This is a genomic window from Dolichospermum sp. UHCC 0352 (assembly GCF_009711925.1).
In the GTDB taxonomy this organism is placed as follows: Bacteria; Cyanobacteriota; Cyanobacteriia; order Cyanobacteriales; family Nostocaceae; genus Dolichospermum; species Dolichospermum lemmermannii.
Genome location: NZ_VIKY01000203.1, coordinates 1 through 57,671, shown reverse-complemented (window position 1 = coordinate 57,671; position 57,671 = coordinate 1). Strand labels below are relative to the sequence as shown.

The 57,671-nt window shown below is 37.7% G+C and carries 57 protein-coding genes (1 of these 57 running past the window's edge); 27 read left to right on the top strand and 30 right to left on the bottom strand.

All coding sequences use genetic code 11. The features are described from left to right. The 3 genes from FJR06_RS14320 to FJR06_RS14310 all read left to right on the top strand — a co-directional run. On the top strand, positions 1-266 hold the final stretch of the coding sequence (locus FJR06_RS14320) for an NAD+ synthase (RefSeq protein ID WP_168651674.1). 1,426 nt of this gene lie to the left of the window's left edge; 266 of the gene's 1,692 nt are visible here — the last part of the coding sequence; the start codon falls outside the window, past its left edge; the stop codon is at positions 264-266. 258 nt (positions 267-524) lie between these two features. Then, positions 525-1,433 carry a M23 family metallopeptidase gene (locus FJR06_RS14315; protein ID WP_041457595.1) on the top strand — a complete coding sequence of 303 codons (909 nt, stop codon included), beginning with the start codon at positions 525-527 and terminating at the stop codon, positions 1,431-1,433. Between the two features lie 304 nt (positions 1,434-1,737). Next, on the top strand, positions 1,738-2,274 hold the full coding sequence (locus tag FJR06_RS14310; protein WP_015078517.1) for a late competence development ComFB family protein: 537 nt from the start codon (positions 1,738-1,740) through the stop codon (positions 2,272-2,274). 41 nt (positions 2,275-2,315) lie between these two features. Here the strand turns inward: FJR06_RS14310 and FJR06_RS14305 are convergent, their stop codons facing one another. Further along, positions 2,316-3,017, bottom strand: coding sequence for a L,D-transpeptidase (locus FJR06_RS14305; protein WP_015078516.1), 702 nt, complete (start codon positions 3,015-3,017; stop codon positions 2,316-2,318). A 335-nt stretch (positions 3,018-3,352) separates the two neighbouring features. Between FJR06_RS14305 and FJR06_RS14300 the strand changes: the two genes are divergently transcribed. Beyond that, the gene (locus tag FJR06_RS14300; protein ID WP_015078515.1) at positions 3,353-4,009 is read left to right on the top strand and encodes a sigma-70 family RNA polymerase sigma factor; all 657 of its coding nucleotides are present in this window, start codon (positions 3,353-3,355) and stop codon (positions 4,007-4,009) included. A gap of 116 nt (positions 4,010-4,125) precedes the next feature. Beyond that, positions 4,126-4,587: an anti-sigma factor gene (locus tag FJR06_RS14295; RefSeq protein ID WP_015078514.1), complete on the top strand. Its 462-nt coding sequence runs from the start codon at positions 4,126-4,128 to the stop codon at positions 4,585-4,587. A 170-nt stretch (positions 4,588-4,757) separates the two neighbouring features. On the opposite strand, the gene FJR06_RS23840 is transcribed toward FJR06_RS14295, so the two are convergent. The 4 genes from FJR06_RS23840 to FJR06_RS14275 form a co-directional block, all read right to left on the bottom strand. Further along, the gene (locus FJR06_RS23840) at positions 4,758-5,045 is read right to left on the bottom strand and encodes a hypothetical protein (RefSeq protein WP_015078513.1); all 288 of its coding nucleotides are present in this window, start codon (positions 5,043-5,045) and stop codon (positions 4,758-4,760) included. Positions 5,046-5,109: 64 nt separating this feature from the next. Further along, positions 5,110-5,379 (bottom strand): colicin E5-related ribonuclease, encoded by a 270-nt coding sequence (locus tag FJR06_RS14285; protein ID WP_015078512.1) that lies wholly within the window; start codon positions 5,377-5,379, stop codon positions 5,110-5,112. A 93-nt stretch (positions 5,380-5,472) separates the two neighbouring features. After that, on the bottom strand, positions 5,473-6,606 hold the full coding sequence (locus FJR06_RS14280) for a tetratricopeptide repeat protein (protein ID WP_051155161.1): 1,134 nt from the start codon (positions 6,604-6,606) through the stop codon (positions 5,473-5,475). Positions 6,607-7,025: 419 nt separating this feature from the next. Continuing rightward, on the bottom strand, positions 7,026-8,114 hold the full coding sequence (locus FJR06_RS14275) for a DNA polymerase beta superfamily protein (protein WP_168651673.1): 1,089 nt from the start codon (positions 8,112-8,114) through the stop codon (positions 7,026-7,028). A 470-nt stretch (positions 8,115-8,584) separates the two neighbouring features. Here FJR06_RS14275 and rplU point away from each other — a divergent pair, with 470 nt between their 5' ends. Together rplU and rpmA are read left to right on the top strand one after the other, a co-directional pair. Then, positions 8,585-9,004 carry a 50S ribosomal protein L21 gene (gene rplU / locus FJR06_RS14270; RefSeq protein WP_015078509.1) on the top strand — a complete coding sequence of 140 codons (420 nt, stop codon included), beginning with the start codon at positions 8,585-8,587 and terminating at the stop codon, positions 9,002-9,004. A 138-nt stretch (positions 9,005-9,142) separates the two neighbouring features. Continuing rightward, positions 9,143-9,427 carry a 50S ribosomal protein L27 gene (rpmA, locus tag FJR06_RS14265; protein ID WP_015078508.1) on the top strand — a complete coding sequence of 95 codons (285 nt, stop codon included), beginning with the start codon at positions 9,143-9,145 and terminating at the stop codon, positions 9,425-9,427. A gap of 56 nt (positions 9,428-9,483) precedes the next feature. Here the strand turns inward: rpmA and FJR06_RS14260 are convergent, their stop codons facing one another. Continuing rightward, a complete protein-coding gene (locus FJR06_RS14260) occupies positions 9,484-9,909 on the bottom strand; it encodes a hypothetical protein (protein WP_015078507.1) in 426 nt (141 codons plus the stop codon). Between the two features lie 278 nt (positions 9,910-10,187). Between FJR06_RS14260 and cruF the strand changes: the two genes are divergently transcribed. Continuing rightward, positions 10,188-11,096: a gamma-carotene 1'-hydroxylase CruF gene (cruF, locus tag FJR06_RS14255; protein WP_015078506.1), complete on the top strand. Its 909-nt coding sequence runs from the start codon at positions 10,188-10,190 to the stop codon at positions 11,094-11,096. A gap of 371 nt (positions 11,097-11,467) precedes the next feature. Continuing rightward, on the top strand, positions 11,468-12,637 hold the full coding sequence (gene cruG / locus FJR06_RS14250; RefSeq protein WP_168651672.1) for a 2'-O-glycosyltransferase CruG: 1,170 nt from the start codon (positions 11,468-11,470) through the stop codon (positions 12,635-12,637). A 168-nt stretch (positions 12,638-12,805) separates the two neighbouring features. On the opposite strand, the gene FJR06_RS14245 is transcribed toward cruG, so the two are convergent. The 3 genes from FJR06_RS14245 to FJR06_RS14235 form a co-directional block, all read right to left on the bottom strand. Beyond that, positions 12,806-13,558 (bottom strand): CHAP domain-containing protein, encoded by a 753-nt coding sequence (locus FJR06_RS14245; protein ID WP_168633886.1) that lies wholly within the window; start codon positions 13,556-13,558, stop codon positions 12,806-12,808. A 108-nt stretch (positions 13,559-13,666) separates the two neighbouring features. Beyond that, complete coding sequence (locus tag FJR06_RS14240) at positions 13,667-14,191, bottom strand: N-acetylmuramoyl-L-alanine amidase (protein ID WP_168633888.1); 525 nt, start codon at positions 14,189-14,191, stop codon at positions 13,667-13,669. A 145-nt stretch (positions 14,192-14,336) separates the two neighbouring features. Further along, entirely contained in the window at positions 14,337-14,588 is a 252-nt protein-coding gene (locus tag FJR06_RS14235) for a hypothetical protein (RefSeq protein ID WP_168651671.1), read from the bottom strand. Positions 14,589-14,991: 403 nt separating this feature from the next. Between FJR06_RS14235 and FJR06_RS24410 the strand changes: the two genes are divergently transcribed. The 3 genes from FJR06_RS24410 (at position 14,992) to FJR06_RS14225 (ending at position 17,616) form a co-directional block, all read left to right on the top strand. Further along, positions 14,992-15,780, top strand: coding sequence for an NB-ARC domain-containing protein (locus tag FJR06_RS24410; RefSeq protein ID WP_254434431.1), 789 nt, complete (start codon positions 14,992-14,994; stop codon positions 15,778-15,780). A gap of 42 nt (positions 15,781-15,822) precedes the next feature. After that, the gene (locus FJR06_RS24405; RefSeq protein ID WP_254434430.1) at positions 15,823-16,293 is read left to right on the top strand and encodes a hypothetical protein; all 471 of its coding nucleotides are present in this window, start codon (positions 15,823-15,825) and stop codon (positions 16,291-16,293) included. A 171-nt stretch (positions 16,294-16,464) separates the two neighbouring features. Further along, positions 16,465-17,616: an alanine--glyoxylate aminotransferase family protein gene (locus FJR06_RS14225; protein WP_015078496.1), complete on the top strand. Its 1,152-nt coding sequence runs from the start codon at positions 16,465-16,467 to the stop codon at positions 17,614-17,616. A gap of 56 nt (positions 17,617-17,672) precedes the next feature. On the opposite strand, the gene FJR06_RS14220 is transcribed toward FJR06_RS14225, so the two are convergent. Beyond that, complete coding sequence (locus FJR06_RS14220; protein WP_015078495.1) at positions 17,673-18,575, bottom strand: DUF4351 domain-containing protein; 903 nt, start codon at positions 18,573-18,575, stop codon at positions 17,673-17,675. A gap of 495 nt (positions 18,576-19,070) precedes the next feature. Here FJR06_RS14220 and FJR06_RS14215 point away from each other — a divergent pair, with 495 nt between their 5' ends. Continuing rightward, entirely contained in the window at positions 19,071-19,259 is a 189-nt protein-coding gene (locus FJR06_RS14215) for a hypothetical protein (RefSeq protein WP_015078494.1), read from the top strand. A 334-nt stretch (positions 19,260-19,593) separates the two neighbouring features. Here the strand turns inward: FJR06_RS14215 and FJR06_RS14210 are convergent, their stop codons facing one another. Beyond that, the gene (locus tag FJR06_RS14210; protein ID WP_041457591.1) at positions 19,594-19,788 is read right to left on the bottom strand and encodes a hypothetical protein; all 195 of its coding nucleotides are present in this window, start codon (positions 19,786-19,788) and stop codon (positions 19,594-19,596) included. Between the two features lie 96 nt (positions 19,789-19,884). Between FJR06_RS14210 and FJR06_RS14205 the strand changes: the two genes are divergently transcribed. The 5 genes from FJR06_RS14205 to FJR06_RS14185 all read left to right on the top strand — a co-directional run bounded on the left by FJR06_RS14205 (position 19,885) and on the right by FJR06_RS14185 (position 25,556). After that, positions 19,885-21,504: an RluA family pseudouridine synthase gene (locus tag FJR06_RS14205; RefSeq protein ID WP_168651670.1), complete on the top strand. Its 1,620-nt coding sequence runs from the start codon at positions 19,885-19,887 to the stop codon at positions 21,502-21,504. A 120-nt stretch (positions 21,505-21,624) separates the two neighbouring features. Then, a complete protein-coding gene (locus FJR06_RS14200; protein WP_168651669.1) occupies positions 21,625-22,218 on the top strand; it encodes a TetR/AcrR family transcriptional regulator in 594 nt (197 codons plus the stop codon). 46 nt (positions 22,219-22,264) lie between these two features. After that, entirely contained in the window at positions 22,265-23,554 is a 1,290-nt protein-coding gene (locus FJR06_RS14195; protein ID WP_168651668.1) for an ABC exporter membrane fusion protein, read from the top strand. Positions 23,555-23,586: 32 nt separating this feature from the next. Next, a complete protein-coding gene (devC, locus tag FJR06_RS14190; protein ID WP_168651667.1) occupies positions 23,587-24,768 on the top strand; it encodes an ABC transporter permease DevC in 1,182 nt (393 codons plus the stop codon). Positions 24,769-24,806: 38 nt separating this feature from the next. Next, positions 24,807-25,556 (top strand): DevA family ABC transporter ATP-binding protein, encoded by a 750-nt coding sequence (locus FJR06_RS14185; protein WP_168651666.1) that lies wholly within the window; start codon positions 24,807-24,809, stop codon positions 25,554-25,556. Positions 25,557-25,563: 7 nt separating this feature from the next. On the opposite strand, the gene FJR06_RS14180 is transcribed toward FJR06_RS14185, so the two are convergent. After that, positions 25,564-26,001, bottom strand: coding sequence for a helix-turn-helix transcriptional regulator (locus FJR06_RS14180; protein ID WP_015078487.1), 438 nt, complete (start codon positions 25,999-26,001; stop codon positions 25,564-25,566). Positions 26,002-26,149: 148 nt separating this feature from the next. Continuing rightward, positions 26,150-26,581: a hypothetical protein gene (locus tag FJR06_RS14175; protein ID WP_168651665.1), complete on the bottom strand. Its 432-nt coding sequence runs from the start codon at positions 26,579-26,581 to the stop codon at positions 26,150-26,152. Between the two features lie 527 nt (positions 26,582-27,108). On the opposite strand from FJR06_RS14175, the gene FJR06_RS14170 reads away from it, so the two are divergent. After that, entirely contained in the window at positions 27,109-27,636 is a 528-nt protein-coding gene (locus FJR06_RS14170; RefSeq protein ID WP_168651664.1) for a single-stranded DNA-binding protein, read from the top strand. Between the two features lie 47 nt (positions 27,637-27,683). On the opposite strand, the gene FJR06_RS14165 is transcribed toward FJR06_RS14170, so the two are convergent. The 7 genes from FJR06_RS14165 to FJR06_RS14135 form a co-directional block, all read right to left on the bottom strand. Then, the gene (locus tag FJR06_RS14165; RefSeq protein ID WP_168651663.1) at positions 27,684-28,562 is read right to left on the bottom strand and encodes an NAD(P)-dependent oxidoreductase; all 879 of its coding nucleotides are present in this window, start codon (positions 28,560-28,562) and stop codon (positions 27,684-27,686) included. A gap of 404 nt (positions 28,563-28,966) precedes the next feature. Then, the gene (locus FJR06_RS14160) at positions 28,967-30,178 is read right to left on the bottom strand and encodes a class I SAM-dependent methyltransferase (RefSeq protein WP_168651662.1); all 1,212 of its coding nucleotides are present in this window, start codon (positions 30,176-30,178) and stop codon (positions 28,967-28,969) included. A gap of 61 nt (positions 30,179-30,239) precedes the next feature. Then, on the bottom strand, positions 30,240-30,803 hold the full coding sequence (locus FJR06_RS14155) for a Uma2 family endonuclease (protein ID WP_168651661.1): 564 nt from the start codon (positions 30,801-30,803) through the stop codon (positions 30,240-30,242). Between the two features lie 537 nt (positions 30,804-31,340). Beyond that, positions 31,341-32,246: an S-4TM family putative pore-forming effector gene (locus tag FJR06_RS14150; protein ID WP_168651660.1), complete on the bottom strand. Its 906-nt coding sequence runs from the start codon at positions 32,244-32,246 to the stop codon at positions 31,341-31,343. A gap of 34 nt (positions 32,247-32,280) precedes the next feature. Then, positions 32,281-33,294 carry a nucleotidyltransferase gene (locus FJR06_RS14145; RefSeq protein WP_168651659.1) on the bottom strand — a complete coding sequence of 338 codons (1,014 nt, stop codon included), beginning with the start codon at positions 33,292-33,294 and terminating at the stop codon, positions 32,281-32,283. A 122-nt stretch (positions 33,295-33,416) separates the two neighbouring features. Then, positions 33,417-34,451, bottom strand: a complete 1,035-nt coding sequence (locus tag FJR06_RS14140; protein WP_168651658.1) for a hypothetical protein — start codon at positions 34,449-34,451, stop codon at positions 33,417-33,419. Between the two features lie 42 nt (positions 34,452-34,493). Continuing rightward, a complete protein-coding gene (locus tag FJR06_RS14135; RefSeq protein ID WP_168651657.1) occupies positions 34,494-35,843 on the bottom strand; it encodes a serine/threonine-protein kinase in 1,350 nt (449 codons plus the stop codon). Positions 35,844-36,056: 213 nt separating this feature from the next. On the opposite strand from FJR06_RS14135, the gene topA reads away from it, so the two are divergent. After that, a complete protein-coding gene (gene topA, locus FJR06_RS14130; protein WP_168651656.1) occupies positions 36,057-38,243 on the top strand; it encodes a type I DNA topoisomerase in 2,187 nt (728 codons plus the stop codon). Positions 38,244-38,270: 27 nt separating this feature from the next. Here the strand turns inward: topA and FJR06_RS14125 are convergent, their stop codons facing one another. Together FJR06_RS14125 and FJR06_RS14120 are read right to left on the bottom strand one after the other, a co-directional pair. Further along, positions 38,271-38,834 (bottom strand): GAF domain-containing protein, encoded by a 564-nt coding sequence (locus FJR06_RS14125; RefSeq protein ID WP_015078478.1) that lies wholly within the window; start codon positions 38,832-38,834, stop codon positions 38,271-38,273. A gap of 306 nt (positions 38,835-39,140) precedes the next feature. Continuing rightward, complete coding sequence (locus FJR06_RS14120; RefSeq protein WP_168651655.1) at positions 39,141-39,956, bottom strand: type 1 glutamine amidotransferase; 816 nt, start codon at positions 39,954-39,956, stop codon at positions 39,141-39,143. Positions 39,957-40,526: 570 nt separating this feature from the next. On the opposite strand from FJR06_RS14120, the gene FJR06_RS14115 reads away from it, so the two are divergent. The 4 genes from FJR06_RS14115 (at position 40,527) to FJR06_RS14100 (ending at position 47,451) form a co-directional block, all read left to right on the top strand. Next, complete coding sequence (locus FJR06_RS14115) at positions 40,527-41,294, top strand: COP23 domain-containing protein (RefSeq protein WP_015078476.1); 768 nt, start codon at positions 40,527-40,529, stop codon at positions 41,292-41,294. A 639-nt stretch (positions 41,295-41,933) separates the two neighbouring features. Continuing rightward, the gene (locus tag FJR06_RS14110; protein ID WP_015078475.1) at positions 41,934-42,665 is read left to right on the top strand and encodes a peptidylprolyl isomerase; all 732 of its coding nucleotides are present in this window, start codon (positions 41,934-41,936) and stop codon (positions 42,663-42,665) included. A gap of 56 nt (positions 42,666-42,721) precedes the next feature. Next, on the top strand, positions 42,722-45,715 hold the full coding sequence (locus FJR06_RS14105) for a peptidase domain-containing ABC transporter (RefSeq protein WP_168651654.1): 2,994 nt from the start codon (positions 42,722-42,724) through the stop codon (positions 45,713-45,715). A gap of 140 nt (positions 45,716-45,855) precedes the next feature. Then, positions 45,856-47,451: an HlyD family efflux transporter periplasmic adaptor subunit gene (locus FJR06_RS14100; protein WP_168651653.1), complete on the top strand. Its 1,596-nt coding sequence runs from the start codon at positions 45,856-45,858 to the stop codon at positions 47,449-47,451. Positions 47,452-47,900: 449 nt separating this feature from the next. On the opposite strand, the gene FJR06_RS14095 is transcribed toward FJR06_RS14100, so the two are convergent. From FJR06_RS14095 to FJR06_RS14070, 6 genes are all read right to left on the bottom strand, one after another. Further along, positions 47,901-49,262: an OB-fold nucleic acid binding domain-containing protein gene (locus tag FJR06_RS14095; protein WP_168632677.1), complete on the bottom strand. Its 1,362-nt coding sequence runs from the start codon at positions 49,260-49,262 to the stop codon at positions 47,901-47,903. A gap of 230 nt (positions 49,263-49,492) precedes the next feature. Then, positions 49,493-49,705: a type II toxin-antitoxin system HicA family toxin gene (locus FJR06_RS14090; protein ID WP_015078470.1), complete on the bottom strand. Its 213-nt coding sequence runs from the start codon at positions 49,703-49,705 to the stop codon at positions 49,493-49,495. After that, positions 49,702-49,947, bottom strand: coding sequence for a type II toxin-antitoxin system HicB family antitoxin (locus FJR06_RS14085; protein WP_015078469.1), 246 nt, complete (start codon positions 49,945-49,947; stop codon positions 49,702-49,704). Before FJR06_RS14085 ends, FJR06_RS14090 begins: the two co-directional genes overlap by 4 nt. A 121-nt stretch (positions 49,948-50,068) precedes the next feature. After that, entirely contained in the window at positions 50,069-50,254 is a 186-nt protein-coding gene (locus FJR06_RS14080) for a hypothetical protein (RefSeq protein ID WP_041457583.1), read from the bottom strand. Between the two features lie 72 nt (positions 50,255-50,326). Then, a complete protein-coding gene (locus FJR06_RS14075) occupies positions 50,327-50,662 on the bottom strand; it encodes a XisI protein (RefSeq protein WP_015078467.1) in 336 nt (111 codons plus the stop codon). Beyond that, positions 50,650-51,066, bottom strand: a complete 417-nt coding sequence (locus tag FJR06_RS14070; RefSeq protein ID WP_041457582.1) for a XisH family protein — start codon at positions 51,064-51,066, stop codon at positions 50,650-50,652. Before FJR06_RS14070 ends, FJR06_RS14075 begins: the two co-directional genes overlap by 13 nt. Before the next feature lie 208 nt (positions 51,067-51,274). Between FJR06_RS14070 and gatA the strand changes: the two genes are divergently transcribed. From gatA to FJR06_RS14055, 3 genes are all read left to right on the top strand, one after another. Further along, entirely contained in the window at positions 51,275-52,735 is a 1,461-nt protein-coding gene (gatA, locus tag FJR06_RS14065) for an Asp-tRNA(Asn)/Glu-tRNA(Gln) amidotransferase subunit GatA (protein ID WP_168651652.1), read from the top strand. Between the two features lie 109 nt (positions 52,736-52,844). Then, entirely contained in the window at positions 52,845-53,849 is a 1,005-nt protein-coding gene (locus FJR06_RS14060) for a hypothetical protein (protein ID WP_015078464.1), read from the top strand. A gap of 215 nt (positions 53,850-54,064) precedes the next feature. Further along, positions 54,065-55,060 carry a protochlorophyllide reductase gene (locus tag FJR06_RS14055; RefSeq protein WP_168651651.1) on the top strand — a complete coding sequence of 332 codons (996 nt, stop codon included), beginning with the start codon at positions 54,065-54,067 and terminating at the stop codon, positions 55,058-55,060. Positions 55,061-55,145: 85 nt separating this feature from the next. Here the strand turns inward: FJR06_RS14055 and FJR06_RS14050 are convergent, their stop codons facing one another. After that, positions 55,146-56,162, bottom strand: a complete 1,017-nt coding sequence (locus FJR06_RS14050) for a sulfate/molybdate ABC transporter ATP-binding protein (RefSeq protein WP_015078462.1) — start codon at positions 56,160-56,162, stop codon at positions 55,146-55,148. A gap of 289 nt (positions 56,163-56,451) precedes the next feature. Further along, positions 56,452-57,639, bottom strand: coding sequence for an FtsW/RodA/SpoVE family cell cycle protein (locus tag FJR06_RS14045; protein ID WP_041457580.1), 1,188 nt, complete (start codon positions 57,637-57,639; stop codon positions 56,452-56,454). Positions 57,640-57,671: the final 32 nt, after the last annotated feature.

The window sequence follows — 57,671 nt, the reverse complement described above, 5'->3', positions numbered from 1 at the left end:
TTGACCAAGATTCTCTTCCACCTTATGAAATTTTAGATGATATTCTCGACCGTTTGATTCATCAACATCAATCAGCAACAGAAATTATTAGCGCAGGTCATGAACCGGCAATTGTAGATAGAGTATTACAATTATTATCTCGTGCGGAGTTTAAACGCCGACAAGCAGCGCCGGGATTAAAAATTACTGACCGCGCTTTTGGGACTGGTTGGAGAATGCCTATTGCTAGTAGTTGGTCAGCCTTGAGGAATACTTCTTCTCCATAATTTTTACTGATGTGTATTAACCTCAATTAATTCCACACACTTATCCAAATTATCCCTAAATAACGGCTTATTGGCCTATAACTAAGTAGGTGAACGGAAAAAACCGTAGACGCGAAGCGGCTTCTCGAAGAGTAATATGTAACGAAAAGTAAAATCGCCCAAACCCTCTTCACTCTTGCCTCTGGTTACTGAGCGAAGTCGAAGTATTGCCTCTTGCCTAGTGCCATAATGACGATTTTCAATGCTAACCTACTTACCATGACTAACACTATTCATCCACAGCATAAATTGCGAAATTTTAGTATCATCAACCCTACCAAAATATTAATAGGTATAATTGCCACTGTTCCCATAGCTTTAGGCTTACCCGCAAAAGCTTTAGAAATACAGGTATTACCTAAAAATCCCCAATTGGGGGATACAATTTCCGTAGTAATTGAGGCAGATTCCCAAGAAAAGATTAGTAACCCCACAGTAACAGTTGGGGAAACAACATATCCAGCTTTTAAAATTGCCCCTCGTCAATACCGTTCTTTTATTCCCACAACTCCCTTAGAGAAAGCTGGAGTGAGAACAATCAGAATTTCCCAAGATGGACAAGAACAAAACTTATCAATAAAAGTGCGCGATCGCAAATTTCCCGTGCAACGCATCACCTTACCACCCGGAAAAGCTGGAGTTAATGCTACCGAATACGAACTCAAGCGAGTAAAAGAATTAAAAGCCTTACAAACACCGAAAAAATATTGGCATGGCCTGTTTCTCACCCCCAACGCGGGGCGAACCTCTACTAAATATGGTGTCCGTCGCTACTACAATGGCGAATTTGCCAATGACTACTACCATCGTGGACAAGACTATGCAGGAGCAACAGGTTCATCTGTAGTTACCCCAGCGGCGGGGAAAGTGGCTTTAGTTGGTACAGTATCCCAAGGCTTCCGCGTTCATGGTAACGTAGTCGGCATTGATCACGGTCAAGGTGTTATCAGTATTTTCATGCACCTAAGTCGGATTGATGTCAAAGAAGGTGATTTTGTGCAAGCAGGGCAAAAAATTGGTGCAGTCGGTTCAACAGGTGCATCTACCGGACCACACTTACACTGGGGTTTGTATGTAAACGGACAATCTGTTGATCCAATCCCTTGGAAATCTCAACAAATTGATTAAGTTTCTCATCTTCAATACCTTTGCCATAGGCTTTTTTGAATTTGGCGAAGGTATTGATATTGTGACTTTTTTAACCCAAAATACTTATATACAAATGGTATAATTTGGTAAAATAAATAATTCAGTAACACAGTAATAGGGGACTTCAACCCCTGATTTATTCCCTAATCTAGACTAATTCTGCTATTGTATTCTGGGTGATTGATAGCATATCTGTTTAGTTTGGCTATCGCAAAGTATATATTTCTAAGTAAAAAATATATACTTTTAACCTGTGTTCCTTCCATACTACCCACAATGTTTTATGAGTATTGAAAAAATAGTAGAACAAGCTCTTCAAGATGGTCACTTGACACCAGCAATGGAAGCAGAAGTTGGGCGGATTTGCGGTAACGCCTCAGAACTGCTGATCGAAGAGTACATGGCTTTAGATCGCCTCATGGGGGCATTGTTGACCGGTGAAGTAGTAGCAGTACCTCGCAAACAATTTATCAACGTCATGGAAGAATTGGTACTCAGCAACGTCATTGCCAAAGTAGCAGAAATTGAAGTAACCAGCGAAATTTCTCTAGATGTGGGCGATATAACCGCCTATGCTCTGAACAGGCTGCCTCCTCTGTATGCAACGACGGAAGAAGGCGCGAAATATCAACGAGAAAGAGCTAACACAGAACTTGATGCTTTAATATCCCAACAAGTTAGCGAAGCCATCTGTAAGTATTTAGATACACCAGATTTCTTCCCAGAACGTCAATCATTGAACAAGACCACTGGCAATGAAGTTTTAACTCAAGTTAGTACATTGCTTCAGACCCATGCGGCTAATTTTGAGCCACAATAACTGATAATTGATAATTGACAATTATCAATTACTTAATATTTTTATTCACGAACTGATACCTGTGTGCCGATATTTACTTGGCTATACAACATTCTCACGTCAGAATTACGCATTCTTAGACAACCATGAGAAACCGCCGCTCCTACCAAGTCAACATTTGGTGTCCCGTGAAAGCCAATTTCATTCCGGCCGTCTGACCAAAAACCAATCCATCTATCCCCCAAAGGACTATCAGTACCACCATCAAAGATAGCTCCTGTAATTGGATGTCGCCAGATAGGATGATGTTCTTTGTGGATAATTTTAAAATCGCCAGTTGGTGTTTCCCAGCCCTTTTTACCGATAGCGATTGGGTAACTAGCTATAACCTCATCATATCGAGAAACATAAACACGGCGATCGCTTAAATCTACAACTACTTTAGTTGCATTTAAGTCCGGTACTGATGGCTTTGGATTATTAACTGGATCTGTAACAGCATCCAGGCTTGATTTCTGTGTTTTCCAGGGAGAATCCAAGTTAATCACCGCAGCTTTTTGGGGAGAGGTAGGTACAGAAGCCGCAATGGCACTACTCCCAATTTCCACTGGTGAACCCTGCGGATAAACCTCTGTGGATGCAGATTGATTTAACTGCCCTGTTGTTCTCATCGTTTGCCAATGGACAGCCAGAGATAAAATTGCTGTACCAAAACAGAGAAACATGACCATACTCGCTACAGATTCATTTCTTGCCATTGCCATCGCCTATTATTTATCCCTGACATATTTAGCTGGAGGTGAGAATTTTACTGATTAACAATTGACAATTAGCCATTATTTATTGCCTATTACCAGTTACTAGTCAAGTATTTAGTGGCCAGTTTTCAATCTGATCACTATTCCCAACCTCACAAAAATTTGATCCGTGTTTTCTTTTGTCTTCCTTTCCCATCCCTAATCTTATGACCAATAAAACCCTGAAAACTCCTTTCTATATTTATTTCCGTGTTCCGATTATAAATCCGTCACCTTACTGAGGAACTTTTGACCAATGATCAAGTCTAATAGGAAGGAGTGATTTAAAGCTAGACCGATCCATGAGTCAATCCATTAGTGTATCTTGGTCAACAGTTGATGCCACCTACCCAGCAGCATCGGTGCAAGTTGACAAACTCTCAAACCACGACCTTATTTTACGCTGTCAAGTCGGATTGCGTCCAGACCGTGCTGCCTTTTCAGAACTATTGCGCCGCTATCAGACTCAAGTTGATCGAGTTTTATATCATCTAGCCCCTGACTGGTCTGACAGAGCCGATTTAGCCCAGGAAGTTTGGATTCGTGTCTACCGAAATATTAACCGACTACAAGAACCTGCCAAGTTCCGAGGTTGGTTAAGTCGGATTGCCACTAATTTGTTTTATGATGAATTACGTAAACGCAAACGGGTAGCCAGTCCTCTATCCCTAGATGCTCCGCGATTGTTAGCCGACGGGGAAATGGATTGGGAAATTGCCGGTGATACCCCAAGTCCAGATGAGGAAATGACGACCAGAGAATTTTATGAACAGTTGCGAGAAGCGATCGCTGATTTACCAGAGGTTTTTCGGACTACAATTGTTTTGAGAGAAATTGAAGGACTGGCCTATGAAGAAATCGCCGAAATTACCGGAGTTTCCCTGGGAACGGTGAAATCTAGAATAGCCAGGGCCAGATCAAGATTACAAACTCAATTGCAAACCTATCTAGATACATAATCTACATCATGTTTCCTCAATTTTATGGCAGATTTTAAGAAATATTAAGGACTGTCAACGAAAATATATATTTTCTGCCATTGAGAAGCAAAAATGAATCAACAGGTACTATAAATATGGAGAAGCGCGATTGTTTCGAGTTATTAAGTGCTTACCTGGATGGCGAAGTCACAGCTACTGAACGCAGGCAAGTTGAAGAGTGGCTTTCAAATGATACTTCTATTAAGTGCTTGTATAAGAGACTGTTAAATCTTAGAAAGGGTTTACATGACATCCCTGTTCCCGCAACTGCTCAGTCATCAGAGGTAACGATTAACCAAGTTTTAACGCGTGTTAATCGCCGTTACCGCTTGAACTGGATGTTAGGTGGTGCAGCCGCTGCGGCTTGTATTCTGGGAACAATATCTGGTTTATTCCCAGGTAATTCCAGAATGGTAGAAATAGCCACAACACAACCAACAGAATTAACACCAACAGCCACAGATTCGCCTTTAATGGTGGCTTTAAATAACCCAGTCATTGAAATTCCCAAAACAGCAGTCGCTACCGGTCAAAAGCCAGTTAATAACCTCAATTAATTACCTGGCGGGTAAACTTTTTGTAATATCATAAAATACAACCAAGCCCAATCTGGAAATGAGCCGTTTAGCTTGTAAACCTCTATGTAATGGCGATTATAGAGGTTTTTTGATGTCGGTTAATTTCTTTGCTAGTAATCTTCTAAATTATCTAATGCATTCTTTTAATTTTAATCACTCAAAACCAAAGAAACAAAAGCTGTTCCTTTTGGTAAATTATGGGTAATAAATTGTTTAGCTATAGATACACTTTGTTGAGGATCATCAATTTCACTTAAATCTAATGATCCAGGATCTTCGGATATTTGATTATTGATATAATACCATAAATCTACACCTAAAACGGAAATATTTCCTTCGGCAATTTCGTTAATAAATTCCAGTGCATTAGCAGGAGTTAATAGCAATTCTCCAGCTTTAATAAATCCTGTTTTTTGATATTTATCAATTAATTTCATGTTTGTACTCCTGAATTTACTTATTAGTGAAAATATTCCTGATATTTATTAATCAACATTTAATTTAGTATTGTTTTTCAATCCAGTTAGGATCATTAATATCACTTACCTGAACTACATCACCTGTGATGTCATTACAGACGATGTATGCACCATCACTCCTGTAATATACAGTAGCAGGATCATCTTTTCTTGTACCATCCATATTATACCTTTTATCTCTTGTTTTTTCCGTTTTACCAGGATTTAAGTAAACTAATTCCAGCATTTCTTCTGTCCAACCCCTTTTACTCATTTGTTGTTTTATTTTTCTTCCAATATTTAATTTTGGCATCTTGATTGAAATTGTTTTTTAATATTTGTTTAGTTGATATATTTTAATTATAATTACATTGCGTAATAAGGGGATATGGAACAGATACTTTCACTATTTTTGTAATTCTCTAATTCTATCTTGCGCTATTTTTAACAATTCTTCATTCCCTTTCTGTTGCTGGTAAAGTTTCACTGCTTGCTGAAAGTCAGCTATAGCCGCTTGCTTATCTCCTAAATCATAATGGATATATCCTAGAACGTGGTAGGCTTTAGAATATTTAGGATTAATCTTGATAGCTTGGGTGTAATCAGCTATAGCTGCTTGCTTATCTCCTAATTCATAATGGATATATCCCCGGTTTTTATAGGCAATGGCAAAGTTAGGATTAATCTTAATAGCTTGATTAAAATCTGCTATTGCTGCTTGTTTATCTCCTAAATCAGAACGGCTATTTCCCCTCTGGTGGTAGGCAATGGCAAAGTTAGGATTGATCTTGATAGCTTGGTTAAAATCTGCTATGGCTGCTTGTTTATCTCCTAAAGAGTAATGGGCAATTCCCCTATTTTGGTAGGTTCTGGCATCATGAGGATCAAGATTAATTGATTCATTATATAAAGCGATCGCACCTTGATAATCTTTCAAGTAATCACGAATTCTGCCCTGATCATGTTTAGATGCAGAGTTATTTCCTTGTGTAGCAAATAGTTTTACTGATTTTTGTAAATCATCTATAGCCTTCTGGTTGTTTTCAATATTGCTGTAAGCAACTCCTCTACGAGAATAGGCTTCAGCAAATTTAGGATCTAAACGAATAGCTTCAGTTAAAGTATTAATAGCTCCTTGAGAATCTCTTTTATCAAGTTTATCATTACCTTGCTTTAAAAATTCCTCAGCTTTCTTTGTTGTTGCTGTTAGAGCAGCTTGATAAGATAATACCTGATTAACAATATAACCACCAGCAAAACTAATAGCCACTGCCATACCCAAACCAAGCATAATTTTCGTAGGAAACTTTTTAGGGGGTGGAGGTGGTATTACAATAGTTTTATCAGGTGGAATTAGTGCTTGTAACGCCTCAGTTGCATTCTTATAACGCTGACTAAAATGGTCACGCACCATCTTAGTTAAAACTTCTGCAAACTCATCACTAACTTGGGCATAATTACGCCAGATAATTTCCCCAGTATTCGAGTCTTCCTGAAATTGTCCTGGTACTAATCCAGTTACAGCTTGAATACCAATCATGCCCACAGCATAAATATCACTAGCAAATTTAGGTTTACCACCTGCCTGTTCCCCCGGCGTGTAGTCATCTGATTGGGATATAAAGAGGGTTTCCTAAATCAATACCTTGTCCATTTTTTGTAGGTCGGGTTAAGCGACAGCGCAACCCGACGCATTTGTTGGGTTTCGTACCTCAATCCAACCTACAAATCAAGACTTTTTTCGATTTGGACAAGGTATTGCTAAATTAAATGTATTATATGACTCAATTTCCCACTTTTGGCTAATAATTTGATTTTTTTATATAAAATTACGTAAAGATGTTGGTACAATTTAAACGAACCTGCATGGACTAATGAAATAACCCACGCAGTTGAATTTTGTTTATTTAGCCACGTCCACGAAGCGTACCCCAGGTATCTTTCCAATTTCCAGATTTTTTACCAACCTTGCATTTCCACCAACTCCATACACAAATCATTGATTTGCTCCAAATTAGGACGATGTGGTAAACTGGATTGATCATAAAAAACATCCATTTGAGCAACCAAATCTTCCGCCATTTTCATTAATTGCTCATAACTATAATCACCTCGCAAAATAGCCTTTAAATCATCAATATCACCAGCTAAATTTCTATCTACAGTCACTTCTCCCCGCTGCAAAATTTCCAATCCACTGCGTAGTAATCGAATACAGTGCATTCCATGTTTTAAATCATAACCTGATTTTTTTTCCATTTCGGCTCTAGCAGGATTTCTATTTTCCTGCCAAGATATATAAGCCTTCCATTCTCTTAAAGCAATTTGATAACTTTGACTTTTTTGCAAAAGGCGAATAAAATCTTTACGGCTATGAGTTAAATTTTGGGTATATGCTAAAGTTTCATCTGCTAAAGTGTACTGTTTCAAAACACCTTTAAAATCAATATCCCCAGTCAGCAACTTATATAACTGTTCTGATTCTTCCAAAAACTCAATTTTCCCCCTAATTAGAAGATAAAGATATTCCAAAAAAGCATTTAACTCATCTTTGCTTAACGGAACTTCATCCATAATATCAAAATCGGCAGGAAGAGGTTTCTTCGTAGGTGGATTTAACAACCATTTACGATGAGTTTCCATCTTCTTAATTTGAGCAAAAGCATAACCAGAATAAGTATGCTTTACCTTTTTACTCAAAAATAAATGACGGTGATTAATTAAATGTTGTCCGACATTTGTTAAAAAAGGATAATTCGTTAACCACAGCAATTCTAAAACATTGGGATTTGCACCAGCTAATAAATGAATAACCTTTCTTAATTCATAAATAACCGTATCTTCATTACCATCTATAAACGGAAATATCCCCGTTTCATCCCAACCAGAATCCTTTTGTTCAATACTATCAAAGCCTAAATAATAGCGTTTAGGAGCAATAAATACACCACGATAATCATAATCTGATTCAGGACGATTTAAACCATAACCATGACTACCAGCTAAACCCACAAAAATAGTTCTTTGTTCAACTTCAATTCTTTTCATCTTTATCTAATAAAAATTAAATTTTCATTTTCAGTATTAACTAAATTATAATTGATAATTCGTAACAGTTATCACCTTTTTCTACTAAAGTTCTCCCGATTTTGTTGGGTTTCACCTCCCTCTACCCAACCTACAATTTTCTTAAATTATTTATGAAAAATCTGAAAGTGAATAGTAAAAAAATCTGAGCAACCCTATTTAAATTGCTCAGATTAGTTAAAAAATTTTCCGTCTGTGTCATGGTTAACTACAAACACCAGAATTATCTTTTCGGAAATCAGCGAGAAATAAAATTATATTTTCTCAAAGGTTGACTGATTAACCATCAATCAGGTAATATAGTAGATTGTCTGTCTAATTCCTGCTCGGATCAGGTAGACATACTGCAAAAGCTGGCAAAGCTATAAATAATAGCGTCTCTACAGGAGATTATAGCCAGCTACCTGTACGGCAACCTCAAGGACGATTTAATGACTTACGCGATTATTGAAACTGGCGGTAAACAAATGAAAGTAGAAGCAGGTCGCTTTTACGACATTGAACTACTAACCGCTGAACCAGATGAAAAAGTTACCATCAACGCAGTATTACTTGTACATCACGAAGGCGCAGTTTCCATTGGACAACCTTTAGTAGAAGGTGCAACCGTGGAAGGGACAATTATGCGACACTTTAGAGGTCGCAAAGTCCTGGTGTATAAGATGAAACCTAAAAAGAAAACCCGCAAAAAACGGGGACATCGCCAGGAAATTACCAGATTTTTGATTAATTCTATCAATCTCAACGGCGAAGTTTTAGCTTACGAAGAAGCACCAACGAGTCCTGAACTTCCCGTTCTTGATACTGACTTTGTGGAAGAAACCGCTGACGAATCATCCGAAGAATCATAAAAAAAGGTTTAAGTTACTAGTTAGGCAAGGGGGAAAAGGTGATAGAGAGTAATTACCAATTACCAATTACTTTTTTCCCAGCCTAAACTGGATAACTAGCAACCTGGGATAAATAAAGTAAATAGAAAAGAGGGAATCATGGCTCATAAGAAGGGAACTGGTAGTACGCGAAACGGTCGTGACTCGAATGCTCAACGACTAGGCGTAAAACGTTATGGTGGACAAACTGTACGCGCAGGTAATATTCTAGTCCGTCAACGTGGTACTAAGGTTCACCCTGGTAACAACGTTGGTATTGGTAGTGATGATACCTTGTTTGCTTTAATTGACGGTGTAGTTACCTTTGAAAGAAGAGGTAAAAGCCAGAAGAAAGTTAGCGTTTATGCAGTAGCCGCAGAACTCGTAGAAGCTGTAGCTGGTTAATTCGTTATTAGTCATTGGTCATTCGTTATTAATTAATTAATGACCAGTGACTAATTTTAAATGTAGTGATTGATAAGTGCGCCTATTCCTAGTCCTAACAGTGAGCAAAAAGATATACAGCCAAAAGCTAGTGCTGGTTTTAAACCAACTGTTTGAAAGTCTATTTTGGCTAGGATGGTCGCTGACAAAATTAGTAAAGTATCAAGAAATACCCGAAACCAGGCAATCATTAGAAAAAATAGGAAAGCTGCTAAGATAGCCACAAGAAAAGTCCTAGCGTTTGACTTGAAGAAAATATGAGAATAATCATCTAGTTTTAGCCAAGGGTTAGTGAGCAATATCAGGGACAGCAGGATAGTTACCGCAGTTATCAGCCGTACATACCACGGGGCCTTTTCTTCAAATATCAACCAGCCCAATGTACTGTAACTCAGTAATATAAGTGTTAAGGAAAACCAAGGTATCTTTTTCAAAATTGACATATAGCAGGAGTCAGGAATAAAACGGGCTTTAAGCAGTTGATAAATGTAAAAGTTCTGTACCTTACTCAGTTACAAATCGTTCTATACTGATGTAATCAGTATCGGTTTCATTGATTATTTCACAGATTTACTGAACTCATCAGGTTTCTAAATGTTGAATTCCATCCCTAATTCCCAATTTAAGAGAATAAAGATCAACATTTAGTTAAATATGTTCATAAATATTTGTAAACTGTTAGCAGTTGAATAGCCATCTGGCATATCATTAAGGATTGATCATGAGACAAATTGTTATCGTCGAGCGCGTATGCCTAATTGGTCATATCGTTTCTATGGTATTTGGACTGCTGGGGATATTGATTGTTATTCCCAATGCTGAACTAATTGTTAGCTTATCAGAAGTCGGACAGAGCGTCATGCAGTGGAGTATGGCGGGTGGTGGTGTGGTATATATGATTTTGGGGGCGCTGGGAGTGTTCCTTTATGCTTACCGAACTTTAGGTTTAGCACGCGCTTTAGGATTTTTAATCCCATCTTTATCAATTTCCCTAACTAGCGAATTACTAGGAACTAGCACAGGCTTTCCCTTTGGTTACTATAGCTATTTGAGCGGTCTGGGTTATAAAATTTCCGGGTTGGTCCCTTTTACAATTCCCCTTTCCTGGTTTTATGTGGGATTAGTTTCTTATGTGTTGGCTCGTGCGGGTTTAGAAGTAGATAAAAAACCCAGCTTGTTCCGTCACGTGGGAGCTATTGGTTTAGGGGCTTTACTACTCACTTCTTGGGATTTTGTGCTTGACCCAGCCATGAGTCAAACTTCCCTTCCCTTCTGGTATTGGCACCAACCGGGGGCTTTCTTTGGAATGCCTTATCAAAACTTTGCGGGTTGGATGGGTACTGGTTCGTTATTTATGACTGTAGCGGCTTTGTTATGGAGCAAAAACCCGGTTAAGTTAGACCATTACCAACTAAATGTACCTTTATTGGTTTATTTGGGTAACTTTGGTTTTGCCACAGTCATGAGTTTAGCCGCTGGGTTTCCTATTCCTGTACTGCTAGGTGTGGCACTGGGTGTAGCTCCGGCTGTGCTGCTGTGGTCTAAAGGTTCTAGTACACCTGCAACGGTGAATATTGAAGCAGCTACTCAAGAAGTTGCTGTTGCTAATGTGAAGGTTGCTTTCAAATAGGGAAGAGGGAAGAGGGAATAGGAGAAGAAATTCTGCCAATTACCTCTTTCCCAATTACACAAAAAGAAAGCTAAGAGGTTGTTTGAAAAGTATTATATGAAACCCATAATCTCCAAAAACCTAACCCCCATTCCCTTGTAGGGAAGGGGGGTTTTAAAGCCTCTCCCCTGGTCGGGGAGAGGTTTGGAGAGGGGTCTGTTTACACATGAAAAACTTTGAAAACATCCTCTTAGACCGGGGAGTGTCAAGCACATTATTTCTCGTAAAGTATTGCGTCAATTTTGGCATCACTCCAATACTGTTAAGTTAATTTGCCTAAATTGCGCGAAAATCTAAACTAGCTAGTTTATAGAAAAAAGTCAGGGTTAAAATTGCTAAATATTATTCCGCTTCTATTGCTACTTATCCAAGTACCTGCAACAGCCATTTTACTTTCCCGGTTGCTCAAAGGTCCAGGACGTTATCCAGCCCTCGAACCACAACAACCGACACCAGAACTTTTGGGAACTGTGAGTGTGGTTGTACCGACACTAAATGAGGCATTACGGATTAGTCCGCTGTTAGAGGGTTTGAGTCGCCAAAGTTACGAAGTTCGGGAAATTATTGTTGTTGATAGTCGCTCACAAGATGGTACTCCCGACTTGGTGAAAACCGCACAAATAACAGACCCCCGCTTTCGGGTGATCACAGATGACCCTTTACCCCCTGGCTGGGTTGGTCGTCCTTGGGCGTTGCATAATGGCTTTTTATTCACATCTGAGGGGAGTGAATGGTTTTTGGGCATGGATGCAGATATTCAACCCCATCCTGGTTTGGTGGCGAGTTTGGTGAAAACTGCGATCGCCCAAGGTTATGATTTAGTATCATTATCACCGCAGTTTATTCTCAAGTATCCGGGGGAATGTTGGTTACAACCGGCTTTGTTGATGACGTTACTGTATAGATTTGATCCTACGGGTATTTATACTGAACAACCGGAACGGGTGATGGCTAATGGTCAGTGTTTTTTATGTCGTCGGTCTGTATTAAGGGCTGTGGATGGCTATAGCAGTGCTAAAGGTTCTTTTTGTGATGATGTGACTTTGGCGCGGAATATTGCCTCTCAAGGCTTTAAGGTGGGCTTTTTAGATGGTGCTAAGGTGCTAAGGGTGAGGATGTATGAGGGGGCGTTAGAAACTTGGAATGAATGGGGACGCAGCTTAGATTTGAAGGATGCTGCTTCTCCTGCTCAGATTTGGGGGGATTTATGGTTATTGTCTGCGGTGCAGGGTTTACCTCTTTTGACTTTATTGGGTTATTTGTTGCTTCCTAGTTTGGTGCTTTCATTGCCGGCGATGTTGTTGTTAGGATTGAATATATTTTTGCTGGTAATTCGCTTTGCTTTATTATTAGCGATCGCTCCCTCTTATGATCGTCAAGATGCCAACGGTGGTTGGTTATTCTGGCTTTCTCCTTTAGCTGACCCTTTAGCGGTGCTACGCATCTTTTTATCTGCATTTCACACTCCCAAAGAATGGCGCGGCCGGAAATACGGTGATTAATGCTATTTAGGGCGTTGACTGAGGGTATCGCTCTTTATCTGATTGGGGAGAGCGATCGCAATCATTAGAAAATATCTTGATTTCCAAGCCATACTGATTAAAATTCAAGTATGAGCAAGGAAATCATTTGTGGATTGAACAAAATCTCATGAGGATATGGAGATCAGTCTAATCCTCAGTAATAGGCGCTTCCCATGCTGCATTCCAGGATTGAGGTCCGATTTTACCATCAACCTCCAGTCCCTTTTCTTGCTGAAACTTGATTAATACTTCATGATCGCGTTCGCTAAAAACGCTATCGTCTCCCTTGCCAGTAGTGCCACCAGAACCCAGATTCCATCCCCGGTGAATCATCTGCCGCTGCCACAGTAGTATTTCACTCCCTTCCATGTAGGGACTGGTTAGGAAGATATACCGTCCTGTCCATAATGGATGAGGAGGAAGAGGGGTAACATCGTCACCCGATGTATAATTTGGTCTACCATAACCCACAATGTTTCCACGCCTTGTGCGTCGCATAACCTGTCCACCATTGGAATCATTCCCTACAGAAGTATTCCCTTCAATAGCAACGATAGAGCCGTCAGAATTGACTTTTTCTACAATACCAACGTGATCTGAAACTCCATCATTTTTCCAGTCATAGAAGACAATATCGCCGACTTTAGGGTTACTTGTATGCCACAAACCTTGCTCTTTAAACCATTTAATACCGAAAGGACAATAAGCAAAACCTTTGTTAGTAGTAATTTTTAAAGGTAATCCAGTATTGTGTAAACAATAGGATACAAACATGGCACACCAAGGCTCACGATTCATCCCATACCAAATACCAAATTTGTTGTTGTTAGATTCTGGGGGATTCTCTTTGTAACCGATTTCATTGGCTGCGAATTTAATAACTTGTTGTGCAGTAGTCATAGTTGTAAATTCCTCGTAGATTGTTGTGTTTATTTTAAGTTTTTATGTCTGTTGACCAATACCTTGTCCAAATTGGAAAAACCCTTGATTTAGAGAGACTAATTAAATTTAGATACCTAATGCAATCGCTTGTGCTATTTTCTTTTGATTGTTATTATTTGACAAAAATTGTAGTTGTGTGGGATTACTAATAAATTCACACTCTACTAAAATAGCTGGCATTTCTGTCTCTCTTAACACTTGAAAATTTGCTTCTTTAATTCCTCTATTTCTATGAGTTGAAAAAGTTGAGATCAAACTTTGTTGTACAGGTTCCGCTAGGTTTTTTCCTGCATTTGAACCTGAGAATATCCATGTTTCGATACCTTCCGCACTATTGTTGGAGTATGAATTACAGTGGATGCTAATAAAAATGTCTACATTCTTCTGATTTGCAAATGAAGCTCTACTGCCCAACGACACAGAAATATCTGTATCTCTTGTTAAGAAAACTGTATGTCCGTTTGCTTCCAGTTCTTTTTTTAAAAGTAAAGAAATAGACAAGTTAACGTCTTTTTCATTCAATACAAATGGATCTTTTCCAATTGCTCCTGGATCTGTTCCACCGTGTCCTGGATCAATACATACTTTCATTGTTTATTTCCTTTTTTTTAGGGTTGATTTTGCAAAAATCACACAAACGAATACATGATTTGACTAAAATAGTCTAGCATTCATTTATCATCTCAAAAGTCTCATAAATTTCAATTTCAATTTTAGGATATTTATTACCAACTCCTCATTGTTTAAGTGCTGATTTTGTGTTTCCATCTTCATCAACTGTAGTAATTTCGTTGGGATCAGGTGGAATTAGATAAGCAATAAGAGATGAAAGCACAGTTGTTGCTGCTGCCGATGCATCAGAAGTAACTTTTTTATCCGGATCACTAATTACGTAAGTGTTAAGAACAAAAACTGTTAATGTCACTAAAGCACCTGTAAATGCTGCACCTAAAACTTTACGGCGAGGTCTGGGAGTTTTTGATGTCATGTCATTTCGCTTTTGCGTAAAAGTTTCAGTATTTGAAACATGGTAAGAGAGTATACTTTACAATCCCTCTCAAGCAATGGAAGTTTGCCAACTTAAGCAAGGAACTTAAAAATCCTGACAAACGATCGCTCCGACTCCTCTACCACAATCCTTTCAAGCGTTGAGATTGTAAGCAAAATAGACCGCAGAATTATTTCAAATTGTTAAAACTTCCCCTTTTTGCAAAATGCTGTATTAATAAACACATTTAGCAATCGCTATACTCTGTTCAATCTCTTAGTTGTATCTTTATACTCTTGTCAGATTAATACAGTTTTCCCGGAAATCAGTCATTTTTCCGGCGGTTAGAGTTAATTCTCTTGCCCTATTTGGCTTTGCTTAAAAAAATTTATATTTATCACTTATGGATCTACCAAGAAAACGTAAACGTGGGTCAATCCTCACGATTCAAGGTTTAAATAAACTTGAGAACGCCATAAAAACAAAGGAATATGCTGAAAATAACGGCAAGCGATTTACCCTTGATAATCTCAGTATTCAGACTGAATTAGACTCTCATACCTTATGCAAAATTTTTAACTGCAATGTCAGAGTTGATAAAAAGTCTCTAGTCAAATGTTTCAAAGCATTTAATCTTGTGCTAGAGGCTGATGATTATCAATCACCTCTACAGCCTCCAATTCAGCCTTATGGGGATTATAGTTTAGCCCCCGATGTCTCCGTTTTCTATGGACGCACCGCAGAACTGGCAACATTGAACCAATGGATTCAGGTTAATCGCTGTCAATTAATCATGGTCTTAGGTATGGGTGGTATGGGCAAAACCAGCCTCATAGCCAAGTTAATGGCAGGTTTTACCAACAGCACAGACTCGTCATCATCAGAATTTCAGTATGTCATTTGGCTATCTCTTCATCATACCCCAACAGTAGAAGAAACCTTAACTGATCTAATTCACATCCTCTCTGACCAGAAAGCCATTAATTTACCAAAATCTCCAGATCAATTAATATCAAAGTTAATGCAGTATCTCCATCAAACTCGTTGTTTGCTGGTTTTGGATAATCTAGAATCCATTCTGCAATGGGGAGAACGAGGGGGATCATATCGAGAAGGATTTGAAGGCTATGGACAACTAATTAGAACAATTGGGGAGTCTACCCACCAAAGTTGTTTAATTATCATCAGTTGAGAACCAGCGATCGCATTTAGTCTACTAGAGAAAAAAGCCAATTTGATTAAATCACTGATCTTGAAAGGGCTGCTTCCTGAAGACGGACTCAAGATTTTTCAGTCAGAAGGCATTGACGAAACTCAAGCAGAATGGCAAATATTACATAATCACTATGGCGGAAATCCCCTGATGCTGAAAATTGTTGCCACTACTATTCATTTTCTATTTTCTAGCAAAATTGATCTTTTTTTAGCCCACGGTATCACCGTCTTTGGCGATATTTACGATTTATTAGATCAACAATTTCAACGCTTATCAGATTTAGAAAAAACCGTGATCTATTCCTTAGCAATTCACCGCAAACCCATATTAATGCCAGAATTAATAAACGAGATTATTCCCCCTGTCACTTCCCAGAAACTATTGGGAATACTAGAGAGTTTGAAATTGCTATCTTTGATTGAATTCAATGGAAACGGATTCACAATGCCAAACGATGTGATGGAATATGTTACCAATCAATTTGGATAACAGAGAACAAAACAAGATTATAGAGATTTCTATTTTTAACAAAACGTATAATTGAATAGCGCGAGAGAAAATATGGAACTTAATTAATTAGTCGCACTTCGGCATACTCATTGACCACATACCGCTATATGATGCGATTAATTACAATTTCATCTCACATAAATTAAGTTTATGACATCCACCATTTCCATCAACGATAGTCAGCGTCTAGGACTTGAACCCCTAGATGTTCCCCACCGTCTCCTATTGGGTCCAGGTCCCTCCAATGCCCATCCAGAGGTATTACAGGCGATGAATACCACACCAGTGGGACATTTAGATCCGGCTTTTTTAACCCTCATGGATGAAATTCAATCTCTGTTGCGTTACACATGGCAAACAGAAAACCCCCATACTATCGCCGTCAGTGGCACGGGTACAGCCGCAATGGAAGCCACTCTAGCTAATTCTGTAGAACCGGGTGAGGTGGTATTAATTGGTGTGGCTGGTTATTTCGGTAATCGTTTGGTAGATATGGCGGGCAGATATGGCGCAGATGTCAGAACTATTACTAAACCTTGGGGACAAGTTTTCAATTTAGAGGAAATCAGCGCCGCAGTAGCCACCCATAAACCAGCAATTTTGGCTTTAGTTCATGCAGAAACTTCCACCGGCGCTCGTCAACCCTTAGAAGGTGTGGGTGAGTTATGTCGTCAACATGGAACTTTGTTGTTAGTGGATACCGTTACCAGTTTGGGTGGTGTTCCCATCTTTTTGGATGAGTGGGGCGTTGATTTGGCTTATAGCTGTAGTCAAAAGGGTTTGGGTTGTTCTCCAGGTGCGTCACCGTTTACAATGAGTGGGCGGGCAATGGAGAAGTTGCAGAAGCGTCAATCTAAAGTGGCAAATTGGTATTTAGATATGACATTGTTGGGGAAATATTGGGGGACTGAACGCACATATCACCACACTGCACCGATTAATTTATATTATGGTTTACGGGAAGCTTTGCGTTTAGTGGCGGAAGAAGGTTTAGCTAGTTGTTGGCAACGTCATCAAAAGAATGTCGAGTATCTGTGGGAAGGATTGGAAGATATGGGTTTAAAGATGCACGTTGAAAAGGAATACAGGCTACCAACTTTAACTACTGTTTGTATTCCGGAAGGGGTAAATGGTAAATCTGTGGCCAGGCAGTTGTTAGTTGAGCATAATATTGAGATTGGCGGCGGTTTGGGTGAACTTGCTGGCAAGGTTTGGCGTGTAGGTTTAATGGGTTTTAATAGTCGTCCTGAAAGCGTGGATAAGTTGATAGCTGCTCTGGGAACAATGATCTCTAATAATTAGTTAGTTTGTAGTTGGGCTAAAGCCTAAGATAATTTTAGAACTCAAGCCCAACTACATTATTCTTGATTTTGATTTAACCAGCTTTCTAAATCATCAAGTTTGGTGAAATCTAATAATTCTTCTCCCAACATTTCTAATTTCTCAAGTGATAATTTTTGAATCTTGGCAATTAATTCTGAATTAATTTCTCCAATACGACGATTTAATTGCCGGATAATTAACAAAGTTTCTCCTTCAATTTTCCCCTCAATTTTCCCTTCCTGAACCGCTAAATCTCTATCCTGTTGATACAATGGTGCTAATCTCATAATTATCTCCCTATCTTCGGTTTCTTGATTGACTCCCAGGTGTTTTTGCAGGTTGTACAATAATTCTAGCGTGATTCTCCTAAATGGGTGGTTTACTGTTAATTCTGCTAGTTCCTCAATAGCTTGTTTTTGAACATTTCCTCTTCCTAACATTCTAATCCAAAGAGTTTCTTCCGTCCGTGGTAGTTGATGAATAACTACTATGGCTGTACGTAACGCTGCCCCTAAATAGTATATTCCTGGTAAAGAGTCAGTTTTTAAGGTAGTATTAAAGCCAGATAATATCTCTGGTGATGCTGTCGGAGTAAGTATCCACAGTTTCGGAATTTCTGATTCTTGAAGATTAGTTTTATTGCGTTTCGCTTCTCTTTTTAACACTCCCTTTACTTCTAATAATTTTAACAAACAATCACAAATCTCATCAGATGATGCCGGATTGCGATAAGGTTCAAAAATCGCGGGAGTAGATGCAAATTTACCTAATAAACCTAAAAGTTGTAAATTAGGATTTGCTTGAGGATAGGGAGAAAAGTAAACATCAATTTCTCTGACTTCTCCCGCTACACGACTCGGCGCTTGAACTTCTCCATAGTTTTTGAGAAGTTCCTCTAAATAGTCCTTAGCAAATTGATCATGAATGAATCTTGTCATGTAATAATTATATCAGTATATTGTGTTTTAAGTATCAAAGGGTATTTGTAAAGTATAAAATTCTATAAATCACGAAATCCCAGCTTAGAGGATGTTTTAAAAGTTTTTAATGTGTAAACAGACCCCTCTCCAAACCTCTCCCCTACCAGGGGAGAGGCTTTAAAACCCCCATTCCCTTGTAGGGAAGGGGGGGAGGGGGGTTAGGTTTTTGGAGATTATGGGTTTCATATAATACTTTTCAAACAACCTCTTAGTACAGCATCTCACAATTTTAGGTAAAATAGAGATTCTTAACTCACTCCAAAAAGTAGATTACAACTCTACTTCCTGCAAATGTAGAGAATCAAGAAGAAGTGCAAATTCTTCAACTGATGAGGTAGATAATAGAAGAGTCACAACTAATTGACGAGAATTTATACTTCTTGTATTGATTTTGAACTCAGGAAGTTTAAAAAATTCCCTCAGTTTCCAGTAGAAATTAAAGGGGTATCTGTCATGAAAGAATACATGAGTGCTTTAGAGGGGTTAGTCGAGCAATTAACACTAGCTGCAATTTTAGAGATGCTAGAACGGATATGTCATAAAAAAGCGGAAAATCTGAGAACTCACTGGAATGATGAAGAAACCGCAAAGCTTTGGGAGAAAGCAGCTAGACAGATAGAAAATATCAATGTTGATATTTAAATATTGCGAAAACAAATTACTCTTAGTTTATGGTTATTTTCAGTCAATGGAAATAACCAATTTTTAATTTTGCGGATAGCTAATTACCCCAAAAAACCAGCGAGTAATAGTGGTAATAGTATCAAAGCAGATCCGATTAAAACCAGGGTAGCCGGATCAATTTTAATGTGGTTCTTTTGTGGATCACGCATTTGGTATAATTCTGAAAAATAACTATTTTAACACAAGCTAAATTAAATATAACCATTTATTTTTTATTCTGAGTGTTGACAATTATCTATGGGAACAAATACTTTGTGATCACAACCTACAGATTGTCCAAACCAAAGCCTATCTAAACTTCCTCCACAGGATTTTCCCAAAGATGTTCCCACAGGTTTCGGGAAAGTTTCATATCCTCATCTACAAAAAAATATATGAGAAAAAATGGTAAAAACAAAAATACCAAAATAATGATAAAATTGCCGACGGGATTATTGATAATTTCTGGTGTGAGAATAATCAAAGGTATTGTAAAATATACTAACATCTAACATCCATACCAAAAAAAGCTTCCCAATTAAAACAAACAACTTAAACAAAAATTTGTTAACTATCAAATAATTTATCATACTATATACATTTTATGATTCTTCTTCATCCGCTTTCAGACTTTATCGAATCCAATTTTATCATTTATTCCGCACAGCCTAACTATTACTATGAAGGAAAATGTCCCCAAACTGGTGAAATATTGAGATTACCCCGCACACCTTTAGCAGAAGCTATAGCTGATAGTCTCATGCAGCAACTTGAACAAAATCATCTTTATTCCCATGAGGGAAAAATGTATGGTATTTTGTTAGTTGAATTACCCAATGGTGAACAAAGAGTTATTAAAGCATTTTCCGGTTTATTAAATGGTAATAGTATGGTTACAGGTTGGGTGTTACCAATTCCTGGTAGAGAGGAAGTGGCTTTATTAGAAACTCAGATTTTAGCAAAGTTAGCAGCAATTAAACAAGAAATTATTACCCTTGAACAAATTCCCGAAAGAGCAGAATATAAAACTCTGTCCGTTGAATATACCCAACAGTTACAAACTATGAGCTTACATCATGATCATAGCAAACAGCAACGACACAAACAACGTCAAGAATTTTATCAAACTCTCACAGATAAATCTCTCACAACTGCTTTGGAAAAACTAGAAGCAGAAAGCCGTCAGCAGGGAATTGACCGCCGAAATCTTAAACGCCATCAAAATGAAATTTTACAGCCTTTACAGCAAATTATAACGTCCGCAGATAGGAAGATTACAGAACTCAAACAACAGCGGAAACAACTATCTCGGCAATTACAAACAGAAATGCACGCTGCTTATAGCTTAACTAATTTTCAAGGACAATCTCTATCTTTACAGCAATTATTACCAGCAGGAACACCAACCGGAACAGGAGAATGTTGCGCTCCTAAATTATTACATTATGCAGCAACCCATGGATTAAAACCTTTAGCAATGGCTGAATTTTGGTGGGGTAATTCTTCTATAGAAAATAAGGTTTCTGGAGAATTTTATGGTGCTTGCTTGGAAAGATGTCAGCCATTAATGGGATTTTTGCTATCAGGATTAAAGCCAAATCAAGTAGAAATAATTTATGAAGATGAATGGCTAATTGCTGTGAATAAATCATCAGGACTGTTATCTGTTCCCGGTCGTTATTTTCATAATCAAGATAGTGTAATTAGTCGTTTACGTCATCTATATAATCAAGAAATAATCGCGGTACATCGTTTAGATCAAGATACTTCCGGGATTCTCTTAATAGCTAAAGATCCAGTTACTTATTCTCAATTAAGTCAACAATTTCAACAAAGACAAATTCATAAAGTTTATGAAGCTTTGCTGACAGGTTCTCTAGCTATTAATGAAGGTGAAATTAATTTACCTTTGTGGGGAAATCCTGATCATCGTCCTTATCAAGAAGTGGATTTATCACGAGGTAAACCTAGTTTAACTCACTTCCGCGTTATGAACAGAGAAGGAGATTATACCCGTGTTGAATTTGTGCCTTTGACTGGACGGACTCATCAATTACGGGTTCATGCTGCTGATACAAGAGGACTGGGAATGGCAATTTTGGGGGATAAACTCTATGGTTATCATAGTGATACTGATAGATTATATCTGCACGCAAGAGAGTTGAGGTTTCAGCATCCTCATGTAGAAAAAATCTTCCACTTACAGGTAAAAACACCATTTTAATCAGGATATCTGAATTTGTAAAGATATCTTGACAAACACTTTAGGTTTATTATATTATTTAATATAACAAGCGTTCGATATAAAAACAGATAGCCCCCATAGTGAGGAACAAGCCATGTTATGCCGAAAATTGTTAATCACGAACAATACCGGAAAGAATTACTCGGTAAATGTTTTGATTTGTTTGCTGAAAAAGGCTATGCAGCGATTACTATGCGGCAGATTTCTGCGAGTTTAAAGGTTTCCACAGGTACGCTATATCATTATTTTCCCAACAAACAAGCTTTGTTTGAGCAATTGGTGGAAGAAATTAGTCAGCAGGATATCATTACAGCTTTAACAGAATTTGGAGGAAAAAATAACTTATTAGAATTGATGGAAACTTTGGGTCAATACCTTGTTAAAAATGAGGATTATTTAATTAAATGGACTTATGTATGGGTTGATTTTTGTCAACATCAAGACTCAAAAATAATGCTAACTAATAGCACTGTTTTTAAGCGTGCAAATCAACGATGTCAGCAAGTAGCCTGTGATTTATTAGGTGTTAGGGACGTAGTATTAGCATCTTTTGTTTTAAGTTTCGTGAATGGTGTTGTTTTGGAGAAATTATGGGGTAATGAGAACATTGATTTCCCTCAACAATGCCAGCTTTTGGGAGAAATGATTACAGCATATTTACAGCAAAAAGCTGAGGTTAAAATTAATAATTAACCACCAATAAATACCGATAAATTTATTTTGTGATGAGGTAGTGAAAATGAGTTACAAACTGTCGTTCAAGTCCCCAAGTCCAGGTTTGATTGGTTTAATGCTTGCGGCTACTACGATTCCAGTAGGAATTATTATTTATGGAGTTTCTAATTTCGGACAAATGGGTAAAACTTCTGTAAATGAATCAAAACCAATTGTTCCTATCGCTGAAATAGTTACTGCTTTAGGAAGATTAGAACCAGAAACAGAAGTAATTAAATTATCTGCACCTTTAGCATTAGATGGCGATCGCATTTCTCAACTATTAGTTAAAGAAGGTGATAATGTTAAAGTCGGTCAAGTAATTGCCATTTTACAATCTCGTGATCTGTTAAAAAATGCTGTTATTCAAAGCATGAAACAAGTCGAAGTTGCTAAAGCTAAACTTGCACAAATTAAAGCTGGGGCTAAATCAGGAGAAATTCAAGAACAGTCAGCAATTGTGGAGAGAATTAAGGCACAATATGCAGGAGATAAACAATCCCAACAGGAAAATATTGCTCGGATATCAGCCCAATGGGAAGGTGATAGAATTGCCCAAACAGCAACTATTAATAAACTAACCGCAGAACTCAAAAATGCCGAATCAGAATATCAACGCTATCAACAGTTATTTTCTGAAGGGGCAATTTCTAATTCTGTAATTGATAGTAAACGTTTAAATGTAGAAACTGCTAAACAGACATTAAGTGAATCCCAAGCTATTCTCAAGCGGATTAATACTACAGCTAATAAACAATTATCAGAAGCTAAAATTGCCCTGAATCGTATTAATAATACTAGCAATAAAGAAATTAGTGAAACTCAAGGTAAACTCAATAGTATTGCCGAAATTCGTCCTGTAGATGTGCAGTTAGCACGAACAGAAGTTGAAAGTGCGATCGCTAATTTGCAACGTGCAAAAACTGAACTAGAAGCAGCTTATATTCGCGCTCCTATGACGGGACAAATTATTAAAATTCATGCCCGTGTCGGTGAAAAAATTGATAACCCAGGGGTTGCTGACTTTGCCCAAACTAACACAATGATGGCAGTAGCAGAAGTTTATCAAACTGATATTAGTAAGATAAAATTAGGACAAAAAGCCATAATTACCAGTCAAGGATTTACTGGAGAATTAAAAGGTGTAGTCCAACAAATTGGTTTACAAGTCAAACGCCAAAATGTTTTTAGTGATCAACCAGGAGAAAATTTAGACAGTCGCATTATCGAAGTAAAAATTCGCCTCAATCCTGAAGATAGCAAAAAAGTTTCTGGCTTAACCAATTTGCAAGTGCAAACAGCAATTAAATTGTAATTAATTTCTCATCAAGATGCATAAAAAAACTCATGATTAATAAAATCTTTCGGAAAACGCCCCTAGCTTGGCGACAATTAATGAAGGAAAAAACCCGGCTAGTGGTTGCAGTTGCGGGAATTACCTTCGCAGATATGCTGATATTTATTCAGATGGGTTTTGAAAGTGCATTATTTGATGCTGCTATTCAACCTCACCGCAATTTACAAGCAGATTTAGTCTTAATAAATCCTCAATTTCAAACCCTACTTTCAGTCAAAAGCTTTTCTAGAGAAAGACTTTATCAAACATTAAGTTATAACGGTGTAAAATCAGTTAGTTCTATTTACATTAGTACGGGACAATGGCGCAACCCTGAAACAAAAATGAATCGCTCTATTTTAGTTTGGGGTGTAGATCCGGCTACACCTGGTTTAAAGTTTCCTGAACTTCAAGCCAAAAAAGATAATCTTAAACAATTGAATCAAGTTTTGTTTGATGAAGCCAGTCGTCCAGAATATGGAGAGATTGGCAAGATTTTTCGAGAAACTGGGAAATTTAACGCCGAATTAAGCGGAAAGAATGTCAGTGTTAAGGGTTTATTTCAAAATGGTGCTTCCTTTGCTGCGGATGGAAATGTAGTAGTTAGTGATTCTACTTTTTTGCAGTTATTTTCTACTCGCAAAGCTGATCAAATTGAAGTTGGTTTAATTACTCTTCAACCTGGTGCTGATATTGAAAAAGTTAGGAAACAACTGCAAATAGGATTAAATCCAGATCCTCAAAAACCCTTTGTTGAAGTTGGTACTCCCGAAACATTTGCCCAAAAAGAAAAAACTTATTGGGCTGAGGGGACAGGGATTGGGTTTATTTTTAGTTTGGGTGTAATAGTCGGTTTTATTGTTGGTATTGTCATTGTTTATCAAGTGCTGTATTCTGATGTTTCCGATCATTTACCAGAATACGCTACTCTTAAAGCAATGGGTTATACCGATAATTATCTATTGCGAGTTTTATTGCAAGAGGCATTATTCTTAGCTGCATTAGGTTATTTACCTGCATTTTTCCTATCTTTTGGGTTATATCAAGTTACATTTGCCGCAACTCTTTTACCAATATATATGAAGGTAGATCGGGCAATTAATGTTTTTTTCTTAACAGTAATTATGTGTACTGTTTCTGGCGCAATAGCGATGCGAAAACTCCGTTCTGCTGATCCGGCGGATATTTTTTAAAGTTACAATTTTTATATCTCACGCAAAGGTAAGGAACTATGTCATTGGAAGTTACAACTATTCCTTCTCAAGTTATTTCTACTTCAGAAACGGTTATTTCTGTTGGTAATCTTAATCATTATTTTGGTAAAGGTGCGTTGCAAAAACAAGTATTATTCGACATTAATTTAGAGATTAATGCGGGGGAAATTGTCATTATGACTGGTCCATCTGGTTCGGGCAAAACTACCCTATTATCATTAATGGGGGGTTTACGTTCTTCCCAAAATGGCAGTTTACAAATATTAGGACAGGAAATTTTTGGTGCAAAAAAAGGGCAATTAACTAAATTGCGTCGCCAAATTGGTTATATTTTTCAAGCACATAATTTGATGAGTTTTTTAACAGCCAAAGAAAATGTGCGAATGTCTTTGGAGTTACATGAAAATCATCTCAATGGCGATATTAATGCTACAGCTACAGCGATGTTAGAACACGTCGGTTTAGGAGAACATATTAATTCCTATCCAGAGAATTTATCCGGTGGACAAAAACAACGGGTAGCTATAGCCCGCGCTTTAGTCAGTCATCCCAAAATAGTATTAGCAGATGAACCGACAGCTTCATTAGATAAACAATCTGGACGCGATGTGGTGGAATTAATGCAAGTTCTAGCAAAAGAACAAAACTGTACTATCTTATTAGTCACCCATGATAACCGTATTCTCGATATAGCTGATCGGATTATTTACATGGAAGATGGACAATTGAAAAGTGATGGTGTAGATATGGGAGTTAAACTAAATTAACACTTATTTATTTAAAGATAATTTCTTCCCGAATCTCTAAATTGAGAGTGTGTTGAATTTTCAAAAGTTTTGTCAAACTAGCACTAGCATATCCATTTGCTTCATCACGTTGCACCTGTTGAGGTTTAACTCCTAAAAGTTTGGCAAAACTCTCTTGAGTGTGTCCGCGAATAATCCGCGCTTTGATGAGTGCTTCTGGTAATTTTTCTAAACTATCATATTGCAATCGCTCAATTTTACCTTGATTGTTTTTGAGATTTTCATACTCTTCTATCTCTTCAGTAAACTCCTCAATTTGGCTTTGTAGTGAATCAATACGAGCCTCATGGCGTAGCTTTTGGTTTTCATCTTCTGGAACTGGTTTACTAGCATATTGAGTCATTGCTAACTCAAATTTCTTCATCTGTGCTTTAGTAATACTGTACTGCCATTCATTGAAAATCATAATGTTTAACCCATAACTCATTTGTTCAAGAATGGCATTACCTAATAATAAAAATTAATTAGATAATGCCAATTTATCTTACTGTTTTATATTGCTAATTTTGAATTTTAATAATCAAAAGCAGCAAAAAGTATTTTGCACCCTATCCTTACAGATCAACTGCTACTATACCTTTGATATTGCCATTACGGTCTTGCTGGAACAATTCTAAACAAGTAGTAAATGGATCTTCAATAGTTATGTTAGCAAGTAAAAACTCACCACCATATTTATTTTTTTGTGCCAATCTTCTGCTACTAGGATGCAAAACGGGGTCTAGTTTTTGTAAGAGTTTAAAATCTACTTTATCATCTTCCCAACAAACATCGAAGTCATTAGGACGTATTTTAGTAGTTACAAAACTTCCACCGATATAAATTCTCTCACAACCGCATTGCCTTAATATCTCACACCCTTGTTTGAGTCCAGATAAAAGATTTTTTCGGCGTTTATTGTAAGCTAGATACTCTTCAATTTCCTCCCAAGTAGCCAAATGAATACCGGGTGGCAAATAGCCATTTTGGTCGAATATAAAAATCATAATTAATTTTTAGTAAAGATTGCGCGAATCTCATAAATCAAGACCTCCAGATAATATCCATTAAAATCAACCGATTATACTTAAACAGAAATAAAACATTGGCTTGTTATTTACAAGACTTTGATAATAATTCCTAGATTAATATATCGGTGTTACTAGAAGAATTTTGCAGTTGAATACAACGAAATTTTTCTATGATTAATAATAGCACAACAATTTTGTTGTGTCTACATCTCATCTTCAAAAGAGCAGACTTGAGCGAATGAGATATTTCAATCAAAGCCAATTGCGATACCTGTAACAAACAGAACTATCAATCACATAAATCCAATTAATTATATAAATCACAGTCCAGACCGTAATATAGTACAATTGTTCTATACAGACAAAACATAATGCTCGTTCTAGTCAGGTGTAATATAGAAAAACAATGATCCGTGTGATGATTGCCCTAACTAATTATGCTTGACTTTTCTCGTGAGGTGAAATTCACCGTGAGAAAAAGTATTAAAAATCAGGAGAAGACAATGAACAGTTGTATTTTGATGGCAGAAATTTACGATAATCCCCAACTGCGTCACACACCAGATGGGTTAGAAGTTACAGAAATGATCGTTCATGTCGCGGGAGCAAAACCAGAAGATCCAACGCATCCTTTAAAAGTCGTAGGTTGGGGAAATTTAGCCAAAGAGATTCACCAAAGTTATCATCAGGGCGATCGCGTTATTATTGAAGGGCGCTTAGGCATGAATACAATTGATCGCCCCGAAGGATTTAAGGAAAAACGCGCAGAATTAACAGTCCAAAGGATTCACGCCATCGGACAAGGTACTTATACCAGTTCACCACCAGCAGCCACGAGAACCACACCAGCCTATGAAACCCCTGTAGCGCCACCAACCTACAGCCAGACTAATTATGAATCAAACTATCCGACATCAGCCCCAATGCCCCAGGTAGCGCCCTCTCAACCGACATACCAACCCGCCCCTGTGCAGTCTCCATCCCCTGTAGGAGTTACGCCAGAACCCGATCCAGATGACATCCCGTTTTAGTCATAATCCTTGTAGAGACTTTCCATGGAACGTCTCTACATTCTTTTTCAACCTCCACTGACTTCACCCCATTCCCGAATTGCTGGAAATACGGATGAATAATCATCTTCTGGATAGGACATTTTCATAGTTGCGTGTAAGATTTGCCTTACACCCTCAATGCTGTTGAGATTCAAACCCAAGGATTTTGCTTCCGAGATAAATAAATCTATTTCTTTGATCAGTTGTTTTGTCGGCAAGTTGGCGTTATTATAATTGCCATCTAACATTCGCCGCAAATTTTGATCAAAAGTAGGCGCATAAAGTTTACTTTCGCGCAGAACCTGCATAAACAAATCAACATCAATGCCTTGCAACTGGATATATGCCAAACTCAGAGCAAAGCTAGTTGTGAGAGAAGCAATCAGTTGATTGAGCGCCAGGGTGAGGTTTGATGCCGAACCCACAGCGCCTATATATACAGGATTTTCGCCAAAATGTTGGAGTAACTTTAAATGACGCTGATATTGTTCTTCCTCTCCACCTACCATGACAATTAATTTGCCAGTTTTAGCTTCGGGAATACTACCGAGGACAGGTGCTTCTATATATTCACCACCAGCCGCAACTACTGTATCTCTGATTTCTTGGCTTTCTAAGGGATTAATTGTCCCCATTTGAATGATGCTGCGTCCTGATAAAGTATGCCAAGAAGTATCTGTCAGAAGTACATGATAAATAGCTGCGGCGTTAGAAAGCATTAGCACGATACAGTCAGCAGCACGGATGGCTTCGCGGGGTTTCGTCACAATTTGCGCCCCTGCTTTCCGTAGCGGTTCTAATTTTTCTGGGGTGCGATTATAGGCAATTAGTTCTATATCGGTAGCTAATAACCTTTGAGCCATCGGTAGTCCCATCAATCCAGTTCCCAGAAATGCCACCTTCATGTTTTACGTTCCTTTGTCAGTGGTCAGTTGTTAGTAGAAGAAGTCACCGAGTCAGGAGTCAGGAGTCAGGAGTCAGGAGAAAGAAAAGTGAAAGAATAAATAAAAAAAGTCCTTTCCGTTTCCTCTTCCTTTTTCTTTCTCTTTCCTCTTATGACTTATGACTTTTGACTTTTGACTTTTGACTTCCGCGAAGCGGTACTAGCCTCCAGCGGCAAAAGTCACCATAATGATGACGGAAAGTAAGAGTCCGGGGGAAAGTAGAGTTACTAGCACTAACAGATCATGAGCATTCATAATTATTTCTCTTGGGTAGATTTTTGACTTAAATGTCATCTCTGTTATGCTAGTGCAATCAGGACTAATACAGGATTGTTAAAGAGATTTTTAACCTTTCTCTTTGATCTCTACTCTGGTACGACTAATCCCTGGAGTGGTTGTGATGCTTCTTGTTCAGTTAGTCCCTGGCTTTGGACTAAAACGCCAAAGTTGCCTAATCCCCCCGGGTTAATTAGTTGGTGTAATCCTTCTCGGCGTTGTAGCAACTGTGATATTGGTTGCTGTTGAGAGGAGAGTGCAGCTAACCTTTCACCTATTCCCAATGCCATCAAAAATAGCCCTTGCTGAGTCCAACCCATGTTTTTGAGTCCGCACCGTTCACCCCAAGATGATAAGGCTGTAAAGTCAACATGGGCAGTGATATCTTGTTGCCCAATATTGATATAAGGATTATCATGATGACGATGCTGGTAGTAGCACTGGAGAGTTCCCTGCGATCGCCTGGGGTTATAATAACGATGAGCAGGGTAGCCATAATCAATTGTTAGCACATACCCCCGTTCCAAGCAGTCTGCCACTATACCCAACCAATTCAAAGCTGCTAAATTAATTTCACTACGATAGCCATTTTCATAAGTATTTTGGCTTAAATCAATTTCCACTAACTTAAAATATTCTCCTAATTGTGGTGTTGATGGTTCTCCTATTATTTCCATAAATAGAGGTTTACCTTGAGCGGAGTCGAAAGGTAAAGCAGAATTTTCTTCCTCCGATTGTTGCCCAATCGTGACATAAATTTCCCGCAATTCCCCTGCTTCTAAAGTAAATTGATGGACTGGAAAAGCATCTACTAATTCATTGGAAAAGAAGCAGCCGTTAATAGATTTGGAGGGAATTTCTTCTAAGTTACACCAATCTACAGAAAAATCTTGTAACCGTTGTTGTTGTTCTTGTTTTAAACTTTGTGATTTTTCAACAATAATATATTTGACTGCTGCCAAAAAATCTGGGTATTGTTGCTGTATATAATTGAGAATATGGGATGCTAAGATACCTTGTCCTGCTCCCATTTCTACTAAATCAAAATGGATAGGTTGATCTAGAATCTCCCACATTTGGTAAAATTGCTTTGCTAGTAATTCCCCAAAATCAGCGCCTAAACTGGCAGATGTGAAAAAATCACTGCCCCGAAATCCGATTTTGATAGCATCACTGGAATAATAACCATATTCTGGATGATATAACACCATATCCATGTATTCCGCAAAGGTAATTCTTTTTTGAGGACTGGTGATAATCCGATGAGCTATGGCTTGACATAACGGGGAATGAGAATCCATAAAGTTTGTAGTTGATTGTTAACTAATGCTTCTAACTCAAATAAAAGAATATGTCGAATATTTATTCATTTAGCCAACCGAAAAGTTGACCTACTGTAAGATTAAATGATTCTGCAAAAGATGGAACAGGTAAGCTATCTGTTTCTAGTTCAAATAATAGAATCCGTTGATCATTAAAATAGACAAAAACTAATTTTTCTGCGGGGTCAATTAACCAACCCATTTGAGTACCATGACTAAGACAATGGAGGATATTCCGAACAACTTTAGTTTGATTTTGTTCAGGAGAAAGTATTTCAATTGTCCAGTCAGGAGGGATAGCAAAGGTGTTAGCAACTTCACCATTTTCATCGCGGGGAATGCGTTCCCAAGTGAAGACGGCAATATCAGGTACAATGGATCTACCGCCAAAGGTACAGCGTAATTCAGAGTATGCGCGGGCTATACGCTGGGGTTTAAGAACCGTATTAGCCGCAAAAACAAAATCGCTTTGAACTGTGCTATGTTTTCCTTGAGGCTTATGTTTTTGAATGATTTCACCGTTAATAAATTCGCTTGCCGGTTTGGTTTCTGGCAATTTGATAAATTCATCAAGGGTTAAGGTTTTGATAGGGGTTTGAACCATTACCGTTTCGGGTTTGTGGATTATTAATATTGTACCATTTTTGAATGGTCTGAATCAGGATATCCAGGATTTGAGGATTTACAGGATTTTGATTTTATTGGTGGTGTACTAATATTTTAATTTGTCAGAATCAGGATGTCCAGGATTATAGGATTTTTAGGATGTTTTTTGATGATGGTGTGTGGGTATTTTGGGATTTTCAAGTGTTTTTTAATAATTGTCTTTAAATAATTATAAACAATCTAAAAATTACCATCCTGTACATCCTTTAATCCTGGTTATCCTGATTCTGACAAATACAACTTTCATCACCAACAAACAATCTAAAAATTACCATCCTATACATCCTTTAATCCTGGTTATCTGACAGCTTAATGCACCCTACAATCTAATTTGTCTGAATCAGGATGTCCAAGATTATAGGATTTACAGGATTAAAAATTGAAATAAATATCAGTTAAGGAAAGGCTTTACTACTTTTGAAAAAGTCAGACAACTTAACTGATAATCCTATGATACAACCTATGTAGATAATATCTATGGAGATTGAAGCAATTCTTCAATGAAAACTGCTGCACCTTTATTCATTTCTTCCTCGGTTTGTTTTTTTAATAGAGAGTATAACCAGTCAAAAATTAATGGACTAAGACGACGGTTATCATAAATTTGATGTTGTAGAATGTATGATTCTCTTTCCAGTTCTTGAGGTGTAATTCTACGATTTATAACTTGCTGCCATATATTCTCAGAATTTTCTCTCAGATTATCTAGCCTATTTGCAGCTTGCTTATTTTCAATATATTGACGTATTGCAAAAATAAATGCTGGTAGTAGTGGAGTTACAATAGCCAATACAAACTTTTCTAAAGTTAATCCTCCAATTAAACCTACTAAAAAGACAATTATTGTAATTGCTATTAATCCAAACAGTATCAAATTACAATAACGACGTTTTTGTTTAGCATCCCACCAAATATTAGATCGTTGACAAATCAAACGCGCTTCATGAATTGGTAATTGACCAACACTAACTGGATACCAGTCTTTTAATTGTAAGTAATTTGGATCTTTTTTTCTATATTTCGCAGCACTGTTGACGATTAGTTCAGGTTCAGGACGACTACCAGAACATAATTTTGACCAGTCTAATTCAAAAATATTGCAATCAAACAATTGTTGTATTTTTGCAGCTTTTTCTTGCAGAGATTTTTGTAAATGACTGAGAATAGCTTGTTCTAATAATGTTATAGATAATCCCCATAAAGCAGCATAAATTTGTAAACTAGGAAAAATTGCAATCAAAATAGACCATATAATTACAGATGGAATACTAAGAATTATATTGATGTTTTGGATATTCTTAGCATCAGAGTAAATTTGACGCTGTGCTGCTAAACGTTCTAACTGATGTGGTGTATTTTGTTCTTGAGGTATGTTGTTCATGAGAATCTAATGAATATTTATAGCTAATTGTTACTCAATAAACGGAAACGGGAAAGTTATTTCCAAAAATTTCTCTCCATGTATTTATGGCTGAAGTGGAATAACCTTTCTCATCTAATTCTAGAGCGTATAGTGATTTTAGATAATCTTGAAATGCGCGACTAGAAATTTTTCTTTTGTCTTGTAAATCCAAATTATTAATATTACCTTGTATTAACTTAGGATCATTGACTTGATAGAAAATATTAGTCTGGATATATTGAAACAATCTTGGCATCTCTAAAGCAATGTATCTAGATGCTTTTGAATGAATATTTATAGAATAAAAATCTAAAATCATATTTTCAAGTAAATATGAATCCATTGATGGCATAGTTGGTCTTTTATTCCAATATTTCATCAATCTTATTATATTTAAGATGTTACCATCATGAGTTTGATTTACTTGAGTTACCCTATCTCTATCAATTCGAGGATCTGTTTTTTTCCAATTACCTTTACCATCTGGAATCAAATAATAAGTCCTACCAGTATACCCTGGTGCTGTAAAAAAACAAGGAACAATATCAAAGTTCCAATCATAAGATTTTAACTTGAGTGTAGCAGCTTCTTTATTTCTATGTTTGTCTGCTGGTTGATACTGTGGGACTTTATCAAGTAGAGCTATGAATTTGTTAATAATCTTTATAGAATTGAGTTTATTTGTACCATCAGCACAAAGCTTTTTCAATTTATAAGCAGAATCAGGTACATAAATTTCAATGAAATCACTGGAATACTCATAGTAAGTTGATCCTTCGGCACTCAAAGCTATCATAATATCAATATCGTCAAGTGGTCTTTTTTTAGTTCGTCTAGCAAAAGAACCAAAATAAATATCTTTCTCTGAATATAAAGTTGGAAAATATAAATTTCTTTCAGGAAATGAGTGTATTTGCTCTATTATGAGCCAATCTCGACTACTTCTAGCTTTTTCAGTATCTTGTGGGTCTAGATTTATATAGTCTTTCAAAAATTCCTCGAAAGCCGCATTGACAGTTTTAGCCATAAAGATGTTGTTAGTAAGTGAATGTAAATAGTAAATAGGATAAAGCAGGTTAATCAAATAGGCTTAAATTCAGATCAACATCCTGTAAATCCTTAAATCCTGGATATCCTGATTCAGACAGTTTATAGATTTAATAACCATTGATAAGGATCAATGACAAACTCTTCATTACGCCATGCAATGACAAGTGCCTGAAGCATATTTATTACAATTGTTTCCATATTTGATATGTCCTGTATTGGATCACGACCAATTGAAGCAAAAGTTTCAGCTGAATGAGTAAGTTTGTTTCGCGTGTGAGTCCACAAATCATTTACCACATCATTAATATCACTTTTTGAATCCCAACCTGATTGCGCTATTTTTGCAATGGGATATCGTAACTTATGTCCTCTCCGCTCGTCATTCGAGTCTTTTTTCGCAAGATGTTCAGCAAGAGAAGCTAACCTCACAAATCTTGCTTCTAGATTTTGAATTTCCCGAATTTCTCGAAATGCACGTAACCCTTGAAAAATACGTTTGAGCAGAGGGTCAAATTGATCAGGAGTATGACAAGCAGCAGAGCAAAGTTCTTTGAATACTGGATCGTTATATATTTTTCTTACCTCAGAAAGTGTTACTTGCATAGGCTTTTGAACAAATTGGTAAGGAGAAAGTTGCCGCGCAATAAATTTTGCATATTCACCATCATTACCAATCCACACACCAGAAACACCATTTCCAATCGCTCCAACACGCCCAATACTTGTGTTATTTCCAGGTTTAAAAACAAATAGCCTGATAACATCAAGAATCATTTCACCTTGATCCAGTAATTTTTGTAAAAGGTTGCTGTTGTTATCTAGACTGTCAATTGAAGCTATGTCTTGATTTTCCAGATCAACCTCAAAGCAAACACAAGTAAAATCCTTTAAACTACGATTCTGTAAACTTGACATTGCTTCTAAAGTCGAATCATCCATTGCGGAAATCGGGCTAAATAGACTATAAGCCTCAAATGGAATCGCACCAAGGCAATTATAAGGCTGACGGTACACTTCATGCAGTCCTGTTGGAGTAGGTGTATAATTGGGTGGACAGCCATACAAAGCAGCAGAGTAAACAATAAAATCACAAGTTAAATGTAAACCCTCAACTGTAGCGAGAACGTAGTACATAACTTTCTTAAATATTAAAATTTGTTTATCATGTCAGCATATTTAGATGTTACACTTTACAAGTCTCGACAAGAGAGAAGAGTAGTATATTCCACCATTATTCCCACCCAAAACTTCAAACCAAGCCCCAAACCAAACTCTTATTATATACACCATAAATCTAAAAGGGAGGTGGCCTTCTGGTGCTTTTTTATCAAAAGTAATATCTTTATAATACACCCATACTCCTTTTTGTCTCCATCCTACCTTGTCCCCAAAGGATTGCCAAATTTTTTCGTCGTAATTTATCCTTACATCTAAACCTTTATAAATGCGTTTCTGAACTGAAAATCCAAACCGTCCATCACTATATTTTACCCACAATTGATCAATAGTGCTGAGGTCTTCACACGGGAAATTATAAATATGTTCAGTATTTAACCAACCTTGTTCTTCCTGTTTCATCACTGCTATCATTACCTGTGCTGTTTCCTCGTCTGCTCCTTTCCAGTTCCCTGCTTTGAGTAAGTCACGCAGTTGACTATAATCCATACCTACATCTGATTTTAATTCTACCTCATTACCATTATCCCCATGAATCGTACCAGGAAATAAACCCACCCATTCCTGCATACTTTGCGGACGGTTTTTAGGTTCTAATTCCAAACCTTTAACAATCGCTTGATTTAACCTATCACTAATCTTTGAATTTATCCTTTTTGGTTCTATTAAATCATTATTTAACATCTTTCTAGCTAAAGAAGGTCTGGGAGTATCTCCAGTCACCAAATAAAACAAAGAAGCAGCTAAAGTATAAACATCTATAGTTGCTGATTTCTCAGTTTCTAACGTTTGTTCCCAAGGTGCAAAAGCTAGATTAGCAGCTTGGTTAATACTTTGACTATTGACATTTCCTGCTAAACCAAAATCTATTAAAATTACAGTATTGCTATTTTCTCGTAAAATCATATTACCAGGATGTGCGTCCCGGTGAATAATGCCATTTTGATGACAGAGAGATAAAGCATCAGCAATTTGTTTAATATAATCAATAGCAGTTGATTCTAATAAAATACCCTTATCTTGTACTAAATGATATAAATTTTCACCCTTAACAAAATCCATCACTAAACATGGTAAATTATCCTCTTCAAAAAAGTCTATAATTCTGACAATATTAGGATGATGATTTTGAGATATTTTGGCTAATGTTCTTCCTTCCTTGCGAAAACCTTCCACAAATCTAGGATAATTAGCATCTCTACACAACCGACTATTAGGAGTTTTAATAACAACCGGAAAATTCAATTCTTGATGTTTAGCTTTATAAGTAACACCAAACCCTCCTTCTCCAATTTCTGTTTCTACGACATATTGGGGACGTTGTTTTAATGGCTTTCCTGGTTTCAGCATAGACAGATAGATGATTGAGTATATACGTGATTATAACATTTCCTAGTTTAATCAAGTACAAAATTAGCATTTCTCATCTGTGTTCATCTGCGTTTATCTGCGTTCAATTAATTATCCTGAACATCCTCAAATCCTGAAAATCCTGATTCAGACAACTTGTAAAAATATTGTCATTTATTTTATCCTAGATAAAGCATCTCAAAAACAAGTTCCATGCCCAAACGTCTCCTAGTGGTTGAATCTCCCGGAAAAGTCAAAAAGCTGAGTCAAATTCTCGGTGCAGATTGGATTGTTCGCGCTAGTTGTGGACATATCCGCGAACTCAGTAATGAGGGTGATGATTCACTAGGATTTACAATGGATGGTAATACTGTTCGCTGTAATTATGTTCCCCGTGACCAACGTGCAAAAGAAACAATTCAGCAATTAAAAGCCGCTGTTAGGCAAGTTGATGAAGTTGTTTTAGCTACAGACCCAGACAGAGAAGGAGAAACCATTGCTTGGCATCTTAAAGAAACGTTAGGATTAAGAGACCCCAAACGAGTAGTTTATACTGAGATTACACCATCAGCGGTGCGGAATGCGATCGCACACCCCCGAAAACTTGACACTAACTTAATCGGTGCCGGATTATGTCGAGATTGTCTTGATAAACTGGTAGGTTACAAAGGTAGTCCCCTGGTTTGGGCATTAAATAACGGGGCAAAAAGTGTCGGTAGAGTTCAAAGCGCCACATTACATCTAATTTGTCAGCGCGAAAGAGAAATTCTGGCTTTTGTCCCCCAAGATTATTGGAGTGTGTGGGTAGATTATCAAGAAGGATTTCGGGCTTTTTACAAAGGTACGGACAATACTGAGAAAGAAACATCAGAACCAGAAACAGAAACTCATGATGATGCAGCTAGTAACAACCCAGAAAAACCCGAATCTCAGCGCGTTCTTTCGGAAGCAGAAGCAAACAGATTAGTTGAGGAAGCAAAACGTCATCTTCATCAAATTATTCACTTAGAAGGGAAACTGGTTTATCGTCAACCCCCTCCACCATTTACCACCTCTACCCTCCAACAAGCTGCCGGTTCAAAGTTGAAATTTTCCCCTGACAAAACCATGCAGGTGGCACAAAAACTATATGAAGCAGGATTGATTACATATATGCGAACAGATTCAGTGATGTTGAGTCCTGAATTTTGTGCTAGTGCGCGTCAATGGTTGGAACAAAATGACCCTGAGAATGTGCCTCAGCAAGTAGCCAAGCAGCGTAGTAGTAAAACGGCTCAGGAGGCACATGAAGCCATTCGTCCCACAGATGTCTTTCGTCCTTCAGTGCAATTACGGGCAGAATTACCTGAAGATGAGTTTAACCTATATGTGATGATTTGGAAAAGAGCGATCGCTTCCCAATGTCGTCCCGCTCAACTTCGTAAAACTTTGGTAATTACGAAATCAGGTAATATCTTATGGCAAGCTAGAGGGCAGGTAATTGAATTTTACGGTTATGCAAAATATTGGCTGAATCTTAGCAAAGATGCCGTTTTACCCTTATTGCAACAGGGACAAATCCTAACTTTAGCCAAAGCTGGACATGACCAAAAACAAACCCAACCACCACCAAGATACAGCGAACCCAAACTTGTCCAATTAATGGAACGTAAAGGCATTGGTCGTCCTAGCACTTATGCTCCGACAATTGCTACTTTAAAGAAACGCAATTATGTGGAGTTGAAAAAAGATAATCTTCAACCCACAGCTTTGGGTTTAGAAGTAGATGAATTTTTACAAAAGGCTTTACCAGATTTATTAGAAGCGGAATTTACTGCTAAAATGGAAGATGCCTTAGATGCAATTTCTGAAGGAAAAAACTCTTGGCAACATTACTTAACTACTTGGAATCAAAGTTATTTTGTTCCTGCACTTTCCAAAGCTAAAACTGTGGTTGTTAATTCATCAACTACAGGTAAAAATAATAATTTTGTTGAGCGTAAATATGAAACTTCAAAAACTCGTTGTCCTAATTGTAAGAACTGTTTAGCTAAAATTCCCAGCAGTAAAGTTAAAAAGAAATACTTTCTTAAATGTGTGAGTGGCTGTGAAAACATTGTGCTATTTTGGAGTGATTTTAACAAAAAGTGGGAAGCACCGAAAACTAAAACATCTGCAGATGAAAATGCTCCCAAACCTTCAGCAAAAATCACTGCATATCCCTGTCCAGTATGCAAGAAACCTTTGGAGGAATACAGTTACCTCAAAGATGGGCAAAATAAAACTATGCTGCGGTGTTCTGGTCAGGATTCATGGAAGGATACCAAACATAAGGATGTGGCTTATTTTCATACTGCTAAAGGATGGTGGAGTCCTAAATTTGGGAATTTAAATGATTTAAACGCAGATGAACGCAGATAAACGCGGATGAATTAATGGATTTGATTTTTAACTCTTTAAAATGTTAGAGTCTGTGGCTAAAGTTCGCGCTGCTGTTTGCATTAGTTCAATATCTGTTAATGTCCAATCACGGGAACTTTGACAATGATGTGCTACTAATAGTCCCCATAATCCTCTTGGTATCAAAATTGGTACTACCAAATTAGCGCGAACTTGCATACTGCGAAGAAAATCACGGTGACAATCCTGAATTGCTTCTAATTCTATATCAGCGATCGCTCTAACCCGTCCTTCTAAGTACAAAGCAGCATACTCATGGTTAAAACAATCGCTTGGTCCGGTAAAACCAAGAATCGAATATTCATCAGCACTCAATGATTCAAATGTTACCTGCCCTTGCCATTGTTCATAGAAATAATACAATACTACACGATTAGCCTGAAGTGATTCTCTCAGGTGATTTGTCGTTTGTCTGATCAGTTCATCCCGTTGCATTTTGATGACAAGACGATTAAGTAATTTTCGCAAACCCTGATTGGGGTGGTAACTTGAGCGATTTTCAAATTCTGGGAAAGAAGGTTTACCTTGAGCGGAGTCGAAAGGAAGTTGCACAGATTTAAAATAATGACTAACTAAACAATTTCGGATTTCTATAGTAACTTATCAGACATTTTACCGAAAATCGTTCTTATTTTATAAAAAAATAATGTAGTTTATTAACCTGGTAATTGGTAATCGGTGATTGGTAATTGCATGATTAAACTTTTACCCATTACCCATTACCTATTTTCCTAAGAGACTTCCAATTAAAAAAATATCCCAAAATCTCTTGTGGTGCGGGCATCTTGCCCGCTAACAACACAAGGACGGGCAAGATGCCCATCCTACAAAATTGGATCATCTTTTTTGTGGAATTCTCTAACTAACTCCAGCTACACTGGGTGAATTCACTTTCAACCGTTTTAACATCGCTTCCCGTCCTTGCATTGCCAAGGTATCATCTAAAGGTGACAGTTTGATTTCCTGTTGATATTTCAGCCTTAACGCCGTTTGAATTAACCAATCAGCAACGAAAGGATTTTTGGGTAATAATGGCCCGTGGGAATAGGTAGCGATCGCATTTTGATAAAACGCTCCTTCTGTGCCATCTTCTCCATTATTCCCCAAACCATACACCACACGCCCCAAAGCTTCCACCTGCCCTAATGTCGTCCGGCCACCGTGATTTTCAAACCCGATTAAATAAGGTTTTGTCCCTGTCATTGCTTCTATTTCCTGTGCCAATCGTGAAGCTGTAACTTCTATCACTAAATTACCAATACACCTTTTCGTATTTTCACCAGGATGAATAGAAACTAAATCTAAAATTCCCAAACCTTCGATTCTTTTTCCAAAGGCTGGTTCATAATAATTTCCTAGCAATTGGGGAGAACCACAGGTAAAAACTCCCGGCGTTCCATGTTCGATTTTATCACGCATTGCCTCCGCTTTTGCCCCTTGTAAATCCCGCATGACAATTTCTTGCTGACGGTCTTGTGCGCCCCCACCAACAATCACATCTACTGATTTTATATCCTCAGCGGTAGAGTCTTGATCCAAGGGTAATACGATCACATTATACCCCCGCCATTGAGCGCGGCGTTGAATAGTGATCACATTTCCGCGATCGCCGTAGGTACTCATCAACTTAGGATATAGCCAACCAATAATAATTTCCATCGGTGCAGAACTCATAAAACCTCTAATATAGCAGGAGTCACCAAAGTAGGAGCGCAGGGCGTGCGCCCAGTCAGAATTGTTGCAATATGTTAATGAATTTCAAGTTTAGTAAACAGATAACATAAATCAAAAAACTCGTGCTAGATTAAGGGCATGGTACAAAAAGGTTAAAAGTCAAACCTTAAATCCAAACTTTTTCATTAGAGTTTGTGCCTCCTGCTCTAGTGTCCCGGCAATCAATTTTTTCTTGTAGCTTCCTATCAAAGTTTTTTCGCCTAAATCTCACCAAATTGTTATTGGAGGTGTGGAACTCACAGCCAGAAGTACCTGATAATTGAAAACAATGGAAGCGTAATTTAAGTCGAATTTAATTGATTGCTTGTCCAGTCCACTTATATATTTTTGTATTGAACTACAACCTAATCAAGAAACCGCTGTAAGCTGCTGATAATCCTTCGTAGCTTGTGGCGGTTTCTCCTGTGTATACTAAAAATAAAAAAACAGGCTTTTCAATGAATCAAAAAAATATATTCTCCGTCAATAGAGATATCAGCTATTTACCTGTTTCTAACAGAGGTTATATTTATGTCATTACAATCACTTCGGTTTTTATTGTTGAGTAGTCTTGGTTGTTCTGTCTTTTTTGGTAATACTGTAGCTTTTGCTCAAGTTGTTGTGCCTACAGTTCCATCAGGTTCATCTACTACAGTTCCATCAGGCTCATCAACCACCATACCAACTTCCACCACAGTTGACAGTAGTAAAAGGTTTAGTTGTCAATATAAGAATGGACAACCTACGGTCATGTATCAGCCCCAAAGTCAACCTGGACAATATTTTGCTTGGGCTGCACCTCAAACTTTAGGCGGGAATTGGGATGCTCAAAGACGTTGTGAAACGATCGCCAGCCGTTTAGAATTATATCGCCCCGATGGATTACAAGAATTACAAATAGCTGTAGAAAATAACGAAAATATTATCTGTGTCACCACTGAATCTCAGCCCAATTGTCGAATTGTCTTGACAGTACCCCGTGGTAAAGATCCCTATACTATTCGCAATAGTGTATTCCAAAACCTAACTACCGCTGATAGTGGACAACAGACTAATGCCGTTAATACCTACACCAATCGTAACAGAGGTAATGGAGATAGCTTATATAGCCTGGGACAAACGCTTTTAGGTGGTAAAAATCAGGTGAGTTCTGCTAAACAGGGCATTAATTTGAAACCTTATCTTGATCCTAAAGACGGTGGTACAGGCGGAAAACTGAGAAATGGAGTAGAAATTAGACGTAATACCAATACCACACGCCAAGCTCCCAGCCGTCTAAATCCTAGCAAATTTCGTTAACTAAGTTTGTCTCCGATTTTGGGCAACCACAATTCCGGGCAACCACGGGGGGTTTGCCCTTACAGTATTTTTGTGATTATATTTACCTTTTTAGAGAAATTAAATTTACCCTTTATATAATTTTGTCCTGTATTAACTTATTAGGTGTTGTAATTATTTCTCAGGCTGGATTGATTTTTGAAGATTAGTTAGTAAGTGAAGAGTCCGCAATAACCGAGGTGACTGGTTATCTAATTTAGGTTGCTAATTCGTCATTATGCCCCATTCCCTAGTAAATAAGTTTGATATGACAAATTTATCAATTTATGGTAATTTGGTAAGATAATATCCAAATATCAACACTGTGACTAAGTAGGTGAACGGGAAAAAACCGTAGACGCGGAGCGGCTTCTCGAAGAGTAATATATAACAAAAGGTAAAGTTACCCAAAACCTCTTCCCTGTTCCCTTGTCATAACGACAATTTTTAACGCCAACCTACTTAAATTCAAAAAATCAACTTTTGGTAATTGGCAAATAATTAGTATTTAAATACTACACTGAAACCAATCCAGAGTAAAGTTGTAATAAATTGTATAATTTAACCAAAATATAACTTAGTGACAATCTAGTTATATTATCTTTTCAAAAGAAATTAACAATGACAACAAACCTGATCACAAGCAATATGAATCAAGTTTTACAATTAGGCGATCGCATCTTCCAGCCCACAGAGGTTTTATCATTATTATCGGAATATCAGCTATTACCGCTATTAATGAAAGAAATATTCATTGATCAAGCGATCGCAGAAATTGTCTGTACTCCAGAAGAAGAACAACTAGCCTGCGAACAATTAGCCCAACAATATCAGGGACTAGAACCACAGAGCGAAAGTTTCCAAAAGTTGAAAATTATGGCGGTACGACAATTAAAACTAGAAAAGTTTAAAGAGGAAACTTGGGGAGGGGATTTAAACTCCTACTTTTTCCAACGTAAAAGCCAGTTAGATAGGGTGATTTATTCCCTAATTACCACCTCAGAAATTGGGATCGCTCAGGAAATTTACTTTCGTATTCAAGAGGGTGAACAATCCTTTGCCCAATTAGCGCGGGAATATGCTCAAGGTCCCGAATCGCAAACAGATGGCTTAGTCGGACCAATAGATTTACAATCCCTCCATCCTACATTGGTAAATATCCTTGCCAAAAGTCAACCACAACAACTATCACCACCAACTCAAATTAATAATGTGATAGTAATTATCCGATTAGAAAAAATACTCCCAGCCCAATTAGATCGTTCCACAAGACAACGGTTACTAAATGAACGATTTAATCAGTGGTTACAAACACAAATGACAGAACAAAAATTTCAAATTCAGACCGTATAAATCGCCAAATATCAACCTTTTAGCCAATACAAAGCGAAATAACTAACTCAATCAATATGACTTATATTCAGAGTAACTTTGAAGAATTCATTGCTAGTATTGAAGGATTTGATCAATTATCAAAAGAGGAAATTAACAACCTCTTATCATCACAAATTCTCCAGCCTTTACGTTATCGTGTAGGACAAAAAATTATTGGTAAAGAACAACTACCAGAAAGGATCGCCATTCTTCATCAGGGTAACGTCAGACTATTGGGATATAATCCCCAAAACCAATTACCAATTACATTAAAATTACTCCAACCAGGGGCAACAATTGGCGAAATTTCTTGGTTACGTGAGCTTCCTTGTGAAACTGCCATAGCTTCCACAGAAGTAATCTGTTTAACCTGGAAAGCCGCAGATTATTTGCAATTTATCAACCGCAATCCAGCCTTCGCTAAAGCTCGTCAAAATCAAAGTCACCTAATTGAGATCTTTGATATTTTGAGTTCCCAGGTAGCACAAAAAGCTTTAGTAAATCACAACCTCAAAAACATTACCCAACAGGCTCAGTTAGAAGCAAAAATTCATTATTTATCACCAGGAAAAACCGCCTTAAGAGAATTAGACAGCGATCGCATTTGGTTTGTGAGTGGTCGTAGTTCCCTGCCCAATTTCCCACCTGGTTCTCGTCTAGAAACCGACGTAATTGAAGTTAAAGGCAACATTCTTGTTCGTTTATTGGGCATTAATCCTCAAGATCTATCACTACTTGATGGTATTTCCATCGAATCAGAAACATTAGAAACTATATCAGATAGCAGAGTAGATTCGGAAATTCCCTACGCCCAAGAACCAGAATTTGTTCCCCCCACCACATCAAACCAGCCGTTAAAAAATCAAAACTATCCATTTTTCCGGGGACAAGGAGAATTAGATTCTAGTCTGGCTTGTTTTCAAATGCTATCCAAGCATTTAGAAATGCCCTTTCGGAAAGAAGTAGTACGGCGGATTTTAACCGACCAAATTAAGCGTCAAGGGAGTATATCTTTTCAAGTTTGCGCTTATTTATCGGAACTAATTGGACTTAAATCCCAGCTAGTTGATGTTCCTGCTGTTTCCATTAATCGGATTCCTACCCCAGCATTAATTCGCTATCGTGACAGTTTTGCTGTTCTCTATGCAGTAGATGGAAAAACAGTAGTTTTGGGTTTGCCATCTCAAGGTATTATCAACTGCCAAATTAGTCAATTGGTAGAAGAATTAGAAACTGATGACGCTAATCTTCAACCACAAGTTAGAGTTTTATTACTGAGTGCAACCAAAGAAACACCGAAAGAACGCTTTGGTTTATCTTGGTTTGTTCCCTATTTATCGCGTTACCGTCGGGTGCTGATAGAAGTATTTATTGCTTCCTTCTTCGTCCAACTGGCAGCCCTCGCTAATCCTCTAGTTATTCAGCTAATTATTGATAAAGTCATTGTGCAAAATAGTATTAGTACCCTGAATATTTTAGGAGTATTACTATTAGCAGTGGGTGTTTTTGAAGCAGTATTAACCACCTTGCGGACTTACTTATTTGTAGATACCACCAACCGCATTGATATGAGTTTGGGGTCACAAATTATTGACCACTTGCTGCGCTTACCACTGCGCTATTTTGATAAAAGACCAGTTGGTGAACTATCCACCAGAATTAATGAATTAGAAAATATCCGTCAGTTTCTCACCGGTACGGCTTTAACAGTGGTGTTAGATGCCCTATTTTCCGTTGTTTATATAGTTGTCATGCTGTTCTACAGTTGGCAACTAACTCTCGTCGGATTAGGGACAATTCCTCTATTTGTGGTAGTGACATTAATCGCTGCTCCCACAGTGAGTAGACAATTAAGAACCAAAGCTGAACGTAATGCCGAAACTCAATCTTATTTGGTTGAGGTTATGTCAGGAATTCAAACAGTTAAAGCCCAAAATATTGAATTACGCTCCCGGTTTTCTTGGCAAAAGAAATATGCCAAATTTGTCGCCGCCGGTTTTAAAACTGTGCTGACTTCCACATTAGCTAATTCAACCAGTCAGTTTCTAAGCAAACTCAGCAGCTTATTAGTTTTATGGGTGGGAGCTTATTTAGTTTTGAAAGGAGAATTAACATTAGGAGAATTAATTGCCTTTCGGATTATTTCTAGTTACGTTACTACCCCGATTTTACGCTTGGCACAAATCTGGCAAAACTTCCAAGAAACTGGTTTATCTTTAGAACGATTAAGTGATATTGTGGATACACCACAAGAAGCAGAAATAGATCGGAATAATATTCCCCTTCCTGCTGTTAGCGGTGCTGTTAAATATGAAAACGTTTCCTTCCGATTTGCTGCCAGCGGACCACTACAACTCAGCAATGTCAGCGTCGAATTTGCCGCAGGTGAATTTGTGGGTATTGTCGGGCAAAGTGGTTCAGGAAAAAGTACAATGATGAAATTACTGCTCAGACTTTATGATGCAGAATCTGGGAGAATTTTAGTTGATGGTTACGACATTTCCAAAGTAGAACTTTATTCGCTGCGGCGGCAAATTGGCGTAGTTCCCCAAGATACGCTCTTATTTGATGGCACAGTTCAAGAAAATATTGCTTTAACTAATCCTGATGCCACAACTGAGGAAATTATTGAAGCGGCTCAAATTGCTGTTGCTCATGAATTTATTATGACCTTGCCCAATGGTTATAATACACGAGTTGGGGAACGAGGATCAGCCCTTTCTGGTGGACAAAGACAGAGAATTGCGATCGCTCGTTCTGTCCTGCAAAGACCTAAAATATTAGTTTTAGATGAAGCCACCAGCGCCCTAGATTATCCGACAGAAAAGCAAATTGGTCTGAACTTAGCTCGCGCTTTTAAAGGTAATACAGTCTTCTTCATTACCCACCGTTTGAATACTGTTAGTAATGCCGATACTATCGTCGTCATGGATAATAGTAGAGTGATAGAACAAGGTAGTCATCAAGAACTTATGGCAGCTAAAGGTCATTATTTCTATCTTTATCAACAACAGGAAGTAAACTTGTAATTTGTCAGTTGTTCTTTGTCAGTTGTCAATTGTTCTTTGTCAGTTGTCAGTTGTTTCTATAAGATTCAACTGATAACTGATTAAAGATAAAATTACGCACCACTAAATATTCAATCTAAAATCCAAAATCTAAACTTATTATGACTCAAATTAATGGTAATTACACCAACGGAAATGGCAATGGAAAGGGTAACGGAAATGGGAGAGCATCCCATAGAGATGCACAAGTATTAACATCGCCCAAACCCACTCCCAAACAGCCAAAACCCGACTTCAATTTTGATAACTTCGAGCAATCTGTAGTTCTCCGTCAATCCCCAATTTGGTCACGAACCATCATGATTACTCTCATGGGGTTAGCGTGTTTTGGAATTATTTGGGCTTGTTTAGCGAAAATTGAACAAGTAGTTCCCGCAACAGGACAATTAAAACCAGAAGGAACAGTTAAAGATGTGCAAGCTCCTGTTAATGGGGTTGTGAAGTCACTGTATGTAAAAGATGGACAACAGGTAAAAACAGGAGATTTATTATTAACCTTTGATTCTATTGCTACCCTAGCCGAATTAAATTCATTGAATAAAATTCGTGTGGCTTTAATTCAGGAAAACAATATCTATCGGCGCTTAATGGGAGCAAGTACCGGAATAGATGCTGAAATAGCATTTTTACGCAGTAAACTACCGGGAGAATCAGCTTTTCTGCTCAAAAGTCGCGCTTCCTTAGTAGCAGAAAATGAATTATTACGTTCTCAATTAAGAAATTTACCAGGAGCAGCAGGGACAGGAATTGATGAACAACAACTACTAGCAGTTGCTAAAACAGAATTAGCATCTCGTTCCAAAGCCGCAGAGTTGGAAGTTGAAAAAACCAGAAAGCAACTTTCTCAAACAGAATTTAAACTCCAAGATACTAAAAATGGTTTAGCAATTCAAAGTCAGATTTTAGTTAGTCTTAAAACCTTAGCTGAAGAAGGTGGTATTTCTAAACTTCAATATCTTAACCAACAACAACAGGTACAAACTCTCAAAGCGGAAATATCACAATTACAAGAAGAAGAAAAACGTCTAAAATTCGATATTGATAAAGGAAAACAGCAATCAACCAATACAGTTGCTAGTTCTGATAAGACTATTTTGGAGAAAATAGGTAGTAACAAACAACGGATTGCGGAAATTGATAGTCAATTCATGAAGATTATTTTAGACAATGAACAGCGTTTAGCAGATGTCAATAGCAAAATATCGCAAACACAATTAAATGTTAAATATCAAGAACTTCGCGCTCCAGTGGGAGGTGTAGTTTTTGATTTACAAGCTAAAAATCCCGGTTTTGTTGCTAATTCTACCCAAAAATTACTGCAAATTGTCCCTAAAGATAGTCTAATAGCGGAAGTTTTCATCACCAATAAAGATATTGGTTTTGTGAGGAAAGGAATGAATGTAGATGTGAGAATTGACTCCTTTCCCTTTAGTGAATTTGGTGATATTAAGGGTAAAGTAATTGATATCGGTTCAGATGCTTTACCTCCAGATCAAAACCATCAATTTTATAGATTCCCAGCCAAAATCAAGTTAGATAAACAACAATTAAGTCTCACCAATCAAGAGAGAAAGATATCCTTACAGTCGGGGATGTCTATTACTGCTAATATTAAAGTCCGGGAAGAACGGACAGTGATGAGTTTGTTTACAGAGATGTTTACAAAGCAAATCGAGAGTTTGAATGAGGTTCGTTAGGGATTGTTGAAATTAATTATTCAGCAAGCCCTAATTAGATGTTAGTTTTTTAGGAATTAAACAAAATAGAACACAAGTAGCGGTAATTCATAAATTATCGCTACGCAAGAAGAGAGTTTTCAGCCAAATTTTGCGTAATTCCTATTTTTCTAAGATTAAGCAGAGAAATAGATTAATTTAGGAAAGATTCTACAAAGCAGATTTTCAGGTGACGAAAAACTAACTGATATATTAGACATCTCCGAAAAAGATCGTAGAGACGTTCCATGGAAGGTCTCTACAAGGGTTTCAAGTCACGTACATTTAATTCTCACCAGATGTCTATTATGCTTTAACTTACCTTTGGGGGTTAAAGTCCCCTGCTTCTACAAGCAGCGGGTTTTGCGTCGGGGTAAAATCCCCGTTGCAAAACGTAATTCTAAATTCTAAATTCTAAATTCTGCATTCTTTTAACCGCTGGTTAGTTGTTTGATATCAGCGCGGAATTTACCGTTTTGTAATGCTTGCACTGCTGTTCCTGAATCTTGTACCCAAAACTGTCTCCCAAAGCGGACAATTTCCCGGTGATTTCCGGCTTGAACAATACCAATTACAGGTATTCTTGATTTATCCTTATCCCCAGCTTGTGATTTGAGAATTGTATTCAAACGATGTTGTTCTTCAATTGTCCCGGCTTGTTGTGGACTCAGTTCCACTAAAATCATTTTTACTGTTTCGACAGTTTCCGCGTCTTCTAGGATAAATTGAACTTGATCATCACGGCGATCTATTTTACCCCAAATAATTAATCTGGCATCAACTTCTAAAACGGAACTAATGCGCTCATAGGTTTTAGGAAAAACCACAGCTTCCGAAGATCCAGATAAATCTTCAACTTGCAAAATTGCCATAGAGTCACCTTTTTTGGTGACAACCTTTTTCACATTATTCAACATTACTACTGCACAAAGAATAGCATCATCTTTTTGTTCTCCCAATTGTGCCAGGTTAATAGGTGCAAGGACGGAGGATGATTGTCTGATGGATTTAAGAGGATGATCTGAGAGATAAAATCCTAATAATTCTTTTTCCATTCTCAATTTTTCTTGAGGTGGTAAATCATTGACAGGAGGAGCTTTAGGTGCAGATTCATAAGCATTCTTTTGGGGTTGATTATTATTACCTGCAAATCCACCTCCTAATAAATCAAATATATTTCCCTGTCCACTAGCTTTGTCTCTAGCACGGGATTGCGCCCACTCATAAACTAATTCTAAATCATGAATTAATTGGTTGCGATTAGCTTGAATTTTGTCAAAAGCTCCGCAGTTAATTAATGATTCTAAAGTACGCCGATTCATGGCACGTAAATCAACGCGATCGCAAAAATCCGCCAAAGATTTAAATGGGACTAATTCCCCTGATTCTTCCCTCGCTTCTAAAATTGAGGCGATCGCATTTTGTCCCACATTTCGCACCGCCGAAAATCCAAATAAAATCTTCTCACCTGCCGGGGTAAAATCTAAACCAGAACGATTCACATCAGGTGCATCAATCACAATCCCCATATTAGAGCAATTATCAAGATACTTCCGCACTTTGTCTGTATCCCCACTGTTAGCGGTTAACAATGCCGCCATATATTCCAATGGATAATTTGCTTTTAAATATGATGTTTGGTAAGTTACATAAGCGTAAGCTGTCGAGTGGGATTTATTAAAACAATTGGAAGCGATAAAACCATTTTTAATCACAAAATTATGGTCACTTTCCACACCAATATCATAAACATTGGCTTGACCGACATAAGTACGAGAAACTATTTTAACCATATTACTTATTTTTGCAAAACTTGTTTATTTACAGCTTAATAGTCATTATCGGCAACACAGATACCTTTACATTTAATACCATTTGTTGCAGTGCGTAGACAATGGGGACAGAGAACCTCTTCCTTCTCTGTTTCTTGATTTATCACTATATTAGTGCTTGTCTGGAGCTTATCTTTTTCGGTCTGGAGTTTGTCATTCATAAGTATGGAAGAATTTGTCGCTATAATTTGTTATACTTCTTCAAAGTCAGCCCACTCAATTCCTAGTTGTTTTATGGCTGCGCGTAACGTTCCTAATTTTAGATCGCGGCCACTCCAATCAGGAATTACAGTTGCTTTCTGAGTAATTGCATTAAACCACTTTCTATGTGAACCTCCACCACGTCTGGGGATTTCTTCACATCCAAGTTTAGATAATTTCTTCGCAACTTCTCTATAGTTCATCTGATGGAGATAATTGTTTCTATTAAAGCTGGTGAGTTTTGGTCTACAGATTGTAGGTTAAGCGGAAGCTCTTTACCTAAATCTTGATATGTTTCCAGAACTGCTTCAAAAGCATCTCTAACATTGGCTAAAACCTCATCCATAGAATCCCCCTCAGTTATCAATTCTGGTAATAGTGGAGAAGTTACAGTGAATCCTCCTTCTGGTTGAGGTGTAAGTAGTAGTGGAATTTTGTAGAACATATTGTGATGGTATAGTTGAGTTTATTCTATTTTATTTAAGGTTGGATTTAGCGATCGCTATTCCTCCACAGATTGCTTTCTTTAATTCAAGCTACAAGATAGGCAATCTCATTGTTGTTTATTAACCCTCGCCAGAGGTAGAAATACTCATACTCAGTGCGGAAGCAATTTGATTACCTAACTCAAAAGTTGTCTTAATTTTTTCTTTTAACTTTATAAACCGCATAGCAGTAACTTTTTTCCCATTAAGAAGAGAAATTGCATCTGCTTCTGTAAAGAGATTTTTAGTCCAAGGAGGTGGATTCATGTTATCATCAAAGCGAATTGTTCCAACGTATTTCTGTTTTTTTAATTCAAATTTCTTTTTTACTAAAGCACTTTATCTCACAGCATATCCCGTATGTTGCCTAACATTTTGCGGGTGAAAACCTAAAACAATTTTATCTTTAGGAATTCCGGCTGCTTCTAATTCATAGGTAACACCATCTTCTGTATCATCTCTTTGTACCCATATTTTACCATCAATAATATCAAGATGCACCAGACAACCATGAATTCTTTTATGATCATGCCAACCAAGAGTTATTAATAAATAGCTATCATTTTCATCATCAAAAACTGTTTTACATTCAATCACTCCATAGGAGTAAGGAATTTGTGTATAAGGTATTAACACTTCTTTAATAACCCGGCGATAATTATCTAAGGTATCCATTGGGTAATCCTCTCAGTATCAGAATTAAAAACAAGTAAATTTAGATTTTCGCTTTCTCTTAAAAGTTTACCAATTGGTTCTTCAAATAAATCTGTGAATACAGTATCACGCACTCCTAAATATAATATTCTATCAGGTTCTAGACGATTCATAACAGCACGATATAAAACAAATCCACCAATAGCATCTTTAAGATCAGCCATTTCCGAAGGACTGACAAAACTTTTAATTTCTACGGCAATTTTTCTAGTTCCTTGTTCTGCCGCTAAAAGTTGTTTTGCTCCTAAATATACATACATATCTTTTTGACCCCATTTTAAATGTAGAGGGTCATTTGTAATTATCCAACCTTCTTGAATTAAGGCATTTTTAACAGCATTGTGATAGATGTCCTTTGCCGGCATATTAAAATTGGCTTTTCCCAACCATCCGTATAAACTGATTATCCAACCATAACTAATATTTTTAGTATAACTAAATTCTCAAAACTCTCTTTGCGCCTCTGCGCCTCTGCGTGAGACAAAAAATATCCTGTAACTTCAGACGCAAATTCCCCAAACCCCAGCCCTGTAAATGCTAAAATCAATGACTTGAATCATAAAGAGAACAATTATGGCATCCATCCGCGAGTTGCACGAACAGATAATTAGTAAAGAACGTTCTGCCGTTGAAATTACCCAAGAAGCATTAAATCGGATTCAAGAGTTAGAACCCAAACTGCACAGTTTCCTCACAGTCACGACAGAACAAGCCTTAAAACAAGCTCAAGCTGTGGATGCAAAAGTCGCTGCGGGAGAAGAAATTGGACTGTTAGCGGGGATTCCCATCGGCATTAAAGACAATTTGTGTACCAAGGGGATTGTCACCACCTGTGCTTCCCGGATTTTGGAAAATTTTATCCCACCTTACGAATCCACCGTCACCCAAAAACTAGCTGACGCTGGGGGTGTCATGGTAGGTAAAACCAACTTAGATGAGTTTGCTATGGGGAGTTCTACTGAAAACTCCGCTTACCAAGTTACCGCTAATCCTTGGGATTTATCCCGTGTTCCTGGTGGTTCTTCCGGTGGTTCAGCAGCAGCCGTAGCAGCCGATGAATGTGTGGTTTCCCTGGGTTCGGATACAGGGGGTTCAATTCGGCAACCTGCGTCCTTCTGCGGTGTTGTGGGGATGAAACCGACTTATGGGTTAGTTTCCCGTTATGGTTTAGTGGCTTATGCTTCGTCTCTAGATCAAATTGGCCCCTTTGGACGGAGTGTAGAAGATGCGGCTATATTATTAAGTGCGATCGCCGGTTATGATCCTCAAGACTCTACCAGTCTCAAAGTTGCCATTCCTAACTATGCGGCTAGTTTAAAACCGGATCTCAAAGTTAGGAAGAAATTGAGAATTGGTGTGATTACAGAAACCTTTGGTGAAGGTTTAGATCCAGAAGTAGAAGCCGCTGTCACCAAAGCCATTGAACAACTGCAAGAATTAGGTGCGGAAATTCATCCGATTTCCTGTCCCAGTTTCCGCTATGGTTTACCAACTTACTACATTATCGCCCCCTCGGAAGCATCAGCTAACTTGGCGCGTTACGATGGCGTTAAATATGGGTTGCGTTCCCCTGATGCGGACAATCTTTTATCAATGTATACCAAAACTCGTTCTCAAGGTTTTGGGGCGGAAGTCAAACGCCGGATTATGATTGGTACTTATGCCCTTTCTGCTGGTTATTATGATGCCTATTATTTGAAAGCACAAAAAGTCCGCACTCTCATTAAACAAGACTTTGAAAAAGCTTTTAAAACAGTAGATGTTTTAATTTCTCCCACTGCACCTACCACCGCATTTCGAGCCGGAGAAAAAACTACCGATCCGTTAAGTATGTATTTAAATGACTTAATGACAATTCCCGCTAATTTAGCTGGTTTACCAGGGATTAGTTTACCCTGTGGTTTTGATAGTAAAGGTCTACCAATTGGACTGCAAATAGTTGGTAAAGTGCTAGGAGAAGAGCAACTTTTCCAAGTAGCTTATGCCTATGAACAATCAACTAATTGGCATTTACAAAAACCCAAAATGGCTTAGTTTTTCACTTGTAGGGGTTTACATCGTCAACCCCTATATTCTCAATAGGAATCATCATGATCCAAAGAATGTTAAATTAATATTTCTGTATTAGTCAAAATCAAATTAAATGACTCGCTTTATACATGACCAATTCGCCAAGCAATATCTCACGGAACTATTAACACCTTATGGACAAGTAGAAACCAGCAAAGATATCACCGCAGAAGTTAGACAAATTGACGTTTTATTTATCCCCTCACCTCAACCCACACAAAGCCTAGAAAGACTCGGATTACTAGGGCGAATGGCCACAAAATATGCTATATTTGAACCATTTCGCAATGCTGTCAGCAAAAGTGAAATTCGCAGTTGTATGGGTAAATTATTTGACATCCATGCTGACTTAGAACGGCAATCTAACCGCAATAATACGCGAATAAATGAAGCAGAATTACCTCGGCTGTGGATTTTTACTCCGACAGCATCAATAGAACTCCTAGCCAGTTTTAATGGGACTACGGATGAGGAAAACTGGGGAAAAGGGATTTATTTTTTTGGAGAAGGATTCAAAACCATCATTATTGCCATTCACCAACTCCCTATTACACCAGAAACACTGTTTTTGAGGGTTTTAGGAAAAGGAAAAGTGCAAAGACAAGCGGTGGAAGAATTAGAAACACTGGCTAATGATAGTCCTTTTCTCGCGGATATTATACAATTAGTACATAACCTAATTGCTGTGTTATCGGCTCGTCAGCGTCAAGAACAAGATATTGATAAAGATGATCAGGAGTTGATTATGAAATTATCGGAAATTTATCAGCAACAATTAGAAGAACTGAAAAAACAAGGACGACAAGAAGGACGACAAGAAGGACGACAAGAAGGACGACAAGAAGGACTTCAGGAAGGAATTCATGTAGGACTTCAGGAAGGACGACAAGAAGGACTCCAAGCAGGGGTAGAAAGAGAACGACGCGCTATGATTGAAAGTATCCTGCAAGTGCGTTTTGGTCAAATTGATTCTCAGCTACAAAGAATTATCAATCCTCTAATTGCCATGAGTAGAGAAGAATTTACTCCTTTACTTCTACAATTATCTCGTGAGGAGTTATTAGCTAAATTCGCATAACAATAGTACAGTCAGAGGTGAGGATTAGGGGTTTAGGAATGCTAGATCCCTGCATTTAGGTTTTGAAAATGTGTTTATTTATCGTTATTATCTATGATTGATTACATTTTGTTCACTACTCATTGAGGATTATTATATAAGTTTCAAAAGTATGAGATCATCAAAATCAGTTTATGTGATTTTGAATCAACGCATAGTTAAAGGAGTCCCAACAGATGGAACAAAATCGTAAGTCAACAGCAATCATCACAGGTGCTTCTTCTGGAGTCGGTTTGCAAGCAGCTAAGGCTCTCGTTGACAAAGGAAACTGGCACGTTATTATGGCTTGTCGTGATTTAATCAAAGCCGAAAAAGCTGCCCAGAGTGTCGGAATGCCTGCAAATAGCTATACACTCATGCAAATTGATTTAGGCTCTTTAGAAAGCGTTCGACAGTTTGTCAACAATTTCAGAGCGACTGGCAAAACCGTGGAAGCTTTGGTTTGCAACGCTGCCATTTATATGCCTTTAATCAAAGAACCGTTATTTTCTCCCGAAGGATTTGAATTAACCGTTACCACAAATCACCTCGGACATTTTCTGATGTGTAATTTGATGCTGGCAGATTTACAAAAATCACCTGCCGCTGATAAAAGATTGGTAATTTTGGGAACTGTTACCCACAACCCAGATGAATTGGGTGGTAAAATTCCTCCTCGTCCAGATTTAGGCAACTTTGAAGGTTTTGCAGCGGGTTTCCAAAATCCAATTACAATGATTGACGGTAAGCAATTTGAACCAGTCAAAGCCTACAAAGATAGTAAAGTATGTAACGTTCTCACCATGAGGGAACTACATAACCGTTTTCATGAGTCCACTGGGATTACTTTCAGTTCTCTCTATCCTGGTTGTGTAGCGACAACGGCTTTATTCCGCAATCACTATCCTCTCTTCCAGAAAATTTTCCCTCTTTTCCAAAGGTATATTACTGGAGGATTTGTCACCGAGGAATTATCAGGAGAGCGCGTTGCTATGGTAGTAGCTGATCCTGAATACAAACAATCTGGTATTTATTGGAGTTGGGGAAATCGTCAAAAGAAAGATCGGGCATCTTTTGGGCAAAAAGTCTCTCCCCAAGCACGAGACGACGAAAAAGGCAAGCGGATGTGGGATCTTAGCTACCAGTTGGTAGGATTAGGAAAAGCATCTGAAAAATCAAAATCTCTGATTTAATTGGTCAGTGGTTAGTGGTTAGTGGTCAGTAGTAAGGGGAAAAAATTTCCCCCTGCTTCCTGCTCCCTGCTCTCTTCCCTGTGTCCTAAATTGAATAATAAAGTGGAAAAGATTTAGCATCTTTAGGTTTAACATAAACCTTTTCTTGGGGTTCTAATTTTAGTTCATCGAACCGTTCCCGTGTTAAATGGGCTGTCATTGCTTGTCCATCATCTAAGGTTAATTCAACTTGAATTTCCCAACCTAAATGAATGATTCTGCTGACTATAGCTGGTACTGTTGTTCCATTAGCAACGTTTTCAATGATGATATCTTGGGGACGCAAAAATGTTTCTGGATGTGCTGATTCAAAACCGCTACTTTGAAAGATTTTGGCAGAACTGGGTAATACATTCACCGGACCAATAAAACTCATCACAAATGCAGATGCGGGATGATCATAAATTTGTGCGGGTGTTCCTACTTGTTCCACTTTGCCTTTATTCATGACCACGATTTCATCAGAAACTTCCATTGCCTCTTCTTGATCATGGGTGACGAAAACTGTGGTAACATGAACCTCATCATGGAGACGACGTAACCAAGCTCGTAGGTCTTTGCGGACTTTGGCATCAAGAGCGCCAAAGGGTTCATCCAATAATAGTACATTGGGTTCTACGGCCAATGCTCTGGCTAAAGCTACCCGTTGTCTTTGTCCACCGGAAAGCTGTGAAGGATAGCGATCGCCTAATCCACTTAATTGCACTAATTCCAATAGCTGTTCTACTTTTCCCTGAATTTTCTTTTTGGGGGCTTTGCGAATTTCTAAGCCAAAGGCGATATTTTTGCGAACAGTTAAATGTTTAAATAGGGCATAGTGCTGAAAGACAAAGCCAATATTTCTTTCTTGTACACTTTGATCAGTAGCATCTTTACCTGTCAGAAATATTTTACCTGTATCTGGTGTTTCTAAACCAGAAATTAATCGCAATAGGGTAGATTTACCAGATCCAGATGGACCAAGTAAAGCCACCAGAGAACCACTCTGAATTTCCAGATTTACCTGTTCAACTGCTTGGAAACTACCAAATTGTTTAGAGACGTTTTCAACTACTATACCCACTGGTGCTACACCTCTGCAAATAATCTACGGTTTTTAAGTAGGAATACCGTATTTTATATTTATATCACAAATATTTGCAGTGTTATCATTAAAATTCATGAACTTAACAAATTTGAGATTTTTTTATTTGGAACTCTCTTACTAAATCTAAACTAGTACACAACGGCGTAAGTCAATCAACCATTAAAAATTTGACAAAAGCTTGTGTAATCTGCTTTTTTAATTTTTAATTTTTAATTTTTAATTCCGCACTGCGGTACTAGAGTAATCCCAATACTAATCGGTTAAGCTAAAAAAATCGTCTTCTTGTCTGATTTTCAGATAGTGTTTTTCGTAATGGAACTACGTCGGCTTCACTACTTTCCCTCGCTACGCGAATTAATAAAGCAGAAGATATCAAACTGGCAACCATTGAATTACCACCATAACTAAACATGGGTAAAGGTAAGCCTGTAGTTGGTAAAGCGCCTGTAGTTACGCCAATATGTAATAATGATTGCCCAACCATAACAACTACTACACCAATTGCCACTAATTGAGATGTCAGATTCTTGGATTTGAGGGCAATAATTAATCCTAAAGTAGCGAATATTGCTAACATTAGTAATAGTAAAATACCGCCAATAAAACCAAATTCTTCCGAAAAAATGGCGAAGATAAAATCAGTATCTTGAATTGGTAAATAGAATAACTTTTGTTGAGAAAGTCCAAAACCAACCCCCGAAGTTTGACCAGAACCTACAGCTAATAAACTTTGTACTAACTGATAACCATCTCCTGTGGCATCAGCCCAAGGATTCATAAAGGACATAATGCGTTTGCGTTGATATTCTTTGATACTAATACTGATTATTGCTAACATTACCCCACCAAAGGCTGTTCCTCCCAAGTATTTATATGGTATTCCTGCTGCTAGGGCAATAAACCAAATTGTCATGCCGCAAAGTGCTGTTGTACTTAAGTTAGGTTGGGCAAGAATTCCTAAGAGGACAAGACCGAAAACACCCAGCCAAGATAAACGAATTCCCCAACGCAGTTTTTCCCATTTTCCAAAAAGTGTCGCACTTTGTAAAACTAAAAAAGGTTTAATTAGTTCTGATGGTTGGATAGGAATTGGTCCAACGGATATCCACCTAGCAGCATCAAAGGCTTTTTTTCCTAATCCTGGTACTAAGGTCAGAAAAATTAACATCAGGAAAAATATTAAAAACCAATGAGATACTCCCAAAATTTTCCGCAATGGCAAATTAACAATGATGTTGAAAATAATTAAAGAAGCTATAGCCCAAAGAATTTGCCGTTTGAAATAATATAAACCGTCACCTTGACGTTCATCAGCAACGGGATAGGATGCGGAAAAGAGGATAATTAAGCCAATAAACATCCACGTTAATGTTAGCCAGCGTAATAATCGGGCTTCTAGTCCCCAAGTAGAAACGGAATTATCAAAAATTGGGATTAAACGGAGTAGATTCACAATTTGGTAATTGGTAATTGGTAATTGGTAAT

What these genes read in the sequence shown, in the direction of transcription:
- rpmA (WP_015078508.1), top strand. Translation starts at nt 9,143, where the DNA reads ATGGCTCATAAGAAGGGAACTGGTAGTACGCGAAACGGTCGTGACTCG.
- FJR06_RS14225 (WP_015078496.1), top strand. Translation starts at nt 16,465, where the DNA reads ATGACATCCACCATTTCCATCAACGATAGTCAGCGTCTAGGACTTGAA.
- devC (WP_168651667.1), top strand. Translation starts at nt 23,587, where the DNA reads ATGATTAATAAAATCTTTCGGAAAACGCCCCTAGCTTGGCGACAATTA.
- FJR06_RS14210 (WP_041457591.1), bottom strand. Translation starts at nt 19,788, where the DNA reads ATGTTAGTATATTTTACAATACCTTTGATTATTCTCACACCAGAAATT.
- FJR06_RS14300 (WP_015078515.1), top strand. Translation starts at nt 3,353, where the DNA reads ATGAGTCAATCCATTAGTGTATCTTGGTCAACAGTTGATGCCACCTAC.
- FJR06_RS14100 (WP_168651653.1), top strand. Translation starts at nt 45,856, where the DNA reads ATGACTCAAATTAATGGTAATTACACCAACGGAAATGGCAATGGAAAG.
- FJR06_RS14085 (WP_015078469.1), bottom strand. Translation starts at nt 49,947, where the DNA reads ATGTTCTACAAAATTCCACTACTACTTACACCTCAACCAGAAGGAGGA.
- FJR06_RS14060 (WP_015078464.1), top strand. Translation starts at nt 52,845, where the DNA reads ATGACTCGCTTTATACATGACCAATTCGCCAAGCAATATCTCACGGAA.
- FJR06_RS14075 (WP_015078467.1), bottom strand. Translation starts at nt 50,662, where the DNA reads ATGGATACCTTAGATAATTATCGCCGGGTTATTAAAGAAGTGTTAATA.
- FJR06_RS14115 (WP_015078476.1), top strand. Translation starts at nt 40,527, where the DNA reads ATGTCATTACAATCACTTCGGTTTTTATTGTTGAGTAGTCTTGGTTGT.
- FJR06_RS14090 (WP_015078470.1), bottom strand. Translation starts at nt 49,705, where the DNA reads ATGAACTATAGAGAAGTTGCGAAGAAATTATCTAAACTTGGATGTGAA.
- FJR06_RS14135 (WP_168651657.1), bottom strand. Translation starts at nt 35,843, where the DNA reads ATGCTGAAACCAGGAAAGCCATTAAAACAACGTCCCCAATATGTCGTA.
- FJR06_RS14310 (WP_015078517.1), top strand. Translation starts at nt 1,738, where the DNA reads ATGAGTATTGAAAAAATAGTAGAACAAGCTCTTCAAGATGGTCACTTG.
- FJR06_RS24410 (WP_254434431.1), top strand. Translation starts at nt 14,992, where the DNA reads ATGGATCTACCAAGAAAACGTAAACGTGGGTCAATCCTCACGATTCAA.
- FJR06_RS14080 (WP_041457583.1), bottom strand. Translation starts at nt 50,254, where the DNA reads ATGAATCCACCTCCTTGGACTAAAAATCTCTTTACAGAAGCAGATGCA.
- FJR06_RS14315 (WP_041457595.1), top strand. Translation starts at nt 525, where the DNA reads ATGACTAACACTATTCATCCACAGCATAAATTGCGAAATTTTAGTATC.
- FJR06_RS14155 (WP_168651661.1), bottom strand. Translation starts at nt 30,803, where the DNA reads ATGGTTCAAACCCCTATCAAAACCTTAACCCTTGATGAATTTATCAAA.
- FJR06_RS14200 (WP_168651669.1), top strand. Translation starts at nt 21,625, where the DNA reads ATGCCGAAAATTGTTAATCACGAACAATACCGGAAAGAATTACTCGGT.
- gatA (WP_168651652.1), top strand. Translation starts at nt 51,275, where the DNA reads ATGGCATCCATCCGCGAGTTGCACGAACAGATAATTAGTAAAGAACGT.
- FJR06_RS14195 (WP_168651668.1), top strand. Translation starts at nt 22,265, where the DNA reads ATGAGTTACAAACTGTCGTTCAAGTCCCCAAGTCCAGGTTTGATTGGT.
- FJR06_RS14095 (WP_168632677.1), bottom strand. Translation starts at nt 49,262, where the DNA reads ATGGTTAAAATAGTTTCTCGTACTTATGTCGGTCAAGCCAATGTTTAT.
- FJR06_RS14285 (WP_015078512.1), bottom strand. Translation starts at nt 5,379, where the DNA reads ATGCCAAAATTAAATATTGGAAGAAAAATAAAACAACAAATGAGTAAA.
- FJR06_RS14165 (WP_168651663.1), bottom strand. Translation starts at nt 28,562, where the DNA reads ATGAAGGTGGCATTTCTGGGAACTGGATTGATGGGACTACCGATGGCT.
- FJR06_RS14240 (WP_168633888.1), bottom strand. Translation starts at nt 14,191, where the DNA reads ATGAAAGTATGTATTGATCCAGGACACGGTGGAACAGATCCAGGAGCA.
- FJR06_RS14305 (WP_015078516.1), bottom strand. Translation starts at nt 3,017, where the DNA reads ATGGCAATGGCAAGAAATGAATCTGTAGCGAGTATGGTCATGTTTCTC.
- FJR06_RS14245 (WP_168633886.1), bottom strand. Translation starts at nt 13,558, where the DNA reads ATGACTACTGCACAACAAGTTATTAAATTCGCAGCCAATGAAATCGGT.
- FJR06_RS14185 (WP_168651666.1), top strand. Translation starts at nt 24,807, where the DNA reads ATGTCATTGGAAGTTACAACTATTCCTTCTCAAGTTATTTCTACTTCA.
- FJR06_RS14160 (WP_168651662.1), bottom strand. Translation starts at nt 30,178, where the DNA reads ATGGATTCTCATTCCCCGTTATGTCAAGCCATAGCTCATCGGATTATC.
- FJR06_RS14145 (WP_168651659.1), bottom strand. Translation starts at nt 33,294, where the DNA reads ATGGCTAAAACTGTCAATGCGGCTTTCGAGGAATTTTTGAAAGACTAT.
- FJR06_RS14105 (WP_168651654.1), top strand. Translation starts at nt 42,722, where the DNA reads ATGACTTATATTCAGAGTAACTTTGAAGAATTCATTGCTAGTATTGAA.
- FJR06_RS14205 (WP_168651670.1), top strand. Translation starts at nt 19,885, where the DNA reads ATGATTCTTCTTCATCCGCTTTCAGACTTTATCGAATCCAATTTTATC.
- rplU (WP_015078509.1), top strand. Translation starts at nt 8,585, where the DNA reads ATGACTTACGCGATTATTGAAACTGGCGGTAAACAAATGAAAGTAGAA.
- FJR06_RS14215 (WP_015078494.1), top strand. Translation starts at nt 19,071, where the DNA reads ATGAAAGAATACATGAGTGCTTTAGAGGGGTTAGTCGAGCAATTAACA.
- FJR06_RS14120 (WP_168651655.1), bottom strand. Translation starts at nt 39,956, where the DNA reads ATGAGTTCTGCACCGATGGAAATTATTATTGGTTGGCTATATCCTAAG.
- FJR06_RS14275 (WP_168651673.1), bottom strand. Translation starts at nt 8,114, where the DNA reads ATGAAAAGAATTGAAGTTGAACAAAGAACTATTTTTGTGGGTTTAGCT.
- FJR06_RS14260 (WP_015078507.1), bottom strand. Translation starts at nt 9,909, where the DNA reads ATGTCAATTTTGAAAAAGATACCTTGGTTTTCCTTAACACTTATATTA.
- FJR06_RS14170 (WP_168651664.1), top strand. Translation starts at nt 27,109, where the DNA reads ATGAACAGTTGTATTTTGATGGCAGAAATTTACGATAATCCCCAACTG.
- FJR06_RS14295 (WP_015078514.1), top strand. Translation starts at nt 4,126, where the DNA reads ATGGAGAAGCGCGATTGTTTCGAGTTATTAAGTGCTTACCTGGATGGC.
- FJR06_RS14180 (WP_015078487.1), bottom strand. Translation starts at nt 26,001, where the DNA reads ATGATTTTCAATGAATGGCAGTACAGTATTACTAAAGCACAGATGAAG.
- topA (WP_168651656.1), top strand. Translation starts at nt 36,057, where the DNA reads ATGCCCAAACGTCTCCTAGTGGTTGAATCTCCCGGAAAAGTCAAAAAG.
- FJR06_RS23840 (WP_015078513.1), bottom strand. Translation starts at nt 5,045, where the DNA reads ATGAAATTAATTGATAAATATCAAAAAACAGGATTTATTAAAGCTGGA.
- FJR06_RS14055 (WP_168651651.1), top strand. Translation starts at nt 54,065, where the DNA reads ATGGAACAAAATCGTAAGTCAACAGCAATCATCACAGGTGCTTCTTCT.
- FJR06_RS14220 (WP_015078495.1), bottom strand. Translation starts at nt 18,575, where the DNA reads ATGACAAGATTCATTCATGATCAATTTGCTAAGGACTATTTAGAGGAA.
- FJR06_RS14175 (WP_168651665.1), bottom strand. Translation starts at nt 26,581, where the DNA reads ATGATTTTTATATTCGACCAAAATGGCTATTTGCCACCCGGTATTCAT.
- FJR06_RS14280 (WP_051155161.1), bottom strand. Translation starts at nt 6,606, where the DNA reads ATGATTGGTATTCAAGCTGTAACTGGATTAGTACCAGGACAATTTCAG.
- FJR06_RS14150 (WP_168651660.1), bottom strand. Translation starts at nt 32,246, where the DNA reads ATGAACAACATACCTCAAGAACAAAATACACCACATCAGTTAGAACGT.
- FJR06_RS14235 (WP_168651671.1), bottom strand. Translation starts at nt 14,588, where the DNA reads ATGACATCAAAAACTCCCAGACCTCGCCGTAAAGTTTTAGGTGCAGCA.
- FJR06_RS14070 (WP_041457582.1), bottom strand. Translation starts at nt 51,066, where the DNA reads ATGCCGGCAAAGGACATCTATCACAATGCTGTTAAAAATGCCTTAATT.
- cruF (WP_015078506.1), top strand. Translation starts at nt 10,188, where the DNA reads ATGAGACAAATTGTTATCGTCGAGCGCGTATGCCTAATTGGTCATATC.
- FJR06_RS14110 (WP_015078475.1), top strand. Translation starts at nt 41,934, where the DNA reads ATGACAACAAACCTGATCACAAGCAATATGAATCAAGTTTTACAATTA.
- FJR06_RS14140 (WP_168651658.1), bottom strand. Translation starts at nt 34,451, where the DNA reads ATGTACTACGTTCTCGCTACAGTTGAGGGTTTACATTTAACTTGTGAT.